The following is a 56,511-nucleotide window of genomic DNA, read 5'->3' as shown; positions in this document are numbered from 1 at the left end:
ACGAGACCTCCGGGAACGGCGTCCCCGAGGTGCTCGGAGAGGAACACGTGCACGTCGCCGCGACGGATCGTCATGAACACCGGCATGCCGTCGGCGAAGCGGTGCGAGTGCACGTGCGCGAAGCCGAGGCGCTCCCACCACGGCAGGGCAGCGGCCGCATCGGCCACGCGCAGGATGGGGACGATGCTCTCGGTGGTCGCCATGGCCGGTCAACGCGGGGGAGCCGCGACCCGTTCCGTCGTCGGCGGGAGGTCGGCGGAGCAGGTCCGTGGCGCCGCCGGGGTGGAGGTGGTGCCCGTCCCGGCGGGGGTCGGGACCGGAGGAAGGGTCGACTCGATGCGTGAGCCGTTGATGAGGGTGACGTCGTCGTACGCCGGACGGCCCTCGATGACGTTGCGGAACTGGTACCGCGTCAGGGAGTTCAGGCGACAGTCCTCCCCGAAGGCGGCGATGTCGAACGCCGACGGCTGGCCCGTCAGCTCCTCGTCCTTGGCCGCCTGGAGGAAGTGGCTGAAGGCGCCGCCGCCGGTGAAGGTGCCGACCCCGATCGTGTTGCCCTCGAGCTGGTCGACGTGCATGTGCCCGTGGACCTTGACGCCGGACTTCTGGTCGATCGCGTCGACGGCGCCAGGCTCGTGGGCGACGAGCACGTCCGGCGGGGCCAGGTCCTGCATGGCGGCCGCGAAGCGGGCCGCCGGCGCCTTCTGCTTGGCGGCGTTGTCACGGTTGTCGTCGCCGAACCAGCGCGGGTCGTTGAACCCCGCGATGCGCACCCCGCCGATGCTCTGGACCGTGTAGCTGTCGTCGTCGGGCTCCAGCAGGACGACGTTCGGGATCTTCGCCAGCGCGCGCAGCAGCTCGGTGTCGCTGGATGCCCGGGCGTCGTGGTTGCCCTTGACGAAGACGTACGGCACACCGAGCGAACGGATGCCGTCGAGGACTCCCGCTGCCTGCGCCTCGGCGAGGGTGCCGAAGTTGACGAGGTCGCCGGCGTCGATGACCGCGTCGACGTCCTCCTCCGCGACGATCGTCTTCATCAGCGGGTACTGGTTGGCGCCGTGGATGTCGGAGACGAGGAGCAGCCGGGCGGCGACCGGCTTGCCCAGCACCTGCGGCGAGTACTTGTCCTGGAGGGCGGCCGAGAGCGCCAGCAGGTTCTTCAGGTACGGCGTCGTCTGCTCCGCGCGGGTCTCGACCCCGGCGAGCAGGTCGGCGTTGCGCTGGACGGCACCGAGGATGCCCGTGGTGGTGAACCGGTCGAGCCGCTCGGGCCGGTACCCGAGGCCGATGCTCGCGAACGTCACCGCGCAGGCGACCACCCAGCACGCCGCGGCGACCCCGAGCCGACTGGCGCGCGGGCGCCGTCGGGCCCACGCGGCATACGCGGCGAGGGCGAGCAGGGTGACCGCGAGGGCTCCGCCGGCGAAGCGCAGGGCCAGCCCGATGCCGGCGTCCCGTGCGGCGCGTTCGAGCTCCAGGGGGCCGGGCTGCAGCGAGCTGATGGAGATGTTGGGACGGGCCAGGAGGTCGGTGATGTGCTCCTTCACCTGCACCTCGGCGATGACCCCGGGGGCGGGGACGGGGCCGGCGAAGTCGAGGTGGATGTCACCGAACACCGTCGGGGACTGGATCGTGCCGAGGTCCGCCGGGTTGGCCGACAGCCGCAGGTCGGCGCCGTAGTTGAGCGTGTCGACCGAGGTGGGGAACAGCGTCGTGGCCGCGACGCCTCCGAGGATCGAACCCAGGACGAGCGCCAGGATGCCGCCGGTCCGCAGCAGGGGAAGGGGCACACGCCGCCTGCGTCGTGGGCGTTCGGCGGGCGGGCTCACCTCCTCACCGTAACCGGGTCGTCGCCGCCACGACGCGCTGCCTACGCTGGTCGGTATGCCGGGAACCCTGGGAACGCTGGACGGGCGAGACTTCGCCGCCGTGCTGTTCGACATGGACGGGACCCTGATCGACTCGATCCCGGTGGTCATCCGCAGCTGGCTGCGCTGGGCCGAGGAGGAGGGCGTGGACCCGGCGCGACTGGTCGGGTTCCACGGTGTCCCGGCCCGGGGGATCGCCGAGAAGCTGCTGCCCGCCGACCGCGTGGACGCCGCCGTGGACCGGATCGAGGCGATCGAGACGGCCGACACCGACGGCATCACCGTCCTGCCCGGGACGCTCGACGCGCTCGCGACCCTCACGGGTGCGGACCTGTGCGCCATCGCCACCTCGTGCACCCGGCCGCTGGCCGACGCCCGCATCGCGGCGACCGGCCTGCCGGCCCCGAGGGTGGTCGTCACGGCCAGCGACGTGCGGCAGGGGAAGCCCCACCCCGATCCGTTCCTCCTGGCCGCCCGGCTCCTCGGTGTCGACCCGCGTGACTGCCTCGTGGTCGAGGACGCCCCCGGCGGTCTGGAAGCGGCCCGGGCGGCCGGTTGCGCCACCCTGGCCGTCACCACGACCACGGCGCCCGCCGACCTCATCGCCGATGCCGTCGTCGGGACGCTGGCCGACGCGAGGTTCGCCGTGGTCGAGGGACGCGTTCGGGTGACGGGCGTCGTTACCGACGCGTAGTTTGGCCGGCATGGACGCTGACGTCATCGTGGTCGGGGCCGGACTGGCCGGGCTCGTCGCCACCGCAGAGCTCGCCGATGCCGGTCGGCGGGTCGTGGTGGTCGACCAGGAGAGTGCGGTCAACCTCGGCGGGCAGGCGTTCTGGTCGTTCGGCGGGTTGTTCTTCGTGGACAGCCCGGAGCAGCGCCGGATGGGGATCAAGGACTCCACCGACCTCGCGCTGCAGGACTGGATGGGTTCGGCGGGGTTCGACCGGCTCGAGGACCAGGACCGCTGGCCGGTGCGGTGGGCCGAGGCCTACGTCGACTTCGCCGCGGGGGAGAAGCGCTCGTGGCTGCACCAGCAGGGGATGCGGTGGTTCCCCGTGGTCGGCTGGGCCGAGCGCGGTGATGGCACCGCCACGGGCCACGGCAACTCGGTCCCGCGGTTCCACATCACGTGGGGGACCGGCCCCGGGGTCGTCGAGCCGTTCGAGCGGAGGGTGCGCGAGCACGTCGCCAGCGGGCGCGTGCAGCTGCGTCCCCGCCACCGGGTCGACGAGCTGGTCACGCACGACGGCGCCGTGACGGGGGTCCGGGGCACCCTGCTCGCCGACGACGGCGCGGAGCGCGGACGCCCCACCTCGCGCGAGTCCGTGGGCGGGTTCGCCCTCTCGGCGCAGGCGGTCGTCGTCACCAGCGGGGGCATCGGCGCCAACCACGACCTCGTCCGCGCCAACTGGCCCGAGCGGCTCGGCGAACCCCCGGCCCACATGCTCACGGGGGTCCCGGCCTACGTCGACGGGCGGATGCTGGCCATCACGGAGGCGGCCGGCGGGCGCCTGGTCAACCGCGACCGCATGTGGCACTACGTCGAGGGCATCGAGAACTTCGACCCCATCTGGCCGGACCACGCCATCCGCATCCTCCCCGGGCCGAGCTCGCTGTGGTTCGACGGCAACGGTGACCGGCTGCCGGCACCGCTGTTCCCCGGGTTCGACACGTTGGGGACGCTCGCGCACCTGCGGCAGACCGGGCACGACCACAGCTGGTTCATCCTCACGGCGCGGATCATCGGCAAGGAGTTCGCGCTCTCGGGCTCGGAGCAGAACCCCGACCTCACGGGGAAGTCGGTGAAGGACGTCCTCGGCAGGGCGCGCGCCGACATGCCCGCACCCGTTCGGGCGTTCCTCGACCGGGGTGCCGACTTCGTCACTGCCGACACGATCGGCGAGCTCGTCGCCAGGATGAACGCCCTCACCCCCCACGCCCCCCTCGACGCCGCTCACATCGAGCGCCAGGTCGTCGCCCGCGACCGCCAGGTCGACAACGACTTCAGCAAGGACGCGCAGCTCACCGCCATCCACGGCGCGCGAAACTACCGTGGGGACAAGCTGATCCGCACCGCCGCCCCGCACAGGATCCTCGACCCGAAGGCCGGCCCGCTCATCGCGGTCCGCCTCAACATCCTCACCCGCAAGACCCTGGGCGGCCTCGAGACCGACCTCTCGGCGCGGGTCCTGTCCGCGTCGGGTGAGCCCGTGCCCGGCCTGTATGCCGCCGGCGAGGTCGCCGGGTTCGGTGGCGGGGGGATGCACGGTTACCGGGCGCTCGAGGGCACCTTCCTGGGTGGATGCATCTTCTCGGGCCGCGTCGCCGGTCGCGCCGCGGCGGCCGCCGTCAGCTGACCCCGTCGCCGTCGCCCCACCCCGCGGGTCGACGTGAACCCTCCGGGGAACCGGGCGCCCACATCGACCCGGTCGAACGGATGGGCTTGAGCCGGAACCGGGGGCGCAGGCACGGTGCCCGCGCTAGCCTCCCGGCGACACAGGGTGAGGGGGCTGGGCGTGGGAGTGCTGTTGCGGGTGCTGGGGCTGCAGGCCCTGGCCGTTCTGGTCGGGACCATGCCCGCGCGCACGGCGCGGGTCCTCACGCTGGTGATGCTCGTCGGGGCCAACCTGTTCCCGCTCGTGGCCCTGCTCACGGGCGCCTGGGGAGCCGGTGACGTGCTGGTCACCTACTGGCTGGAGAACGTGGCCGTAGGGATCTGGCAGGTCGTCAAGCTCCTGACGGCCCAGGGGACCGACGTGGTCGCCGGGTCCGGTGCCGGCCAGGCGCTGACCGACCCGCGCACGGTCACGGCCCACGTCAACGGCCGCCCGGTCCAGCTGGCCGGGAGCGTCGCCCGGGTCTTCGTGGCCGGGTTCTTCGTCGTGCACTACGGCCTGTTCACGGTCGTGCACGGCGTCTTCACGTTCGTGCTGGCCCACCGCAGCGGCATCAGCGGCAGCATCCGCAGCTTCACCCTCGTCTTCCTCGTGCTGTTCCTGAGCCACGGTCTGTCGACCGCGATCCACTGGTTCGCCCGGGGTGAGCGCAGGGCGAACGGGTTGATGGCGACCATGAAGCAGCCCTATGGCCGGATCTTCGTGCTGCACCTCGCCGTCATCGGCAGCTTCTTCCTGGTCATGGGCCCGCTCTCCACCGATGGGTCGGTGTCCCTGGTCCCGGGCAGCCCGCTCGACACCGCGGCCGCGGGACCATCCGTGCTGCCGGGCGTCCTGCTCATCGCCCTCAAGACCGCGCTCGATGCCGGGCTGCACCTGCGCGCGCACCGGCAGGACCCCGTCTCCGCGCCCGCTCCCGTGGCGGCGATGACGCCGCCGTCGGCCACCTGAGGCAGACTCCACCGCATGACCGACGACGTGGCCGGAGCCGCAGGCCCGCCACAGCGGTTGCTCGACGACCGGGACTTCCGTCGGTACTGGCTGGCGCGCATCGTCTCCCTCAGCGGGTCGCTCATCACGGTCGTCGTCATGCCGGTGCTCGTCTACCGGCTCACGGGTTCGGCTGCCCTGACCGCCCTCACGGCGACGCTGGATGCGTTGCCCTACCTGCTGATCGGCTTGTTCGCCGGCGCCCTCAGCGACCGCTGGAACCGTCAGCGCGTCATGGTCGCCGCCGACCTCGCCAACGTCGTGGTGATCGGCTCGGTCCCGGTGGCGCACTTCCTCGACGTCCTCACCGTCCCGCACGTGCTCGTGGCGGGGTTCGTGGCGCAGTGCCTCTTCACGTTCTTCGACGGTGCCAACTTCGGTGCCCTGCCGGTCCTGGTCGGTCGCGAGCGAGTGGGCGACGCGAACGCCGCGATCTGGGGGATCGGTGGCGTCCTCGACCTGGCTGTCCCGGCCGGCGTGGGGCTGGCGCTGGCGGTGGTCCACCCGTCGACGCTCCTCGTCGTCGACGCCATCACGTTCGCCGTCTCGGCCCTGCTGGTGCGATCCATCCGGCGGGCCCTGTCCTCGGCGCGCGAGCACCTCGACCCGTTGCGGCCCGCCGTGGTCCTGCGCGACGTGCGCGAGGGGGTGCGGTTCCTCTGGCACCACGAGGGCGTGCGGTCGCAGACCGTCGTCGGCATGCTCCAGTCGATCGGCGGCGCCGGGTTCGTCGCGCTGTTCGTGCCGTGGGCCGACCAGGTGCTCCACATCGGCACCTCGGGGTGGCGGTTCGGCCTCGTCTTCGCCGTGTGGGGGCTCGGCGGCATCCTCGCCTCTGCCCTCGTCCCGCCGCTCCTGCGGCGGCACCGGGTCGCGCGGGTGACGCTCGGCGCAATACCGGTGTCGGCGGTGGCGGGGATCGCGACCGCGCTCGCCCCGAACTGGGTGCTGGCCTGCGTCGGGATGGTGGTCTGGGGAGTCGCCTACCAGCTGGTGCTCATCACCTCGATGACCTACCGCATGCAGGTGACTCCCGAGCACCTCCTCGGCCGCGTCAACACCGCCGGCCGGATGCTGTCGTGGGGTGTCGGGTGGACCATCGGGTCGATCGCCGGTGGTGCGCTGGCGGCTGCGACGGCCGTGCAGCCGGCGATGGTGACGCTCGTGTCCGTGGGGGTGCTGGCGGCGGGGTTCGCGTGGCTGTCGCCGTTGCGTCAGATCGCCGCGGGCTCGCGCGTCGTCGACGGCACGCCGACCTGAGCGAGCAGCCGGGTCACCAGCGCGACGAGGGCCAGGCCCACCGCGACGATGGCGAGGGTGAGGCCTGACATCGCCAGCCAGTTGGACTGGAAGGCCTGTGGCACCAGGCGACTCGGCACGGCGACGACGCCGATGAAGGCGCCCCACAGCCCGGCGTAGGTCCCGATCATGTTGCCCGCGTGGGCACGGATGTTGCCGCGGCGTGCGTTCCACAGGCCCAGCGACAGCGTGACGATCGTGAACGCGCTCAACCCGTGGATCCACGAGAAGCTGCCGGGCCGCAGCTGCTGGATCCAGAACGAGCTGAATGCCGTGAAGTACATGCAGGACAGCCACGTCCACCCCAGGACCCGGTGCGGACGGTCGCCCTTGCGGCGCCGGACCAGCTGGGCGGCGCCGACCACCAGGGCGAACGTGGCGGCGACCGCGTGGACGGCGATCAGGGCGTTCCACGAGTGCTCCGTCGGCACGTCCAGCCTCCCCGGTTGGATAGTGACGCTATCCACGGTATGGCGTGGATGTGCCCAGCACAAGCCCCTCGGGTCGATCTGCGGTCGCGCTTTGCTGGGTGGCGGGGGAGGCGAACCGCGAACCGCGAACCCCCGGGCCGGGCGCCGGCTAGAGGTACTGGCCGGTCGGACCGTCGCCACCGGGCAGGCCGGGGAGGTCGGGGTGACCTCCGTCGGGGTGCGGTTGCTGGCCGGGCGGCAGGGCGCGACGCATCTGGGCGAGCTGCTGCTGGGCCGCCATCTGCTGGGCGAACAAGGCGGTCTGGATCCCGTGGAACAACCCCTCGAGCCACCCCACCAGCTGGGCCTGGGCGATCCGCAGCTCGGCATCGGTGGGGGCGTGGCCCTCCTCGAACGGCAGCGCGATCCGCTCCAGCTCGTCGATCAGCTCCGGGGCGAGGCCGTCCTCGAGCTCCTTGATGGAGCGGCGGTGGATCTCGGCGAGCCGGACGCGGCCCGCCTCGTCGAGCGGCGCGTTGCGCACCTCCTCGAGGAGCTGCTTGATCATCGAGCCGATCCGCATGACCTTGGCGGGCTGCTCGACGAGGTCGGCGGGATTGGTCGGGCCGTCCTCGTCACCCTCGTGCGGGTGCACGCCCATCCCGTCCTGGGTCACGACGACGACGCGTTGCTGGTCGCCACCCTGGGTGGTGGGGTCGCCGGAGCCGGTCGACGGGTCGTCAGGGGTGGTGGGGGTCAGTGGGCTCATGCCTCCCATCCTGCCCCAGGAGCGACTGTGGTCCACCGTGGGTGCGAGCCCCCCGACCCGGCACCCACGGTGGACCGGTCTCAGTCGGCGCGCCGGCTCATCGTCGGCGCCCGGCGGATCGCGGCGGCCGACAACAGGGCCGCCAGCAGGGGGACGCCGACCACCACGGCGACCAGCGGGAGCCACGGGACGACGATGATCGGGGGTCCCTTGATCTCCGTCCCGGTGAGCGGGTCCCAGCTCTGGCTCGTCAACGGGTAGGTCAACGCGATGCCCGGGACGAGCCCGACGGCGATGCCGACCACGGCGCCGATGAACGCCACCACCCCCGCCTGGGCGGCGGCCAACCGGCGACGGGTCCGCCGGGTGGCGCCGATCGCGGCGAACGTCCCGAGATCGGCCCGCTGCTCGGCCAGCGACAGGGCCGTGGAGATGAGCGTGACGATGAGCAGCAGCAGGGCGAACCCACCGAACAGCGCCGCCATCACGACACGGTCGTCGCGCTGGAAACCGCGCTCGACGTACGCCTCGCCCTCGTCCCCGACCGCCTCGGCGAGGGCCGTCTGGTCGGCCCGGCTGATCGCGCCGTCGGGATCACGCAGCATCAGCGACTGGCTGACGCTGGGCCACTTCCGCTGCGCCACGGTCTCGGAGCTCACGAGCGCGGCCACGGAGAACCCTGAGAAGGGCAGTGCCGCACGAGCTGCCGGGAGGGAGGTGGTGGTCGTCGCCGCGAGCGTCTGGACTCCGGTGTTGTTGTCGACCGTCGACGTCCCGGTGGTCACCGTGACCTTGCCGTCCCGGATGAGCGAACTGTCGGTGAGCACCATTCCGCCGCTGCGGAGCACCTCGCGCTCGGACGCGCCGAGGAAGTCGGCCGTCGCGATCGCGGACGCGGGGAGGGCGCCGATCTGGGCCATCGACATGCTGCCGACCTGGTTGCAGGTCTTCGGGTCGGGCAACGGGTTGCCCGAGCTGTCGAACTGCGCCCCGTTGAGGGCCTCGGTCGGGGTGCAGCCCGCAGGGACGACCACGACGAACGGCATGGGGTCCCCGTCCTTGGCCCCGAGGCCCGACCAGGCCACCACCTGCAGCGGCGTCGCCTCGAGGTGGGGCGTGACGCGGTGCACGATCGCCGTGGCCTCGGTCGCGATGGCGTCGCTGGAGACCGTCGTCGGGCCGGACGTCATCTCGGCGGGGTAGTAGGAGAAGATCCCCTCCCCGGCGGTGGTCCGCGGGACGTACTGCCGGCGCTGCTGCTCGGTGTCGCTGGCCAGTCCGATGCTGAACATCGTCAGGGCGATCGTGCCGGCCACGATGGCGGCGACGGTGGGGACCGAGCGGGTGCGGTGCCGGGCGGCGTCCCGCGTCGCCATACGGGGTGCGACCGGGAGCCGTGACGCCGCTCGCCCGGCAGCCACGAGCAGGAGCGGCACGAGGAGAAGGGCGCCGAGCACCAGGGCGAGCCCCGTCGAGATGATCGGGATCTCCCGCTGCTCGGTGCGGACCGCCCACAGCAGCCCGACCCCACCGGCGATGGCGACCACGAGTCCGACGACGGGCAGCACCCGGTTGAGCCGGGGTGAGACGCTCTGCCCCCGCATGACACCGACGATGTCGAGGCGCCCGAGGCGTGCCGCAGGGATCATCGCGGCGACGAGCGCGCTGAGGACCGAGCAGGCCACGATGAAGGCGACGGCGAGGACCGGGAGGTCGAAGTACCGGTGCGACGTCCACGGTCGCTGGTGCACCCAGACCAGCAGCGCGACCCGCATCACGACCGCGGCGAGGGCGGCCGCGGCCACCGCGCTCGCCGCCCCGAGGACGAGGGCCTGGGCGAGGACCTTGCGGCGCAGCTGGCGGGTCTCCGCCCCGTTGCTCGCGGCGAGCGCGAGCGTGCGCCGCTGCCGGGAGGCGCTGACCGCGAACGCCGGGGCGACCAGCAGCGTCGTCACGACGAACAGCATCAGGGCGCCCACGGCCACGAGCTGACGAAGCTGCTGGGCGGCGAAGTCGTTCTGCTGGCGCAGCTCGGCGGGCAGCTGGGCCGCGGTGGGCGGGTGGCGCATCACGTCTGCGCTGGCGACCCTCAGGCCGTAGCCGTTGAGGGTCTTCACCTCGTCGTAGGTGACGGGGGTGTCGCGCACGACGAGCCACTGCCAGCTGTACAGGGAGTCCTGGGCGATGGGTTCGTTGGTGACGACGTCCGGCATGCTGCCGTAGCCGTCGAACGCGCTCGCGGTGCCGACGACGGTGACCTGGTGCTCCTTGCCCTGGCTCGACAGCGTCACCTCGCCGGAGGACGGCATGCCCCTGCTGATGCCGTAGGGGGTGACGACCACCTCGGCCGCGCTGGTCGCCCAGCGGCCGGTGAGCAGCCGGGCCTTCTCGCCCCACGGGCGCGAGGTGTCGAGCACCATGACGTTGGCGGCGCGGGACCGGTCCCCGATCGGGTGGCGGACCGTGGTGGTGCCGATGCGCTCGATGGTGCCGCCGGTGAGTCGCTGCACCGCGGCGAGGTTCGCGGCGCCCCCCGAGCTCTGCTCGGGGTCGAAGCCGGGGATGGCCTTGGCCGACCGGGACGCCTCGCCGAAGCTCATGGCCGAGTCGGGGTCGGCGCCCTGGGCGAGGGACTGCCCCTCCGGGCCGCTGACGAGGGCCTGCGCCGTGCCCAGGGTCAGCGGGATCTTGTCGGCGCCGGAGACCGTCTCCGAGGCGGCGAGGGTCGCGAGGCCGACGAGCAGGCCGGTCGGCAGTGCCACCATGACGAAGACGAGGATGCTGCGGCCCTTGTAACGGCGTGCGTCGCGCCAGGCCATGCGCAGGGCCACGCGCCACGAGGCGCGCCAGCGGGCCAGCCGGGAGCCGGACGGGCCCGAGTCGGTGCGCCGTTCCGAGGCGGAGGCCTCGGACCGGGGTGCAGAGGGTTCGGTGAGGGTGGTCATCGTCGCGCCTCAGACGGCCGGGTCGAGCAGGGCCTCGGCCGTCTGCGCCGAGCCGGTGCTGTCGACGACGACCCCGTCGCGCAGGAACACGACGCGGTCGGCCCAGGCGGCGTGCCGCGCCTCGTGGGTGACGAGCAAGCCGGCGGCGCCGGCGTCGCAGCGCTCGCGCAGGACGCGGAGCACCCCCTCACCGGTGTGCGAGTCGAGGGCGCCGGTGGGCTCGTCGGCGAGCACCAGCCGACGGTCGCCGACCAGCGCACGCGAGATGGCCACGCGCTGCTGCTGCCCGCCGGACATCTTGTCGGGGTACCGGTCGGCGAGCTCGTCGACGCCCACCAGCTCGAGGGCCAGCCTGGCCAGGCGACGGGCCTTGCCGACCCGGAACCCGTCCAGCTCGAGGGGCAGGGCGACGTTCTCGATCGCGGTCAGGGACGGGATGAGGTTGAAGTCCTGGAAGACGAACCCCACCCGACGGCGCCGCAGCTTCGCGAGCGCGTCGCCCTTGAGGGTGCCGATGCTCTGCCCCTCGATGAGCACCTGCCCGCTCGTCGCGGCATCGAGGCCACCGGCGAGGTTGAGCAACGTGGACTTGCCGGAGCCGCTGGGCCCCATGACGGCCACGAGCTCGCCCGCGTGCACGTCGAGGCTGACCCCGGCGAGCGCGCGGACGGCGGTGGAGTCGGTGCCGTGGACGCGGGTGACGTTGTCCAGGCGGAGGATCGGGTCGTTCCCTGCGGTGCTGTTCACTGTGCCCCCCTGAGCGTGGTGGAGATGGTGTCGTGCGCGGCCGGCGGTGCACCGGCGGCGCCGGTCCCCTCCCCGTCGGTCGTCGGTATGGCGCGAGCCTTGCGGCGTGGGCGGCTCGCCTCGCGGATGAGCCGGGCCTCGACGTGGTCCAGCCAGCGGACCTCGGCCTCCCCGGCGTAGATGAGGTTCTCGAGGACCAGGAGCCAGGCGAGGTCGACGCTGCCGTTGTCCTCGTCGGACTCGAGGTGGGTGGTGGCCCGCTGCTTGAGCCGGGTGAGGTCCTGCAGGTGCCGCAGGGTCGCCGTGCGCTGCGTCTGGACGACGCGGTCGACGTCGACGCCGTCCACCGTGACGGCCAGGGCGAGCTTGATGACGAGCTCGTCCCGCGGGGTGGTCTCCCGGTCCACCGGCGACACCCACCACTGGGCGACCTCGGCCCGACCGGTCCGGGTCAGCCGGTAGCTGATCCGGCCGTCCTCGTCGGCGCCCACGGCCTCGACCAGGCCGTCGCGCTCCAGCCGGGCGAGGGTCGTGTAGACCTGTCCGACGTTGAGCGGCCAGGTCCCCCCGGTCCTGGCCTCGAACTCCGACCGGAGCTGGGCGCCGTACATCGGCTCCTGTGCGAGCAGGGCCAACAGCCCCTGGCGAACCGACACCGGCGCCCCTCCCCTCGATCCCCTCCGGGTCGCCCCGGTTCCTGTCCCCTACATACCCGGTATTGCTACTGGTGGGAGTAGGTATACCGAGTATCAGGCCACGCCGTCAAGCATCAGGCGTGGACGACGCCTGCGGTGGAGCCCGACACCTCGCTCGAGGGCTGGGCAGTGCCGAGCGGGAGGTGGTGGGGCGCTGCCGGGCGACGGAGCAGGCGCTGGCTGGCGAGGGAGAGGAGCAGCGCACCGGCCGCCGCGGACACGGTCACGGCGAACGCCGCCGTGTGTCCGTGGTCGTCGGCGAGGCGACCTGCGAGCGCCGACCCGACGGCATAGCCGAGGCCGGTCGCCGCGGCGAGCAGGGTCATCGCCGTGCCGACCTTCGCCGCGGGAGCGCTGCGCTCGCCCATGGTGAAGTTGCTGATCATGTAGGGCGCCACGACGAAGCCGAGGACCAGCACCACGAGGACCAGGGAGCGGAGCGAGTCGACCGCGAGGAGCGGCAGCGAGAGGACGAGCAGGCCCCCGGCAGCGACGAGCATGCGCAGGGGGAAGCCGAACCGTTCGGGCACCCCGGCGATCGCCAGCCCGGCGGCGACGCTGCCGACGCCCAGCACCGCGTGGACGAGGCCGGCGATCCCGGCGTGCCCGACAGAGGTGGCCAGGACGCTCGTCCCCGTCTGCACCGAGCCGAAGAACGCCCCGATCAGCCCCTGGGCGAGCATGAGGACCACCAGCGTCGCGCTCAGGACCCGGACCCGCGGCTGGCCGGTGCGACGCGGCGCCCGGGCGAGCTCGGCCGTCGGGTGCACGGCGAACGCGCACCCGAAGACCACGAGCAGGACGGTCGCGACGACCAGGCCGGCGCCGGGGTCGGCGACGAGCACGAGCAGGCCCAGCAGGGCCGGCCCGAGGACGAAGGTGGCCTCGTCGGCGGCGCCCTCGTAGGAGAAGGCCGCCTCGACCAGGCGCGGCTGCCGGGCCCCGCTGTTCCGGGTGATGGGGCGCCACCGCACCCGGGCGAGCGGGCCGATCTGGGGCAGGAACGCACCGCTGAGGCCGGCCGTCGCCGCGAGGACGCCGCCCGATGCGTCGCGGTGGGCCAGCACGACGAGGGCGAGCAGCCCGAGTCCGCCGAGCACGGACTGCACCAGCACGACCGGCCGCTGGCCGATGCGGTCGGACAGGACGGCGGCGACGGGTGAGCAGAGGGCGTTGGCCACGGCCAGCGCGCCGGCGGCGAGGCCCCCCGCGGCATACGAACCGGTCGTGCCGGACACGAGCAGGAGGGCGCCCATCTGGCTCATGGCCAGGGGAAGTCGTCCGACGAACGCGATGACGACGTAGAGGGGTCCGGCGAGGCGGAGCAGGTGGCGGTAGGAGGCGATCGGTGACACGGGGTTCTCGTCCTGGTTCTCTGGCCGCCGGTGCCGGGGCACGGCGGACGGGCGTGCGCCGAACCCACCTCCGAGGCGCACAGGAACCCTGAACATTCCGGGCGACTACCGCAGGCGGACCTCAGGTCGACCGCACCGGACAGGTCAAGTCTACCGGCGAGCGGGACCTGCCCGGGACGTCAGCCGGCGAGCAGCACCGCGGCGAGAGCGACGGCTCCCGGGAGTGCCTGCACGAGCAGGATCCGGCGGCTCGCGGTGGCTGCGCCGTAGAGCCCGGCGACGACGACGCAGACGAGGAAGAACACGCGGAAGGCGAACCGGTGGTCGGCCGGTCCGACGAGCCCCCAGAGGAGGCCGGCGGCGAGGAACCCGTTGTACAGCCCCTGGTTGGCGGCGAGCGCCCTGGTGGACTCGGCGAACTCCTGGGTCAGCCCGAAGGCGGCCCGTCCCCGCGGGGTCGTCCACAGCACCATCTCGAGGACGACGATGTAGACGTGGATGGCCGCCACGAGGGCGACGAGGACGACGGCGACGGTGCTCACCCCCGCAGCGTGGCAGGTGCGCCCGCCCGCTGTCAGGAGGACACCGTCAGGACGGCGCTGTCCGGACGGCGCTGTCCGGACGGCACCATCAGGAGGCACCGTCAGGAGGCCACCGTCAGGGGGTGAGGAGGATCTTGCCGATGTGGCCGCTCTCCTCGAGCTCGCGGTGGGCGGACGGCGCGTCGGCGAGGGCGTGCCGCGAGTGGATGACGGGACGGACCCGGCCGGACTCGATGAGCGGCCAGACGTGCTCACGGACCGCCGCGACGATGGTGGCCTTCTCGTCAGCAGGACGGGCCCGCAACGAGGTCGCGATGACGGCGGCGCGCTTGCGCAGCATCAGGCCGAGGTCGAGCTCCGCCTTCGTGCCACCCTGGAGCCCGATCACGACGAGGCGACCGTTGGTGGCGAGGGCCTCGACGTTGCGGGCGAGGTACTTGGCCCCCATGTTGTCGAGGATGACGTCGGCGCCGGCGCCACCGGTGGCCGCGCGCACCTCCTCGACGAAGTCCTGCTCGCGGTAGTTGACGAGGACCTCGGCGCCGAGCTCGCGGCAGGCTTCCAGCTTCGCGGCCGAACCGGCCGTGACGATGACCCTGGCACCGACCTCCCGGGCCAGCTGGATGGCCATGGTGCCGATGCCGGAGGACCCCCCGTGGACGAGCAGGGTCTGCCCGGGCAGCAGGTTGGCGGTCATGAAGACGTTGCTCCACACCGTGTTGACGACCTCGGGCAGTGCCGCGGCGTCCTCGAGGGAGACGCCTGCCGGCACCGGGAGCAGCTGGCCGGACGGGACGCACACCAGCTCGGCGTACCCACCCCCGGACAGCAGGGCGCACACCTCGTCACCGACGGCCCAGCCCGTGACGTCCTCACCGACGGCGTCGACCGTGCCGCTGACCTCCAGGCCGGGGTAGGCGGAGGCGCCGGGCGGCGGGTCGTAGTGGCCCATCCGCTGCATCACGTCGGCGCGGTTCACGCCGGCGGCCGCGACCCGGACGCGCACCTCGCCGGCAGCGGGCTGGGGGTCGGGGACCTCGGCGAGGACGAGGGCGTCCGCGTCGCCGGGAGTGGGGAGGGTGATGGCCTTCATGGCTCGAGCCTAGGCCGGACGACGGCGGCTGCCCGGTCGAGGTCCTCGGGGGTGTCGACGTCGAGCGCGCTGGGGTCCTCCAGCGGCACCGCGACCGACCGCAGTCCGTCGAGCAGGCGCATCAGGGGGGTGCCCGCCGCGGGCGTGGGGACCGCTGCCCGCAGGGCCGAGGTCCGGTATGCCGCGAGCAACGGTTGCAGCCGCCCGTCGCCGTCACGACCGACCACCGCCTCGAGCTCCGGTTCGGCCCCGAGGGCTGCGGCGAGTCCGGGGGCCGGCGCCGCGGCATACGGCATGTCGCCACCCAGCACGACGACGAGGTCGGTGGCGACGTGGGGGAGGGCGGCGGCGAGCCCGGCGACGGGGCCGCCACCGGGCGGCGTCTCGCGGCACCAGGCGACGACCCTGTGGGTGGATCTGGCGCTGCCCACGCAGATGACCCGCCAGTCGGGAGGCAGCCCGTCCAGGACGTGGTCGAGCACGGTCGTCCCGCCGAGGACGGCCTGGGTCTTGTCGCCACCGAAGCGTGCGCCGGCGCCACCGCAGAGGACGACGGCGGTCAGCGGGGTGGGGGCGGCAGTGGGGTCGGTCACCGGCTCATTGTGGGTCCACCGGCCGGTGCGCGGCTCGTCCACCGCCCGGTGGACGCGCTCGGGGTGCCCCTGCGGCCAGACTGGTCGCATGGAGAACAGCCGGGGGAACCGCAACCAGACCTACCTCAACATCGCCTGGGCACTGACGCTCGTGCTCGTCATCTGGGCGATCGTCGTGGGAAACACCGACGTCCCGTCGTGGACGGTCGCGATCCCGGCCGTCGTCACCGGCTTCTGGTGGGCGTTCGGCCGTGGCGTCGTCGGGGGCGAGGTGCCCGAGGGCCGCAACCGGGAACGCAACCGCGGCCGCTAGCGGGTCCCGGGCGACTGCCGGGGACCACCGCCCGGCCGGCTGGGGGCGGCTGGAGCCGACTGGGGCCGTGGCCAGCGCCGGCGCGTCGGTCAGCCTGCGGCGTTGGGCTTGCGGGCCGGGCAGACGTTCGTCGCCACGTACTCGAAGTGCCACCACTCGTTGTCGTAGGCCCGGCAGACGCCGTACTCCGCGCCGTGCTCCTCGAGCCAGGCTGCGACGTTCTCGGGCCGCACGTCCACGGCATACCCCTTGACGTGGGCCGAGGCCAGAGGTGGCAGGACCCACTTGGTCGCCTCGGCGCGTGAGCCGTACTTCGTGACCGCACGGTCGAAGAGCACCTGCTGGTAGCGCTCGCTGCGCCACGCCGACTTGATCTGGGGCGACAGCCCGGCTGCCCGCGCCCCGGCGAACGCCGACGTGAAGGCCTTGGCGGCGGCGGGCTGCATGTTCGTGGTGCCGGGGACCGGTGCCGACAGGGCGATGCTCTTGGTGGGGGCGGGGATCCGGTCCGTGACCACCGGGGCGAATCCCTCTGCAGAGACGTCCTGCGCCGTGGTGGCGGGGGCCGGTGCGGTGGCCCGGGGCGGGGCCGACGTCGCGCCGGACGCGTGGACCGGAGCGGGGGTGTCGCCACGGGTGACCGCGTACGCGGCGGCGCCGGAGACGGCCACCAGCGTGAGGAGGACGACGACGGTCCGACGCAGCCGGGCGCGACGACGCTCGGACATGGGTCTGCTCCCCGCCACCGAACTCACCCCCTCGTCAGCTCCACGATCCCTCGGGCCGAGTGTGCCAGCAGGAGAGCCGAACTCAGCGGACCCCGCCGATCCGTGCCGTCAGCGTCGCGGCCACCCGGCCCACCGCGGCCACGAGGCGCGCGCGCTCCACCGCGTCGACCTCGTCCCGCGGGAAGGTCAGGGCGACCCCCGCCACGGGGTGGCCGGTGTGGTCGAGCACGGCCCTCGCGACCGAGGACAGGCCGGCGCTGACGGAGTCGTCCTCGACGGCGTACCCGCGGGTGCGGACGGTGGTGAGCTCACGCCGCAGCTCGCTCACCGTCGTGGGCCCGTGGCCGTCGCGCTGGACGAGGGCGTCACGGTGCGGGAAGAGCGCGCGGACCTGCGCGGCGGGCAGCTCGGCCAGCATGGCGAGGCCGCTCGCGGTGAGCGGTGCGGGGAGCCGCACCCCCACGTCCGTGACGAGCAGGGGGCGTCCTGGGGCACGCTCCTCGATGACGTAGAGGACGTCACGGCCGTGCAGCACGGCGAGGTGCGCGTTGTGGGTGGTGGTGTCGACGAGCCGGCCGAGCAGGGGACGGGCGATGCGCTGCAACGGCGCCTGTCGCTGGTAGGCGGACCCGAGCTCGAACGCCGCGACGCCCAGCCCGTACCGGCGCTCCTCCTCGAGGTGCGTGACGAAGCCGTGGTCCCGCAGCACCGCGAGCAGGTGGTAGGTGGTGGACCTGGGCAGTCCGAGCTCACGGGCGATCGCCCCGGCGGGGAGCGGTTCGGTATGGCGCGCCAGCAGGGTGAGGAGCTCGAGGGTGTGCCGGGCGGCGGGGGCGTTGGCCACGCGTCACGCGCCCCAGCGGTACCGGCGTTCGGGGCGACCGGCGGAGCCGTACCGCAAGGAGACCTCGGCCTGGCCGATGCTGCAGAAGTACTCGAGGTAGCGGCGCGCGCTGACCCGGCTCACGCCGACGAGCTCGGCCGCCTCGGTCGCGGACAGGTTGCCGTCGGCGTCGCGCAGGGCCTCCTCGACGAGCGTCGCCGTCTGCGGGCTCATCCCCTTGGGCAGCGCTGCGGCGGGTGCGCTCCCGCCGCGGGACAGCACCCGGTCGATGTCCTCCTGGCCGCGCACCTGGGCGGCGGCGAGCGCATCACGCTGCGCCGCATACCTTTCCAGTCGTTCCCGGAGGTCCTCGAAGCCGAAGGGCTTGAGCACGTAGTCGACCACGCCCTGGCGCAGGGCGCCCCGGACGGAGTCGGCCTCCTTCGCCGCGGTGATGACCATGACGTCGCAGTCGTGCCCGGCGCTGCGCAGCTCGGCGAGCACGTCGAGGCCGAAGGTGTCGGGCAGGTAGAGGTCGAGCAGCACGAGGTCGGGCGTGAGCCGGGCCGCCGCGGCGACGGCATCCGCGCCGGTGTGGCACGTACCCACGACCTCGAATCCCTCGACGCGGGAGACGAACCCGGTGTGGACACGGGCCACCATGAAGTCGTCGTCGACGACCAGGACCCGGATCACCGGTGCGCCTCTGCGCGGGTGTCCTCGTGGGCCTCGGCCGGGTTGCCGGTTCCCGCTGGGGCGACCGGGGTGATGCCGAGGTGGGCGACGAACATCGCACCGCCGCCCTCGCTCGTCCCGAGCTGCACCTCACCGCCGCGACGCTGGCAGACGAGCCGGGTCAGGGCGAGGCCGATGCCGCGGTCGCCCGACGTGGCTGCCTTGGTGGTGAAGCCGTTGGCGAAGACCTCCTGGGCGACCTCGGGCGGGATGCCGGGGCCGGAGTCGCTCACGACGACCTGGACGCTCGAGGCGTCCTGTCGGATCTCGACCTCCACCCACTGGCCCGGGCCTCCGCCGCTCACGGCGTCGATGGCGTTGTCGACGAGGTTGCCCACCACCGTCGCGACATCCGCGGAGTCGTCGGCCTCGAGCCGGTCCAGCGAGGTCTCCTCGGACACCCGCAGGTCGGCCCGCCGCTCGGACGCCAGGGACGCCTTGGCCATGAGGAGCGCGGAGACGGCAGGGTCGCGTACGCGGCTGTTGACGAGCAGGTCGAGGGACTGGCGGCGTTCCGTCACCGCGTCGACGTAGCGCACGACCTCGTCGTACTCGCCGAGCTGGATCAGCCCGCTGATGGTGTGCAGCTGGTTGGCGAACTCGTGGGTCTGCGCCCGCAGCAGCTGGGTGGTGCTGCGGAACGACCCCAGCTCGCGCTCGAGGTCGGCCAGGGCGGTCCGGTCCCGCAACGTCGTCACCGTCCCCAGGTGCCGGCCGTCGCGGGTGACGCGCATGCGGTTCATGACCAGCACGCGGCCGCGCCGGATCACGACCTCGTCGCGCGGGTCCTCGTCGCCGCCGTCCCCGCTGCGGTCGCCGTCGGGGCCGGTGCCCGTGAGGACGTCGAGGAGGCGCCCCTCGACGCGCAGGTCCCGCAGGCTCATCCCCGCCGCGTGCTCGGGCAGGTCGAGGAGGCGCCGGGCCACGTCGTTGACCAAGGTGATCCGGTCGTGCGGGTCGAGCGCCAGCACACCCTCGGCGATGCCGTACAGGAGCGCCTCACGGTGCTCGGCCAGGCCGGTGATCTCGTGCGGTTCGAGGCCGAGCGTCTGTCGTTTGATGCGGCGGGCGAGCAGCCACGACCCGGCCACGCCGAGGAGCAGGGCGATGCCGAGGTAGGTGAGCAGGTAGGACGAGGCGCCGCGCAGGCGTTCCCAGATCGACGGGAAGTCCTCGGCGATCATCACGGTGCCGAGGTGCTCCCCGTAGTGGCCCTCGGCCACGCTGAGGACCGGCACCTGGCTGACGAGCATGCGGTCGCCGTCGATGTCCATGGTCCCGGACCAGCTCGCCCCGACACCGACAGAACGGGCTCCGAGCGGCAGCGGCCGGGTCTCGAGCGACGGGTCGGTGGAGACCCGCACCTTCTCGTCCTCGTCGGCGATGGTCACGGCCGTGACCCGGGACTGGGTGACCGTCTGGAGGGCGAGCGTGGCCAGCCCGGTGCGCTGCTCGGGGAGGCTGAGGTTGAACAGGACGAGAGGGTTGGTGGCCAGCTGCTCGGCGAGGGCCGACACCCGGCGCCCCTCCACGCGGTTGAACGTCGCCTGGGACTGGGCCAGGGACACCGCGCCGACACTGACCAGGACGACCGCGATGATGCCCAGCTGGAGGAAGAGCAGCTGCCCGGCCAACGTCCGTCGGCGCAGTGCACGCATGACCACTATGAACTCAACCTTCTCTGGTGACACAAGGGCGACGTAGGACGTACCGGACGAGCACGATCATCCCGCTCGACCCCTTCCACGCGAAAGAGGCCTCAACGATGAGAGCTCGATACACCGGTCTGGTTGCCGCGGTAGCCATGGCCTCCACCCTGCTCGTCTCCGCCTGCGGCGCCACCGCCAAGCAGGGCGACGACACCGCAGCCGGCGCGACCGGTGCGGCCGACGGCAAGCCGGCCAGCGGCCTGCAGCTCATGGTCCCGAACTCCCCCGGCGGCGGTTACGACACCACGGCCCGCACGGCGGCCAAGGTCCTGGAGTCCGACAAGATCACCAACTCGGTGCAGGTGTTCAACCTCCCGGGTGCCGGTGGCACGGTGGGCCTGCAGCGCGTGGTCAACGAGAAGGGCAACGGCAAGCTGGCCATGCAGATGGGCCTGGGTGTCGTGGGCGCGGCCTACACGCAGAAGTCGAAGGCGACCCTGAACGACACCACGCCGATCGCCAAGCTGATCGAGGAGGCCGGCGCCATCGTCGTGCCGAAGGACTCGCCCTACAAGGACATCAACCAGCTCGTGGCCGCCTGGAAGGCCGACCCCAAGAAGCTCGCCGTGGGTGGCGGCTCCTCGCCGGGCGGTCCCGACCACCTGCTCCCGATGCAGCTGGCCAAGGCGGTCGGCATCGACCCCAAGTCCGTCAGCTACGTGTCCTACGACGGTGGCGGCGAGCTCCTCCCGGCCCTGCTGGGCAACAAGATCGCCTTCGGTGCCAGTGGTTTCGGTGAGTTCCTCGACCAGGTCGAGGCCGGAGAGGTGCGGGTGCTCGCGGTGACCAGCGAGCAGCCGATCGACGCCCTCAAGGACGTCAAGACGCTCAAGGACCAGGGCATCGACCTCGTCTTCACGAACTGGCGCGGAATCGTGGCGCCCCCCGGCATCTCCGACGCCGACAAGCAGGTCTGGATCAACGCCCTGACGAAGATGCACGGCTCGAAGGCCTGGAAGGACGAGGAGGCCAAGCGCGGCTGGACCGACGCGTTCGAGACCGGTGACGAGTTCGGCACCTTCCTCAAGGAGCAGGACACCCAGGTCGCCGACATCCTCAAGGAACTGGGCCTCGCATGAGCCAGCAGCACCCCGAGACGACGGTCGACACCAGCGCTGCCGGCGCTGTCGACGGCACGGGACACGGGACGAAGGACCGCGCGCAGTACGGACTGTGCGCCGGCCTCGGCCTGCTCGGTGCCTACGTCCTGTTCGACGCCAGCCGCATCGGCGCCGTGGCGAGCAGCAACGACCCGGTGGGCCCCAAGCCCATGCCGATCCTGCTCGGGGTGCTGCTGATCATCGTCGCCGTCCTGTATGCCGTGGACGTCGCCCGCGGGGGCGCCGGTGAGGCGGAGGAGGGTGAGGACATCGACCTGGAGACCAGCGTCGACTGGCGCACCATCGGCCTGCTCATCGGCGCCTTCGCGGTCAACGCCGTGCTCATCGAGCCGCTGGGCTGGGTGATCAGCGGGGCCCTGCTCTTCTGGGGCTCCGCGTTCGCGCTCGGCAACCGCCACCACGTCCGCGGTCTCGCGGCCGGGGTGGCGCTCTCGCTCATCACCTTCTACGCCTTCGCGATCGGCCTCGGCGTCAACCTGCCCGCGGGCATCCTGCAGGGAATCCTCTGATGGACAACATCAACAGCCTCATCGGGGGCTTCGGCGACGTCCTGTCGCCGATGAACCTCCTCATCGCCCTGCTCGGCGTCACCGTCGGCACGGCCGTCGGCGTGCTGCCCGGCATCGGACCGGCCATGACGGTCGCGCTCCTCCTGCCGATCACCTACGGCCTCGAGCCGGTCCAGGGACTGATCCTGTTCGCGGGCATCTTCTACGGCGGCATGTACGGCGGGTCGACCACCTCGATCCTGCTCAACACCCCGGGAGAGTCCTCGTCGGTCGTCACCGCCATCGAGGGCAACAAGATGGCCAAGGCGGGCCGGGCCGCCCAGGCGCTCGCCACCTCGGCCATCGGCTCCTTCGTCGCCGGCACCATCGGCACGCTCGGCATCGTCTTCCTCATGCCGCAGGTCGTGAAGTTCGCGATCAGCCTCGGCGCGCCGGAGTACCTCGCGATCATCCTGCTCACCTTCACCGGTGTGACCGCGGTGCTCGGCGCCTCACGGATCCGTGGGATGGCGGCTCTGCTCGTCGGCCTGACGATCGGCGTCGTCGGCATCGACTTCGTCACCGGACAGCAGCGCCTCACCGGTGGCCTGCCGCAGCTGGCGGACGGCATCGACGTGGTCGTGGTGGCCGTCGGCATCTTCGCGGTCGGCGAGGCCCTGTGGGTCGCCGCCCACCTGCGCCGCAAGGCCGGCTCGGTCATCCCCGTCGGGCGTCCCTGGATGGGCCGCGACGACTGGCGCCGCTCCTGGAAGCCGTGGCTGCGCGGCACCGCTCTCGGCTTCCCGTTCGGCGCACTCCCCGCGGGTGGTGCGGAGATCCCGACCCTGCTCTCCTACACCGCGGAGAAGAAGCTCACCAAGCACCCGGAGGAGTTCGGGCACGGCGCCATCGAGGGCGTCGCCGGACCCGAGGCAGCCAACAACGCCTCTGCCGCAGGCACGCTCGTGCCGATGCTCGCGCTGGGCCTGCCGACCAACGCCACCGCGGCGATCATGCTCGCGGCGCTGCAGGGCTGGGGCATCGAGCCCGGACCGCTGCTCCTCACCAAGGAGCCGGCCCTCGTCTGGGCCCTCATCGCCAGCCTCTTCGTCGGCAATCTCATGCTGCTGCTGCTCAACCTGCCGCTGGCACCGGCGTGGGCGAAGCTGCTCCAGATCCCGCGCCCCTACCTCTACGCCGGCATCCTCTTCTTCGCCTCCATGGGTGCGTATGCCGTCAACTCCCAGCCGTTCGACCTGTGGCTGCTGCTCGTGCTGGGCCTGATCGGGTTCGCGATGCGGCGCTTCGGTCTCCCGGTCCTGCCGCTCATCGTCGGCGTCATCCTGGGGCCGCTCGTCGAGCGCCAGGGGCGTCGCGCCCTGCAGCTCACGGGTGGCGACCTCTCCGGTCTCATCGGTGGTCCGGTCGCGTGGTTCTGCTACGCGCTCATCGTCATCGCGATCGCCTGGCCGTTGGTCAGCCTGGTCCGCGGTCGCCGTGGCCGTCGAGGCCCCGGGGGCGGCGACGCCGGGGGCGACGGGCCCGAACCGCTCACCAACGCCCGCGCCGGACACAGCTTCAACTCCTCGGAGGCCTGACATGACTGTTCTCGTGGGCTTCGTGCCCAACGCCCTCGGCGAGGCGGCGCTCACCGCGTCCGTCGCCGAGGCTCGCCGCCGCGGCGAGCGGCTGCTTGTCGTCAACATGTCCCGCGACGACGTCCTGGTGGACGCCCGCCGCGCCGGCCAGGACCAGCTCGACCGGGTCCGCCGTGACCTCGACGAGCTGGACCTCGAGTTCGAGGTGCGCCAGATCGCCGAGGGTGGCGACGCGGCCGAGGTGCTGCTCGACGTGTCGGAGCAGGAGGAGGTGTCGGTCATCGTCATCGGCCTGCGCCACCGCACCCCGGTCGGCAAGCTGCTCCTGGGCTCGGCGGCACAGCGGATCCTGCTCGACGCGCACTGCCCCGTCCTCGCGGTCAAGGCAGGCTGAGCCCGTGAGCGACCAGACGACCGACCAGACCGGCATTGCGACGGCCGACCTCTACGACGAGCACGGCGAGGCCCTCCAGTCCTGCTCGGTGCAGCTGCGCCACTACGGCGGCCGGACCGTGTTCCACGGCACCATCAGCACGATCCGGTGCCACCGCGACAACGCGCTGGTCAAGGCGACGCTGAACGAGCCCGGTCAGGGCAAGGTGCTGGTGGTCGACGGGGGTGCGTCGCTGGAGTCGGCCCTCATGGGTGACCTCATCGCCGCGGCCGCAGTGGCCAACGGCTGGGCCGGGGTCGTCATCCACGGCGCCGTCCGTGACGTGGTGGCCCTGCGTGGCCTGCCGATGGGGACACTGGCCCTCGGCTCGAACCCCCGCAAGAGCGCCAAGGACGGTGTCGGGGAGCGCGACGTGGTCGTGAGCTTCGGTGGTGTCGACTTCGTGCCGGGTCAGACCCTGTGGGCCGACGAGGACGGCATCCTCGCCACGAGGGCCTGACCCGACGGGTCCCGACTCCGGACCTCCGCGGCGACGGTGGTGCGAGCCGGGTGCGGGCGCCCACCCCTCATGGGCGCCCGACCCCCTCGGACGGGGCGGGGTGCGAACCCCTCCCCGCTCACGGACGGACCTGCGGCCATGAGGGCCAGTCCTCCGCGAGTCGTGAGTCGGCCACCTCGCCGACGGCGGTCACCGGGACCTGTCGCACGCTCCAGCCGGCTCCGCGGTCGGTGCTCACGTGCAGCGTGCCGTGCGTCCACGTGCTCGCGGCCAGGGCCGGGTCGGAGCCCTCCCAGCCGACCGGCACGACGTAGTAGGCGAGGGTGTCTGCCGTGCTCACGTCGCACATGACCACCCGGACCGGCTCCCTGGTGGCCAGGACGTGCCGGCCGCGGGACCCGTCCGGTTCGACCCAGCGCGCCTCGTAGCTGAAGTCCACGCCGTTGGGGTCGGTGAACGTGTCGGCATACCCCCACAGGACCGAGCCGCGGTCGGCAGACCAGTGCTGGTTGTCCACGTCCAGCGGCGCCACCGTCCGCCTCGCCAGGTCCACGACGCAGAGCAGGCCCCCGAGGCAGCGCGTCGTCGTGAGGCCGGGGCGGGGACGGACGAAGGCGTGGGAGCGCAGGTCCCTGAGGTCGACGGGATCCGGCAGGCGCGGGTCGAGGACCTGCGCCCGCCCGTCGGCGCCCTCGAGGTAGAACCGCCCGTCGGACAGGAAGTCCAGCCGCACGTAGCCGTTCGAGGGCAGGACCCACGTCCGCGTGAGGTCGTGGGCGACGACCTGCACGGCACTCCCGCACCGCCCGCTGGTGGCCGGGCTGGTGCCGTTGCACCGGGTCCACAGCTCGGCCGTCACGGACGGTTCGCCGGGTGCCTCGGTCTCGAGGACCAGCGAGCCGCGGGGGTTGCGGAAGATGTCCGCGACCTGCTGGTCGTGGACGTTAGGGGCCGCGGGCAGCGTGGTGGGACGTCCCGGTCCGAAGGTCGAGAGGGCCACGGCCACGGCGACGACCAGCGACAGCACTCCCACGAAGGAGCGCCGCGCCCGCCGGCGACGTGCGGCGACCTCGACCAGGTCGTCGAACACCGGTGGTTCGAGGCGCTGCTCGAGCTGGAGGGTCAGGCTCCGGATGTCAGGCATGCTCGTGCTCCTCCACCTCGGTGAGCAGCAGCGACAGCTGCTCCCTGGCCCGGGACAGCCGTGACTTCACGGTGCCCTCGGGGATGTCGAGCTCCCTGGCGACCTGCAGGACGGAGCGGTCCGCGACGTAGTGCAGGACGGCGACGGTGCGCAGGTCCGGGGCGAGGGTGGCGAGGGCGGCGACGAGGGCGACATGGTCGGGACCGAGCTCCAGGGCCATGGCGGGGCCGGGCACCTGTGCGCCCCGTCGTTGCACGATCGCCAGGTGGCGCCAACGGTTGCGCAGCTGGTTGAGGGCCACCGTCCGCAGCCACGCCTCCGGGTTGTCCAGCCTGGCGAAGCGCCGTCCGAGGCCGATGGCCTTGACGAACGCCTCCTGGACCGCGTCCTCCGCCTCGGCCTGGTCGCCGCTCAGGGCGAGCATCTGCACGACGAGGCGGCGGTACGACGCGGCATACACGCGTCGGACGGCGTCCTGACTGTCCATCGCCCACCTCGGCTCTGCTCCTGATGCTGACACCTGGACGACACCTGGGCGACCCCTTTGGTTCGCGTGACCCGCGGCGCCCCCCGTGCGGTCGGTCGTGGCACCATGCAGCTACGTCTCGCATCCGAGACGGTATGCCGCCCGCAGGACTCCTGTGCGGGCCCTGGCTCCGCTGTGATGGGGGGATGACCACCACTGCACCCCTCTCCGGCGCCGCGTCCTCGGTCGCCCCGGTCACCGTCGGGATCGGCGCGCTGTCCTTCGAGGACGTCGTCGCCGTCGCCCGCCACGACGCCCCGGTCGAGCTCTCGCCCCAGTCGCTGGGGGAGGTCCGTCGGACCCGTGCCGTGATCGAGGCGCTGGCCGACGACACCCAGGCGCACTACGGCGTCTCGACTGGCTTCGGCGCGTTGGCCACCCGGCACATCCCGGTGGAGCTGCGTGCCCAGCTCCAGCGCTCCCTGGTCCGCTCCCACGCCGCCGGCTCCGGTGCCGAGGTCGAGCGCGAGGTCGTGCGGGCCCTGATGCTGCTGCGCATCTCGACGCTGGCCACCGGACGCACCGGCATCCGCGAGGAGACGCTGTCGACCTACGTCGCGATGCTCAACGCCGGCATCACCCCGGTGGTCCACGAGTACGGCTCGCTCGGCTGCTCCGGTGACCTCGCGCCGCTGTCCCACTGCGCGCTCGCCCTCATGGGGGAGGGCGTGGTCCGCGACGCGGAGGGCGAGAAGATGCCCACCGCGGAGGCCTTCGCCGCGGCCGGCATCACCCCGGTCGGGCTGCGCGAGAAGGAGGGGCTGGCCCTCATCAACGGCACCGACGGCATGCTCGGGATGCTCGTCCTCGCGATCACCGACCTGCGGATGCTGCTCAAGGTCGCCGACGTCACCGCTGCGATGAGCGTCGAGGGCCAGCTCGGCACCGACGACGTCTTCGCCGCCGACCTGCACGCCCTGCGCCCCCAGCGCGGCCAGGCGCTGTCGGCCTCGAACCTGCGCAAGGTCATGCAGGACAGCGGGATCCGCGACAGCCACCGCGACCCCGAGGCCTGCACCCGGGTCCAGGACGCCTACTCCCTGCGCTGCTCGCCGCAGGTCGCCGGCGGCGTCCGCGACACCGTCGAGCACGCCGCCACGGTGGCCGGGTTCGAGCTGGCGTCGGCCGTCGACAATCCGGTCGTCACCCCTGACGGCCGGGTCGAGTCCAACGGCAACTTCCACGGGGCACCGGTCGCCTACGTGCTCGACTTCCTCGCCATCGTCGCGGCCGACCTCGCCTCCATCTCCGAGCGACGGACCGACCGCTTCCTCGACGTCTCGCGCAACCACGGGCTGCACGCGTTCCTCGCCGACGACCCCGGTGTCGACAGCGGCCACATGATCGCGCAGTACACCCAGGCCGCGATCGTCTCGGAGATGAAGAGGCTGGCCGCCCCCGCCTCGGTCGACTCGATCCCCAGCAGCGCCATGCAGGAGGACCACGTGTCGATGGGCTGGTCCGCGGCCCGCAAGCTGCGTCGCTCGGTCGACGGCCTCACCCGCGTCCTGGCCGTCGAGCTGCTCACCGCGGCGCGGGCTCTCGACCTGCGGGCCCCGCTGACGCCGGCTCCAGCCACGGCTGCCGTCGTCGCCGCCCTGCGTGCGGCCGGCGCCCCCGCCCCGGGCACCGACCGGTTCCTCGCCCCCGAGATCGAGACCGCGTTCCGGCTCGTCGCCAGCGGCGAGGCCCTGGCCGCGGCCGAGGCCGTCACCGGCCCGCTCAGCTGACCCCGCGCCATACCCCGCCTGCCCCACCAGCCCGCCCCACCAGCCCCGAACTGCACCGAAGGAGAACGACATGGAAGGCGCTCGTCCCGTCCGCTCACCGCGCGGCACCCAGCTGACCCACGCCACCCACTGGGGCGCCGAGGCGCCGTTGCGGATGCTCATGAACAACCTCGACCCCGAGAACGCCGAGCGTCCCGACGACCTGGTCGTCTACGGCGGCACCGGCCGTGCGGCCCGTGACTGGAAGTCGTTCGACGCGATGGTCCGGACCCTGTCGACGCTCAAGCAGGACGAGACCATGCTCGTGCAGAGCGGCCGTCCCGTCGGGGTCATGCAGACCCACGAGTGGGCGCCGCGCGTCCTCATCGCCAACTCCAACCTCGTCGGCGACTGGGCCACCTGGCCCGAGTTCCGCCGGCTCGAGCACCTCGGGCTGACGATGTACGGCCAGATGACGGCCGGGTCGTGGATCTACATCGGCACCCAGGGCATCGTCCAGGGGACGTACGAGACGTTCGGGGCGATCGCCGAGAAGCGTTTCGGGGGAACGCTCGCCGGCACGCTGACGCTGACCGCCGGGTGCGGCGGCATGGGCGGCGCCCAGCCGCTGGCCGTCACGATGAACGAGGGCGCCTGCCTCATCGTCGACGTCGACGAGTCGCGGCTGCGCCGCCGGGTCGAGCACCGCTACCTCGACGAGGTCGCCGACTCGCTCGACGAGGCGATCGACAAGGCCGTCGCCGCCAAGAACGAGCGTCGCGCCTGGTCCGTCGGCGTCGTGGGCAACGCCGCGGAGGTGTTCCCCGAGCTGCTGCGCCGCGGGGTGCCGATCGACATCGTCACCGACCAGACCTCGGCGCACGACCCGTTGTCCTACCTGCCCGAGGGCATCGAGCTCGGCGACTGGCACGAGTACGCGGACAAGAAGCCGGAGGAGTTCACCGACCGCGCCCGCGAGTCGATGGCCAGGCACGTGCAGGCGATGGTCGAGTTCCAGGACGCCGGCGCCGAGGTCTTCGACTACGGCAACAGCATCCGCGACGAGGCCCGGCAGGGCGGCTACGACCGCGCGTTCGAGTTCCCCGGTTTCGTCCCGGCCTACATCCGCCCGCTGTTCTGCGAGGGGAAGGGCCCGTTCCGCTGGGCCGCGCTCTCGGGCGACCCCAAGGACATCGCGGCGACCGACAAGGCCGTCCTCGACCTGTTCCCCGACAACGAGCGGCTGCACAAGTGGATCCGCGGCGCCCAGGACCGGATCGCGTTCCAGGGCCTGCCCGCCCGCATCTGCTGGCTCGGCCAGGGCGAGCGCGACAAGGCCGGGCTCGCGTTCAACGAGCTGGTCCGCACCGGTGAGGTGAGCGCCCCGCTCGTCATCGGCCGCGACCACCTCGACACGGGTTCGGTGGCCAGCCCCTACCGCGAGACCGAGTCCATGCTCGACGGCTCCGACGCGATCGCCGACTGGCCCCTGCTCAACGCCCTCGTCAACACCTCCTCGGGTGCGAGCTGGGTCTCGATCCACCACGGTGGTGGCGTCGGCATCGGCCGTTCGCTGCACGCCGGACAGGTCTCGCTCGCCGACGGCACCGAGCTGGCCGCGCAGAAGCTCGCCCGCGTGCTGACGAACGACCCCGCCATGGGTGTCATCCGGCACGTCGACGCCGGGTACGACATCGCCGAGCGCACCGCTGCCGAGCAGGGCGTCCGCATCCCCATGCGCGAGGGCTGACCAGCCCGTCCACGACCTACGTCAGGCGACGTATGCCGCGTGGTGACCACGCGGCATACGCTCGCTGGACGGGGGTGAGGGCACTGGGACGACAGGCACGGTTCGAGGCGGTCCGCCGGCCTGCCCCGGCACCGGTGGTCGCGGCCCTCGTCGGGGCCGTCCTCGCGCTCGGCGCCTGCACGGGCTCGACGTCGAAGGCCGCTGGCGCGGTGACGTCTGCGCCGAGCGTGGCGGTGGCCGGCAAGGGCAGCTCGACCTACGGCACCTCGACGGTCGAACCCCCGACCCCCTCCGCGCCGGTGCCCACGGTGGGCGACCCGGCGACGACCTTCACGTTCGCCGTCATCCCCGACACCCAGCCCGAGGTCAAGGCCGACGACCCGCGGACGGACACCCGGATCGCGTGGCTCGTGCAGCACCGCGACCAGCTCAACCTCCAGTGGGTCCTGCACAGCGGCGACGTCCAGGACTGGGACACCCCGGACCACCAGCAGTGGGTCAGCATGAGCACACGGTTCAAGGCGCTGGGGGCTGCCGGGATCCCGTTCATCGCCTCGCCCGGCAACCACGACACCGCGGCGGTCTGCGAGGGCGGTTCGGCCTGCCCCGGTGCCGACACCGCCACGACCGTCCGCGACACGACCCTGTGGAACCAGTACTACCCGCCGAGCTACTTCGGCTTCACCGGACTGGCCGAGCCGGGGAAGTCGGACAACGGCTACCGCACGTTCCGCGCGGGCGGGGTGGACTGGCTCGTGCTCAGCCTCGAGCTCTGGCCGCGACCCGAGATCGTGCAGTGGGCCACGGGGGTCGTGGCCGCGCACCCGAAGGACAACGTCATCGTGCTGACCCACATGTTCCTCGAGGGCGACGGGTCGATCTCGCAGACCAACGGCGGGTACGGCGCGACCAGTCCCCAGCAGCTCTGGGACGCGCTCAAGCCGTACCCGAACGTCGTCATGACCTTCTCGGGCCACACCGGCCAGGTCGTGAGCGAGACGACCCCGGCCGCCGACGGCCACCCGGTCGCGATGTTCCTGCAGGCCATGCACGCCCCCGACACCAACCCGGTGCGCCTCGTCACGGTCGACACCGCCACCGGGACGGTCACAACGCAGGTGCGGGCCAGCTACGACCGGTCCAGGCCACCGGGGCAGCGCGACGTCGAGGAGGTCTACCCCTACTCGCGCACCCTCAGCGGTATGCGGTTCGTCCGCCCCTGAGGGGCAGCCGGGACCGGATCGGTCAGCCGGCTGGCTCGGTGACGTCGGCCACCTGCGCGCCCAGGGCCTCGACGATGTCGTCCGCCTGCGCGGTGGCCGCCACCCCGTGGGCCCCCGCACCGATCGACACGAGCCGGCCGGCCACCGTCGCATCGGCGACGACCGGCCAGGCGGTGGTCGAGCCGAACGGCGTGATGGTGCCGCGCTCGTAGCCGGTGACGTCCTTGGCCGTGGCGGCATCGGGCATCGACATCCGGTTGACACCGAGCAGCGCCCGCAGCTTGGGCCACGAGATCTCGCGCCCGCCCGGCACGAGCACGAAGAGGTAGTCGTCCTCGGCCCGGCGCACGACCAGCGTCTTGATGATGTCGTGCGGTTCGACGCCGCGGGCGGCAGCGGCCTCCTCGAGGGACCCGACCCGCCCGTGCCTGGTCAGGGTGTGCTCGATCCCGCTGTCGGCCAGCGCCTGAGCCGCGCGCTGGGCACCGTCGTCACTCATGGAGCCAGCCTAGGTCTCCTGCCGCCGGGGCGGGGGTGCCATGCTGGGGCGGTGAACGAGCGCAACGTCCTCGGTGGCGACCTGGAGCCCTGCGGCACCGAGCCCATGACCGGCTTCTTCCGGGACGGGTGCTGTCGCACCGGCGCCGAGGACCTCGGCAGCCACACCATCTGCGCGGTGGCGACCGCGGAGTTCCTCGAGCACCAGCGCGGTATCGGCAACGACCTGTCCAACCCCATGCCCGAGTACGGCTTCCCCGGCCTGGTGCCGGGGGACCGCTGGTGCGTCACGGCCCTGAACTGGGCCCGGGCCTTCAGCGACGGTGTGGGTGCTCCCGTGGTCCTCGCCTCCACCCACGAGTCGGTGCTGACCCTGGTGCCGCTCGCGGTGCTGCAGCAGCACGCGGTCGACGTGCCCTCCGACATCAGCTCGCTCGAGTCGTAGAAGTCTCCCATCCGAGACACATTGCCGGTGCCGCCCCGGTCGGCGCCGGCCCGTGGGGTGTGGAATGGTCAGGTCGTCGGTCCGAGGCCGACCAGCCAGCCGAGCACCGGAGTCGAGAGGGCAGCGTGAGCTTCGAGTCGATGTGGGCCGACCTGCAGCCCGTGGGGCGCAGTGCGGCCTCCGGTGGCTACCGGCGCTTCGCCTGGACGCGCGAGGACCACGACCTTCGCGAGTGGTTCGCCGCGGAGGCGACCCGCCGTGGACTCGACCTCACCGAGGACCGGATGGGCAACCAGTGGGCCTGGTGGGGCGACCCCGACCAGGCGGTCCGCGACGGTGACAAGGGTGTCGTCACCGGCTCCCACCTCGACAGCGTCCCCGATGGTGGTGCCTTCGACGGTCCACTCGGTGTGGTGAGCGCCTTTGCTGCCGTGGATGCGTTGCAGGGCAACGGGTTCGCTCCGCGCCGCCCCATCGGCATCGTCAACTTCGTCGACGAGGAGGGTGCGCGCTTCGGTGTCGCGTGCGCCGGCTCCCGCGTCATCACCGGGGCCATGACGGCCCGCCGGGCCCGTGGCCTCACCGACGCCGACGGCACCTCGATGGCCGACGCGCTCGCCGCCGCCGGGCGCGACCCGCACCAGATCGGCCGCGACGACGAGACGGTCGGCAGGATCGGGGCGTTCGTCGAGCTGCACGTCGAGCAGGGGCGAGGGCTCATCGACCTCGGCCAGCCGGTGGCCGTCGGCACGGACATCTGGCCGCACGGCCGCTGGCGGCTCGACTTCCCCGGCGAGGCCAACCACGCCGGGACCACGCGCCTCGAGGACCGCCAGGACGCGATGCTGGGGTTCGCCGGGGCCGTCCTCGCCGCCCGCGAGGCCGCGATCAACCACGGGTGCGTGGCGACGGTGGGCAAGGTCGCCGTCGTCCCGGGCGGCGTCAACGCCGTTCCCAGTGCGGTCACCGGCTGGCTCGACGCGCGCGGCGCCAAGCCCCGCGCCGTCCGCCGTGCGGTCGCCGACGTGCAGGGCATGGTCGAGCAGGCCGGCGGCCACGTGACGGAGGAGTCCTGGACCCCGTCGACCCCGTTCGACCCGTCCCTCTCGGCGCGGATCGCGACCCGGCTCGGCGGCATACCGGCGCTCGGCACCGGTGCCGGGCACGATGCCGGCATCCTCGCGAACGCCGGGGTGCCCACGGCGATGCTCTTCGTCCGCAACCCCACGGGCATCTCCCACTCGCCCGCGGAGCACGCCGAGACCTCCGACTGCCTCGAGGGCGTCGCCGCCCTCACCGCCGTCCTCGAGGACCTCGCCGGGGAGGCCGGATGACGACCTACTGGGCCGAGCACGCCTGGCTGCCCACGGGACTGGCGACCGACGTGCGGTTCGAGGTGGTGGAGGGGCGGTTCGTCGCCGTCCACCGGAAGGCGCGCCCCGCCCCGGGGGACGAGCGGCTCCACGGCGTCGTCCTCCCCGGGCTGGCGAACGCGCACAGCCACGCGTTCCACCGCGCGCTGCGCGGCCGCACGCACGTCGACGGCGGCAACTTCTGGACGTGGCGCGACCAGATGTATGCCGTGACCCGGCACCTCACGCCGGACACGTACTTCGCCCTCGCCAGGGCGGTCTTCGCCGAGATGGCGCTGGCCGGCATCACGGCGGTCGGCGAGTTCCACTACCTGCACCACGCACCGGGCGGCAAGCGGTACGACGACCCCAACGCCATGGGTCACGCCCTGGTCTCCGCCGCCCAGGAGGTGGGGATCAGGCTCACGTTGCTCGACACCTGCTACCTCGCCGGAGGACTGACGGGTGACGGGCACCTGCCCCTCGACGACGTCCAGGTGCGCTTCTCCGACGGTGACGTCGACGCGTGGGCCGCCCGGGTCGCGGCCCTCGAGCCGGGCCTGACCACCCGCATCGGGGCGGCGGTGCACTCGGTGCGCGCCATCCCGCGCGACCAGCTCGAACCCATGGCGCAGGTGACCCGGGGACGCATCGTGCACGCGCACGTCAGCGAGCAGCCGGCCGAGAACCTCGCCACCCAGATGTTCTACGGCGCCACCCCCACCGCGCTGCTCGCCGAGGCGGGTCTGGTCAACGAACGCTTCTCCGCGGTCCACGCGACCCACCTCACCGACGAGGACGTTCGCCTCCTCGGCGACGGGCGGGCGACGGCCTGCTTCTGCCCGACGACCGAGCGCGACCTCGCCGACGGGATCGGCCCCGCGCGCACGCTCGCGGACCACGGGGTGCGGTTGTCCCTCGGGTCCGACCAGCACGCGGTGATCGACCCATTCGAGGAGCTCCGCGGCCTGGAGATGCACGAGCGGCTCACGAGCAACGAGCGTGGCCGGTTCACCGGGGACGAGCTCCTGCGAGCCGCCGGCGTCGACGGGTACCGCAGCCTCGGCTGGAACGACATCGGCGACATCGCCGAGGGTCAGGTCGCCGACTTCGTCCTCGTGCGCACCGACACCGTCAACACGGTGGGATCCAAGGCGGCCCAGATCCTCTACAGCGCAACGCGATCCGACGTCGACCTCGTCGTCGTGGGAGGCCGCGCCGTCGTGCGCGACGGCGCCCACGAGCTCGGGGACGTCGCAGGCCTTCTCTCGAAGGCGCTTGCCGACGTCAGGGAGCACCGGTGAGCAGCACCGTCGTCACCGGGATCGGTGAGCTCCTCACGTGCGACGGGATGGACGGGCCGGTCGGCGGTCGCCTGGGGCTGCGGCACGGAGCGGCCGTGGTCGTGGAGGACGGACTGGTCGCGTGGCTCGGCACTGCGACCGACGCCCCGGCCGCGGACCACCGGGTCGACGTCGGTGGGCGCGCGGTCATCCCGGGGTTCGTCGACTCGCACGCGCACCTCGTCTTCGCCGGGGACCGCGGCGACGAGTTCGCCGCGCGGATGGCGGGGACGCCCTACGACGGCGGTGGCATCGGTGTCTCCGTCCGGGCGACCCGGGCCGCCACCGATGACGAGCTGAGGGCCCTGGTGGCCGCCCGGTTCGCCGAGATGCGGGCCCAGGGAACGACCACCGTCGAGGTCAAGAGCGGCTACGGCCTCACGGTGGAGGACGAGGTCCGCGCCCTGCGCATCGCCTCGGAGTTCACGACCGAGACGACGTTCCTGGGGGCGCACGTGGTGCCCGCCGAGTACGCCGCCGACCGCGCGGCATACCTCGAGCTCGTCACCGGGCCGATGCTCACGGCGGCGGCACCGCACGCGCGGTGGGTCGACGTGTTCTGCGAGCCGCACTCGGCCCACGCCTTCACCGCGGAGGAGGCGCGCGCCGTCCTGCTCGCCGGGCGGGAGGCCGGGCTGGGGCTGCGCGTCCACGGCAACCAGCTGGGTCCGGGCCCGGGTGTCCAGCTCGCCGTCGAGCTCGGCGCCGCCAGCGTCGACCACTGCACCCACCTGTCCGACGACGACGTCACCGCCCTCGCCGACGCGGTGGGCACCACGGTGGCGACGCTCCTGCCCGGCGTGGAGTTCTCGACCCGGTCGCCCTACCCGGACGCCGCCGGCCTGCTGCGTGCCGGTGTCGACATCGCCCTCGCCACGGACTGCAACCCGGGCACCTGCTACTCGTCGTCGATGCCGTTCGTCATCGCCCTGGCCGTCCGAGAGATGGGCCTCACCCCCGGTGAGGCCGTGTATGCCGCGACCGCCGGCTCGGCGAAGTCGTTGCGCCGCAGCGACATCGGACGGATCGTCGTGGGTGGGAGAGCTGACCTCACCGTGCTCGACGCCCCCTCCCACGTCCACCTGTCCTACCGCGCCGGCGTGCCCATCGCGCGGGCCCTGGACCTCTCCGGCGCGTCCACGGGGGTGGCGGGATGAGCGGGCCCGAGCCCGCCCCCGAGCTCGTCGAGGTCGCGCACGCCTGCTTCGACTTCGCCCGGCACGGCGACACCCCGCGCCTGCTCGCCTACGTCGCGGCCGGGGTGCCGGTCGACCTCACGGACGCGAGCGGCAACACGCTCCTGATGCTCGCCGCCTACCACGGTCACGCCGATGCCGTGCTCGGCCTCGCGGCGGCCGGCGCCGACGTCGACCGGACCAACGACCGCGGTCAGACGCCGCTGGCCGGGGCGGTCTTCAAGGGTGAGGACGAGGTGGTGCAGGCCCTGCTGGAGCACGGCGCCGATCCCGACCTCGGGACGCCGAGCGCCAGGGCCACGGCGGCGATGTTCGGTCGCGAGGACCTGCTCGCGCAGTGACCGCCAGCCGACCTCGGGACGCCAACCGCTCCAGGTCGCCAGCCGGTCCCGGTCGCGAGCCGGTCTACGACGCCAGTCGGTCGCGCCGTCGGGCGGCAGGGGCGACGCCGTCGGCACCGTTGACCTCGGCCCACACGGCGTCGAGCGACAGGCCGAGGACGTCCGCGATCGCCGCGATGGTCGGGAACGCCGGTGTGGCGACGCGTCCCGACTCGATCTTGCGCAGCGTCTCCGGCGAGAGGTGGGCGTCGAGGGCCGTCTCGAGCATCGGGCGGTCTCCTCGGGCCCGACGCAGCAGGGCGCCGAGACGCTGCCCGCGTTCGACCTCGGCGGGGGTGAGTGGCAACCTGACCATGGTCGGATACTAATACCGGGATATCATTACCGGGATAGTTATTGGATGTTCCGGAAAGGCCGCGCATGATCGAGATCCTCAGCCCCACCCAGCTCGTCCGGGCCAGGGAACCCGGTGCCCTCGTCGCGGACATCCTGCAGACCCTGAGGTCGCGCAGCGCGGTCGGGACCAACCTGCTCGACATCGACCGGTGGGCCAAGGCGATGATCCTCGAGGCCGGCGCGGTGTCCTGCTACGTCGACTACGCGCCGTCCTTCGGACGCGGTCCCTTCGGCCACTACATCTGCACCTCGGTGAACGACGCGGTGCTGCACGGCCTCCCGCGCGACCTCGTGCTGGCGGACGGCGACCTCGTCTCGCTCGACCTCGCCGTGTCGCTGGGCGGGATCGTCGCGGACTCCGCGATCAGCTTCGTCGTCGGCGACTCCCAGCCGGCCGAGAGCCTGGCGCTCATCGACGCGACCGAGCGGGCCCTCGCGGCCGGGATCGCCGTCGCCAGCCCGGGCGCCCGGATCGGGGACCTCTCCCACGCGATCGGCTCGAGCCTCCGGGCGTCCGGCTACTCGGTCAACACGCAGTTCGGCGGCCACGGGGTGGGTTCGACGATGCACCAGGACCCGCACGTCGCGAACGCCGGTCGGCCCGGACGTGGCTACACCCTGCGCCCCGGGCTGCTGCTGGCACTCGAGCCGTGGGTGATGGCCGACACCGACGAGCTGGTCACGGATGCCGACGGGTGGACGCTGAAGAGCGCCACCGGCTGCCGGACCGCGCACAGCGAGCACACCATCGCGATCACCGAGCACGGCGCCGAGGTCCTCACGCTGCCGCGGGTGGCCAACTGAGGGACGCCTGACGCGGCGCTGGTCGTGGCGCCGGTCGTGGCGCCGGTCGCGGGGTCCGGACGCCTGTCAGGCCTCGCCGTCCTGCATGGCCTGGGGGAGGTGGCCGGCCGACTTCTCGTAGTACTGGGCGGCCTTGCGGGTCATCGCGACCTTGGCGGCGCCGGCCGCCAGCCCGGTGAGGGCGGCGAACGCGACCGCGTCCTTCCACGGCGTGCGCGGGTCGCGGGGGTCCAGCGTCGAGTCCTTGCCGGCCTTTTTCCAGATGGTCGTCACCAGCTTGTTCGCGACGATGCCGGCCAGCACCGCGGATCCCGTTCCCATGATTCTCCACACCATCGGGCCCATGTCGTCCTCCAGTCGTCGTGCAGGTCGCAGATCTCTGCGCCGTCGTCCTGTCCAGCCTTGCACAGGGTGGAGTAGCCTGCAGACGTCACGACAGGGGAGCGCGCAAGCGCTGAGAGTGCGGCCCACCGCAGACCCTCACACCTGATCCGGTTCGCACCGGCGTAGGGAGTCGAGTTCTCACGCACCTGTCGGCCGTCGTGCCTCTCCGGTGCGCTGGTCGGCAGGGGCCACCCCCTCGGAATCCAACGGATCCTCGGGAGGCACGACCATGAGCACCACCAACACCCCCGCCGGCTCGCCCGGCACCAGCACCACCAGCACGGCCACCACCAGCACGCCCGACGCCAGCACCGGCTCCACTGGCACCGGCACCACGACCCCCGCCCGCCGCGGCAGTATCCGTGCGAGCGGCTCCCTGTTCGGGTGGCGCACGGTCGACCTGCTGACCGTCGCCTTCCTCGGCGCCGCGTTCGGCATCGCCTACTGGGGCTGGGGCCTCGCCTACGGCGGCCCGGCCGACCTCCTCGGCAAGGCCTTCCCACCCCTGCAGGGCATCACCGCCGCTCCGTGGCTGATGGCCGGGGTCGTCGGTGGCCTCGTGATCCGGCGTCCCGGCGCAGCCCTCCTGTGCGAGGTCATCGCCGCGCTGGTCTCGATGCTCCCCGGCACCCAGTGGGGTGCGTCCACCCTGGTGTCCGGCATCCTCCAGGGAGCGGGCGCCGAGATCGCCTTCCTGCTCCTCGGGTACGGCGCCTTCGGCCTCGGTGCGGCGGCTCTCGCCGGTGCCCTCAGCGCGCCCCTCGAGGCGGTCTACGAGTGGCAGGTCTACTGGACCGACTGGGGCATGGACTACAAGCTCCTCTACGGCGCCATCCTCACCGTGTCGGGAGCCGTCATCGCCGGCGGCCTCGGCTGGCTGCTGACCCGGGCGCTGGCCAAGGCCGGTGCCCTCGGCGCCTTCCCGGTCGGTCAGGAAGTCAGGGAGACCCGCGCTGTCTGACCTCGCCGGCCGCGTGCTGACCCCCGATGACGTCCCCGTCGCCGGGGGCGCAGCCGGACGCGTCGAGGTCCGCGACCTCACGTGGCGCCCGTACGGCCGCCGCGAACCCGTGCTGCGCGGGATCGACCTCGTCGTCCCTGCGGGCCAACGCCTGCTGCTCGTCGGCCCCAGCGGGTCGGGCAAGTCCACCCTCCTGCGTGCCCTCGCGGGCGTGCTCGAGGTCGCCGACTCCGGTGAGCTCAGCGGTTCGGTCCTGCTCGACGGGACCGAACCGGGTGCCCGGGCCGGTGCCGTCGGCCTGGTGCTCCAGGAGCCCGGGGCGGGCGTGGTCTCGGCGACCATCGGGCGTGACGTCGCCTTCGGCCTGGAGAACACGGGTGTGCCGCGCGCGGACATGCCGGACCGCGTCGCCTCCGCGCTGGCGGCCGTGCACCTGACGATGCCGCAGGACACCCCCACACACGCGCTCTCGGGTGGGGAGCAGCAACGCCTCGCGCTCGCCGGCGCGCTGGCCCTGGAACCCGGGCTGCTGCTCCTCGACGAACCGACCGCGATGCTCGACCCGGTCAACGCGGCCTCCGTCCGGGAGGTCGTCGACGAGGTGACGCGGTCCAGGGGCCTGACCACGGTCGTGGTCGAGCACCGGCTCGGGCCGTGGGTCGACTTCGCCGACCGGCTCGTCGTCCTGGACTCGGCGGGCAGGGTCGTCGCCGACGGCCCACCGGGCCGGGTCCTGGCCGACGAGGGCGAGGCCCTTGCCGCCCAAGGGATCTGGGTGCCCGGCGTCGCCGATCCCGATCCCATCCCGGTCCCCCCGGGGACGTTCGGGCCGGGCCGGCTCGGAGCGCACGTGGTGGCCCTCGACGCGGTCGACCTGCGGGTGGAGCGTTCGGTGCGTCGTCTGGACGGGTCGACCCGCACCAGCGTCGCCGTCGACGCCCAGTGGCTGCAGGTGAGAGCGGGTGAGTCACACGCCCTCATCGGCCCCTCGGGCGCGGGCAAGTCCACGCTCGTGCTCGCGCTCGCCGGGCTCGTGGACCGGCAGGGTGGTCAGGTGCGGGTCCACCCCGAGCTGGCGGTCGAGGGAGGTCGTGACCCTCGCGACTGGTCCACGAAGGACGTCGCCCGGACCCTCGCGTGGGTGCCGCAGTGGGCCAGCTCGACGCTGGTCGCCTCCACGGTCCTCGACGAGGTGATGACGACCTCCCGTGCCCTCGGCCTCGTGGAGTCCGAGGCCCTGGCCCGGTGCCGTGCCCTCCTCGGAGTGCTCGGGCTCGGGCACCTGGAGCAGGCCGATCCCCGTCACCTCTCCGGCGGCGAGCAGCGACGCCTCGCGATGGTGTCGGCCGTGGCCCACCAGCCCGCGGTCCTGCTCGCGGACGAGGCCACGGTCGGCCAGGACCGCAGGACGTGGGCGGCGGTCGTCGGCATCCTCGAGGCGTTGCGGGACGCCGACTCGGCCGTGGTCGTGACGACCCACGACGACGGGGTCGTCGACCGGGCGGACCGGGTCACCACCGTCAGCCGTCCCGCGCAGCCACCGAGCCCGCCCACGCCGCGACGGCCGCTGGTGGCGCGAGCCGGCCCCCTGGCCCTGCTCGCGGGGTCGCTGCTCGCCATACCGGCCGGGGTCGTGTCGCCGCACTGGCGCACGAGCCTCGCGGTCCTGGCCACCCAGCTGGTCCTCATGGGCCTCGCCCTGGCCGCCCCGGGGCGCGGGCCCCGGCCCAGGGGCCGGGCTGCCGGTGTCGCCGTGCGGATGGTGCCCGGCCTGGTCGGGGCGGTCTCCGTCGCGTGGTCGACGTGGCTGCTCGGGACCCGCGACCTCGACGTCGTCGCGACGGCCGGCCTGCGCGTCCTCGTCATCGTGCTGCCGTCCGCGGTGCTGATCCGGTACGTCGACGCCGACGCCCTCGGTGACCACCTCGCCCAGCAGCTGCGGCTCCCCGCACGTCCGGTCGTCGCGCTGGCTGCCGCCCTCCAGCGCGTGCACACGTTCGGCGACACCTGGGCCGAGATCGCGCGCGCTCGCAGGGTGCGGGGGATCGCCGCGACGGCACGGTCCCCGCGGTCGGTCCTGGACGAGGTCTGGGCGCTGACCCTGGGCATGCTCGTGCGCTCGCTCCAGGCGGCGGCGGTGCTCGCCGTGGCGATGGACGCCCGCGGGTTCGCCACGGCGTCGCGGCGCACGTGGGCGCACGCCGCACCCTGGGGGCTCGCGGACAGCCTCGTGCTGGTGCTCTCGCTCGCCCCGGTCGCCGTCGCGCTGCTGGCGGTCTAGCGCTGCCCGGGCGCGTCCGGTGCCGTCAGCGCTTCTCGCAGGCGATGCCGTCCTTGTCGCGGTCGCTCTTGGTGTTGAGCTTGTAGGTCGCCGCGCTGACGGTGAAGCTGGTGACCGGCTTGGTCGACCCGCTGACCTTGTCCTTGGCGCCGGGCCTGCCGACACCGTGCTTGTAGACCTTGTTCAGCTCGGTGCAGTTCTTGTAGGCCTTCGGCTTGGGGGCGGCCTCGGCCGAGACCGACGTCGCGATGACGAAGCCGCTGGAGAGCAGGGTGGAGGCGACGAGGGTGGCGAGGGCGGAACGGGAGCGCATGCGCGCACTCTCGCAGCCGGCCGGGTACGAAGCAGGCCTTTTCGCCACCTTCCGACCCTCCCCGCGGACAACCTCGGCCGGACGGCTGACCATCCCGTGGGACTTGCCGTGACCTGCCCGACGGCCGTGGAGGTGGGCCTCTAGCCTTGACCGGTGGACTGGACCGACTACGACGCTGCCCTCTTCGACCTCGATGGGGTGCTGACCCCGACCGCTGAGGTGCACATGCGGGCGTGGGACGTCATGTTCAACGACTACCTCCGCAGCCGGAAGGAGGGCCGCGACGAGGACCAGCAGCCCTACACCGAGCAGGACTACTTCGACTTCGTGGACGGCAAGCCGCGCTACGACGGCGTGCGCTCCTTCCTCGCCTCGCGCGGCATCACCCTGCCGGACGGCACCCCTGACGACGCCCCCGAGCTCGAGACCGTGTGCGGCCTCGGCAACCGCAAGAACGCCGCCTTCTCCGCGGTGCTCCGTGACGAGGGCGTCACCCCCTACCCGGCCTCGGTCGCCCTCCTGGACCACCTGCGCGAGCGCGGCACCGCCGTCGCCGTCGTCTCCTCGTCCCGCAACGCCCCGGCCGTCCTCGCCGCCGCCGGCCTCGCCGACCGCTTCGAGGTCGTCGTCGACGGCCAGGTCGCCGCGGCCGCCGGCCTCCCGGGCAAGCCGGCTCCCGACACCTACCTGTATGCCGCGGAGCAGCTCGGCGTGACCAAGGAGCGTTCCGTCGTGCTCGAGGACGCCCTCTCGGGGGTCCAGTCCGGCCGGGCCGGGGACTTCGGGCTCGTCGTCGGGGTCGACCGAGGTGCCGGCGCCCAGCCGCTGCTCGACGGTGGCGCCGACGTGGTCGTGTCCGAGCTCGACGAGCTGATCGCTCGATGAGCGACTCCGGCACCGGCCACGGCGGCGCCCCGACGACCACCCCCGTCGACCCGGTCGACCGCACCCGCTTCCCGGTCGACGAGTGGGCGTGGACCGAGACGGCCTTCTCCAACGAGGACCTCGGCGTCACCGAGACGGTGTTCGCCGTCGCCAACGGCTACCTCGGCATGCGCGGCAACGTCGAGGAGGGTCGCGAGACCCACGCCCACGGCACCTTCATCAACGGGTTCCACGAGACCTGGAAGATCCGGCACGCGGAGGAGGCCTTCGGCTTCGCCCAGACCGGCCAGACCATCGTCAACGTCCCGGACGTCAAGACGATCAAGCTCTACGTCGACGACGAGCCGCTGCTCCTCTCGGTCGCGGACCTCGAGCACTACGAGCGGTCGCTCGACTTCGCCGACGGGGTGCTGCGCCGGTCGCTCGTCTGGTGCACGCCCTCGGGCAAGCGGGTCAAGGTCGAGTCGCGACGCATGGTGTCGTTCGAGCAGCGGCACCTCGCGGTGATGACGTTCGAGGTGACCCTGCTCGATGGCGACGCCCCGATCGCGATCTCGTCGCAGGTGCTCAACCGCCAGGACGGCCAGGACGAGTACTTCGTGAAGTCGGCGGCCATGGGTGCCGGGTTCGACCCGCGCAAGGCCGCCAAGTTCACCGAGCGGGTCCTGCTGCCGCAGAGCCACTGGTGCAGCGAGCGCCGGGCCATCCTGGGCTACCGCTGCGCCAGCTCGGGCATGACGGTCGCCGTCGCCGTGGACCACGAGATCCGCACCGACAACGTCTTCGAGGAGCTGGCGCACGCCGAGGAGGACCTGGCCAAGAAGGTCTACCGGGTCACCGCCAGGGAAGGCGTGCCGATCACGATCACCAAGGTCGCGGCATACCACTCCTCGCGCGGGGTGCCCGTGCGCGAGCTGGTCGACCGCGGCCGGCGCACCCTCGACCGCGCGCGGGAGGCCGGTGTCGAGGAGCTGTTCGCCGAGCAGCGGCGCTGGATGGACCGGTTCTGGGCGGACTCGGACGTCGTGGTCGACGGACACCCCGACGTGCAGCAGGCGATCCGGTGGAACCTGTTCCAGCTCGCGCAGGCCTCGGGTCGCGTGGAGCAGGCCGGCATCCCGGCCAAGGGCGTCACGGGCTCGGGGTACGAGGGCCACTACTTCTGGGACACCGAGACGTACGTGCTGCCGTTCCTCAGCTACACCTCGCCGTGGATGGCTCGCGGTGCGCTGCGGTTCCGCTACCAGATGCTCCCGGCCGCACGGCGTCGTGCGCGCGAGCTGTCGCAGTCCGGTGCGGCCTTCCCGTGGCGCACCATCAACGGCGAGGAGGCCTCGGCCTACTACGCCGCGGGCACCGCGCAGTTCCACATCAACGCCGACATCGCCTACGCCCTCTCGAAGTACGTCAGCGCCAGCGGTGACGAGGACTTCATGATGCGCGAGGGGATCGACGTCCTGGTCGAGACCGCGCGGATGTGGGCCGACCTCGGGTTCTGGTTGGGGCGCAAGGAGCCTCGCTTCCACATCCACGGGGTGACCGGTCCGGACGAGTACACGACGGTCGTCAACAACAACCTCTTCACCAACGTCATGGCGCGTGACAACCTGCGCCAGGCCGCCCGGTGGTCGGACATCCTGCGCGAACGGCGACCGAACGACTTCGCCCGCATGATGGCGCGGCTCGAGGTGGACGACGCCGAGATCGAGGAGTGGCGGCACTGTGCCGAGGGGATGCACATCCCCTACGACGAGGCGATGGGCGTGCACCCCCAGGACCAGCACTTCCTCGAGCGGGAGGTGTGGGACCTCGCGGCGACGCCACCGGACAAGCGACCCCTGCTGCTGCACTACCACCCGCTGGTGATCTACCGGTTCCAGGTCCTCAAGCAGGCCGACGTCGTCGCCGCGCTCTTCCTGCAGGGCGACCTGTTCACCGTGGAGGAGAAGCGCGCCGACTTCGAGTACTACGACCCGATCACGACGGGCGACTCGACGCTCTCGGCGGTCGTGCAGTCGATCATCGCGGCGGAGGTCGGCTACCAGGACCTCGCCCTGCGGTACTTCCACTCCGGGCTCTACGTCGACCTCGCGGACCTGCACCGCAACGCCGCCGACGGCGTCCACATCGCCTCCTGCGGCGGTGTCTGGAACGCCACCGTCTACGGGTTCGGCGGCATGCGCGACCACAACGGCACGCTGACCTTCGACCCGCGCCTGCCGGCGAGCTGGCCGCGGCTGGAGTTCCGGCTGCGCGTGCGCGGCAACCGGGTGCGGGTGGAGATCCTTCCGGACCAGATCGCGTTCACCCTCGTGGAGGGCGACGGGCTCGAGTTCGTCGTGCGCGGCGAGCGGGTCAGGGTCGACCCGGGTGAACCCACCGTCGTCGCGCTCGAGGACCAGGGCCCCGTGATCACGCGGGAGCTCGGCAGCATGCCGGTCGTGGGCCGCGGCGACGAGCACGAGATGGTCTACACCGCCGGCGTCCCCGACCCGCGCAGCCGCAAGCGCACCGACGACAACAAGCCCGGCTGACCCGGCCGCCCGACGCCGGACCCCGACCCCGACCCCGCTTCGTCGAGCCGGGGCCCGCCGGGGGTGTGCCGCCAGCCCACCACCCCGCGAACCCGTGGCCGACGCGGTGCCGGCCCCTGCGGCATACGGGCGGGAACAAAGTCTGCACGCACGAAGTTGAGCCTGATGAACTCAAGTTTGGGTGCTCGGATTTGCACCCGTCGGGACGTCGTCCTAACTTGAGTGGAGGCAACTCAACCCGGTACCCATTCCCCAGCACCACAGGAGCATCCCCATGGCACGTGCGGTCGGCATCGACCTCGGAACCACCAACTCGGCTGTCGCCGTCCTCGAGGGCGGCGAGCCGACCATCATCGCGAACGCGGAGGGCGGTCGCACGACCCCGTCCGTCGTCGCGTTCTCCAAGGGCGGTGAGGTCCTGGTCGGCGAGATCGCCAAGCGCCAGGCCGTCACCAACGTCGACCGCACCATCAGGTCGGTCAAGCGCCACATCGGCACGGACTGGAAGTCCCCCGAGATCGACGGCAAGACGTACACCGCCCAGGAGATCAGCGCCCGCATCCTGCAGAAGCTCAAGCGCGACGCCGAGTCCTACCTCGGTGAGGACGTGACCGACGCCGTCATCACCGTTCCCGCGTACTTCGACGACCACGAGCGCCAGGCCACCAAGGAGGCCGGTGAGATCGCGGGCCTCAACGTCCTGCGCATCATCAACGAGCCCACCGCCGCGGCCCTCGCGTACGGCCTCGACAAGGGCAAGGAGGACGAGCTCATCCTCGTCTTCGACCTCGGTGGCGGCACCTTCGACGTGTCCCTCCTCGAGGTCGGCAAGGACCCGGAGGACGGCTTCTCCACCATCCAGGTCCGCTCCACCAGCGGTGACAACAAGCTCGGTGGCGACGACTGGGACGAGCGCATCGTGTCCCACCTGCTCACCACCGTGAAGAACACCTCCGGTGTCGACCTGTCCAAGGACAAGATCGCCATGCAGCGTCTGCGCGACGCGGCGGAGCAGGCCAAGAAGGAGCTCTCGTCCTCGACGAGCACCAACATCTCCCTGCAGTACCTCTCGATGTCGGAGAACGGCCCGATCCACCTCGAGGAGACGATGAGCCGCGCCCAGTTCGAGCAGCTCACCAAGGACCTCCTCGACCGGACCAAGCAGCCGTTCCAGAACGTCATCAAGGACGCCGGCATCTCCCTGTCCGAGATCGACCACGTGGTCCTCGTCGGTGGCTCGACCCGCATGCCCGCCGTGAGCACCCTCGTCAAGGAGCTCACCGGTGGCAAGGAGCCCAACAAGGGCGTCAACCCGGACGAGGTCGTCGCCGTCGGTGCGTCCCTGCAGGCCGGTGTCCTCAAGGGTGAGCGCAAGGACGTCCTCCTCATCGACGTCACGCCGCTGAGCCTGGGCATCGAGACTAAGGGTGGCCTGTTCACCAAGCTCATCGAGCGCAACACCGCGATCCCGACCAAGCGCTCCGAGGTGTTCTCCACCGCCGAGGACAACCAGCCGAGCGTCCTCATCCAGGTGTTCCAGGGTGAGCGCGAGATCGCCCAGCACAACAAGCAGCTCGGCACCTTCGAGCTCAGTGGCATCGCGCCGGCCCCCCGTGGCGTGCCCCAGGTCGAGGTGACGTTCGACATCGACGCCAACGGCATCGTCAACGTCTCCGCCAAGGACCGTGGCACCGGTGCGGAGCAGAAGATCACCATCTCCGGTGGGTCTGCCCTCGCCAAGGAGGACATCGAGCGGATGATCAAGGAGGCGGAGGCCCACGCGGACGAGGACAAGAAGCGCCGTGAGGAGACCGAGGCCCGCAACACCGCCGAGCAGCTCGTCTACTCGACGGAGAAGTTCCTCACCGACAGCGCCGACAAGATCCCGGCCGACGGCCGTGGCGACGTCGACGCCGCCCTCGCGGACCTCAAGGAGGCCCTCAAGGCCGACTCGGGTGCCACCCCCGAGGACATCTCGGCGAAGTCGTCGAAGCTCTCCGAGGAGTCCCAGAAGCTGGGCACAGCGATGTATGCCGCCGCGGCCGAGTCCGACCAGGCCGGCACCGCCGGCGACGGTGCGGGCTCCGGCGACGGCGCCCCGGCCGGCGACGCCTCGTCCGACGACGACGTCGTGGACGCCGAGGTCGTCGAGGACGACGAGGAGAAGAAGTGACGGAGCGCAGCTCCTGGCCCCAGGGCACCGAGGAGGAGGTGGGCGCCGGCCAGCAGGCCGGGCCCACCGCCCCCGAGGCGTCCCCGCTCGAGGGTGACGTGGTGCAGGAGTCGGGCGCCCAGGCCTCCGACGCCTCGGACGACCAGCCCGAGGGCGCCGCAGAAGGCCACCCCGACACCGCCCTCGCGGCGGAGCGGCTGGTCGACCTGCAGCGCCTCCAGGCGGAGTACGTCAACTACAAGCGTCGCGTCGACCGCGACCGTGCGGTCGTGCAGGAGCGCGCCGCCCGGTCCGTCATCGAGGCGCTGCTGCCGGTCCTCGACGACATCCACGCGGCCCGCGAGCACGGCGACCTCGAGGGCGGCCCGTTCTCCTCGATCGCGGACAAGCTCGAGACCACCCTGGGCAAGTTCGGGCTCGAGCGGTACGGCGCCGTGGGCGAGGAGTTCGACCCCTCCCTGCACGAGGCGCTGATGCACACGGCCTGGCCGCAGGACGGTTCGGTCGCCTCGACCGGGTCGACCACCGTGGTCCAGGTGCTCCAGCCCGGCTACCGCGCCGGCGAGCAGGTCCTGCGCGCGGCGCGTGTCGCCGTGGCGGACCCCGAGTGACCGAGGCCAGACTGCACGACACGGCGCGGGAGCCCGGGACGACACCTGTCCCCGGGCTTCCGCCCACCACCGCCACCGACTGCTGAGAGGAGGACCCGGACATGGCCAGCCAGGACTGGTTCGAGAAGGACTTCTACGCCATCCTCGGCGTCCCCCAGGATGCCGACGACGCGGCGATCAAGAAGGCCTACCGCAAGCTCGCCCGCAAGCACCACCCCGACCAGAACCCCGGGGACGCGGCCGCGGAGCAGCGGTTCAAGGACATCGGCGAGGCCAACTCGGTGCTGTCCGACCCCGAGAAGCGCCGGGAGTACGACGCCGTGCGCCAGATGGCCCGCGGCGGGGCCCGCTTCACCGCGGGTGGCCCCGGTGGGGCTGCCGGTGGCGGCGGGTTCGACGACGTGTTCTCGTCGATGTTCGGCGGTGGTGGGGGCGGCCAGCGCGTCCGCTACTCCACCGGCGGTGGCGGGGGCCAGCCCAACCTCGAGGACCTCTTCGGCATGTTCGGGGGCGGTGGCGCTGCCGGCCAGACGTATGGCGGCGGTGCCGGTTTCCGGGCACCGACCGGGCCGCGCAAGGGCGGCGACCTGACGGCCCGCACCAGCCTGTCCTTCCGTGACGCCGTCGCGGGTTCCACCGTCACCCTGGGCGTCACCGGCGGGGGCCAGATCACCACGCGGATCCCGGCCGGCGTCAAGGACGGCCAGAAGATCCGGCTGCGCGGCAAGGGCCAGCCCGGCGACCGCGGGGCCGACAACGGCGACCTCATCCTGACCATCTCGGTGGAGAAGCACCCGGTCTTCAGCAGGGACGGCGACAACCTCACGCTGGACCTGCCGGTGACGTTCGCCGAGGCCGCCCTGGGTGCGACCGTCTCGGTGCCGACCCTCACCGGCGACCCGGTCAAGGTCCGCATCGCGCCGGGCACCCCGAGCGGTCGGGTGCTGCGGGTCAAGGGCCGCGGGGTCCAGGTCAAGGGCACGCCCGGTGACCTGATGGCCCGCGTCGTCGTCGTGGTGCCGCAACGGCTCTCCGACGAGGCCCGTGAGGCGGTGGAGACCCTGCGGTCGCAGGACGAGGGGCACGACCCGCGCGCCGAGCTCTTCGAGAACGCGGGACGGTGACCCGTCGTGGTTCCCGTGGTCCCGGGCTCCGGCTTCTCGCCTGACGACGACGCGCCCGTCTTCGTCATCTCGGTGGCGGCCACCCTCGCGGGGATGCACGCGCAGACCCTGCGGCAGTACGACCGGCTCGGCATCGTCAGCCCGTCGCGCACCCGCGGTGGCGGCCGCCGCTACTCCGGGCGTGACGTGGCGCTGCTGCGTGAGGTGCAGCGGCTCTCCCAGGAGGAGGGCATCAGCCTCGCGGGCATCCAGCGCATCCTCGAGCTCGAGCACCAGGTCGAGACGCTGCGTTCCCGGGTCCGGGAGCTCACCGACGAGGTGGCTGGGTTGCGGGTCGCGACCCGCGGCACGTTCGGCTCGCGGGTGTTCGCCGTCGGGCCGACCGGCGACGTGATCGCGGTCCGGGCGGGGGAGCGCCCCCGCAGCGGCCGTTCCCAGGCCCTCGTGGTCTGGCGACCCAGCCACCGCAGCTGAGCGGACGGACCGCGTTGCAAACGTGCTGGGCGCGTCGTGGCGGCGGCGCATCCCGGCGGTGGGGGCACGCGGCATACTCGAGCCTGTGAGCGAGCACCTGTTGGTCTTCCCCGACCGTGACACCGCCGACGAGGTCGCCGCCGAGCTGACCGAAGAGGGGTTCAGCGGGGTGCGGGTCGTCCGGGAGGCGCTGGCCGGCGAGGACGACTCCGAGGCCCACGAGTGGGCCGTGCACGTCGTGGAGGAGATGGTCGCCGACGAGTCGGGGCCGGTCGAGGGTGGGCTGCGCGACCGGTTCCAGGCGCTGGCCGACGACCGTGGCGGCTGGTACGACCCCGAGCCGACGCCGCGCGTGCTGTAGTCCACATGGCCGGCGCGGGAAGGCGGGACCAAGGGCCTGTGCAGCACAAGGTTGAGCGGAATAGACTCAACTTTGGAGCGGTTGTCTCCGAAGAACAGTCAGACCGAACCACCAGGAGCACCCAGGCATGGATCTGAAGCCCACCGCCAAGGTCGCCGAGGCCCTCGCGCTCGCCCAACGTGCGGCGCAGTCCGCCGGCCACCCCGAGATCACCCCCGACCACCTCACCAGCGCCCTGGTCCAGCTCGAGACCGCGCAGGCCGACGTCCTCCTCCAGGCCGCCGGCACCGGGGCCGGTCAGGTGCTGGGTCAGGCCGACGCCCGTCTGCGCACCCTGCCCACGACGACCGGTGCCACCCAGCCGCCGACCTTCGGTCGCGAGGCGGTCGCCGTCCTCCAGCAGGCCGACACCCTCATGCGCGCCAAGGGCGACACCTACCTCGCCGGCGACATCCTCCTGCTGGCGCTCGCCGAGACCGGTCACCTCGCCGCGATCGAGAAGCGAGGGGCGAAGGACATGGAGGCGAAGATCGACGCCCTGCGGGCTGGCCGCAAGGTCAGCAGCGAGACGCCCGTCGAGGGCGGGGAGGCGCTGGAGAAGTACGGCGCCGACCTCACCCAGGCGGCCCGGGACGGCAAGCTCGACCCGGTCATCGGTCGCGACTCGGAGATCCGCCGGGTCGTGCAGGTGCTGTCGCGGCGGACGAAGAACAACCCGGTCCTCATCGGCGAGCCCGGTGTCGGCAAGACCGCCGTCGTCGAGGGGCTGGCCCAGCGCATCGTCGACGGCGACGTGCCGGAGTCGTTGCGCGACAAGCGGTTGATCAGCCTCGACCTGGCGGCGATGGTGGCCGGCGCGAAGTACCGCGGTGAGTTCGAGGAGCGGCTCAAGGCCGTCCTCGAGGAGATCAAGGCGAGCGACGGACAGGTCGTGACGTTCATCGACGAGCTGCACACGGTCGTCGGTGCCGGAGCCTCGGGCGAGGGCGCCATGGACGCCGGCAACATGCTCAAGCCGCTGCTGGCCCGTGGTGAGCTCCGGCTGGTCGGGGCGACGACGCTCGACGAGTACCGCCAGCACATCGAGAAGGACCCGGCTCTCGAGCGCCGGTTCCAGCAGGTCTTCGTGGGTGAGCCGAGCGTCGAGGACACCATCGCGATCCTGCGCGGGCTCAAGGAGCGGTACGAGGCGCACCACAAGGTGGAGATCGAGGACGCCGCGCTCGTCGCGGCGGCCAGCCTGTCCGACCGCTACATCAGCGGACGCCAGCTCCCCGACAAGGCCATCGACCTCGTCGACGAGGCGGCTTCCCGGCTGCGCATGGAGATCGACTCCTCTCCGGTCGAGATCGACCAGCTGCGTCGTGCCGTCGACCGCCTGCGGATGGAGGAGCTGCACCTCACCCGCGAGACCGACGACGCCTCGGTCGAGCGCCTCGAGAGGCTGCGCAAGGACCTCGCCGACAAGAGCGAGGAGCTCGCGGCGCTCAACGCCCGCTGGGAGTCGGAGAAGTCCGGGCTCAACCGGGTCGGTGACCTCAAGTCCCAGATCGACGAGGCCCGCAGCCAGGCCGAGCGCCTGCAGCGCGAGGGTGACTACGAGGGTGCGTCCAAGCTGCTCTACGGCGACATCCCCGCCCTCGAGAAGGCCCTCGTCACCGCGCAGGAGGCCGAGGGCAGCCGCGCACTCGCCCTGCGCGAGGGTGGCGGCCAGCCCGAGGAGCTCATGGTCAAGGAGCGCGTTGGCGCCGACGACATCGCCGAGGTCATCTCGGCGTGGACCGGCATCCCGGCCGGGCGGCTCCTCCAGGGCGAGACCGAGAAGCTGCTGTCGATGGAGTCGATCATCGGTTCACGGCTGATCGGTCAGGGGGCGGCGGTCGAGGCGGTCAGCGACGCGGTCCGCCGGTCGCGGGCGGGCCTGTCGGATCCCCACCGCCCCACCGGCTCGTTCCTGTTCCTCGGACCCACCGGCGTCGGCAAGACCGAGCTCGCCAAGAGCCTGGCCGACTTCCTCTTCGACGACGAGCGGGCCATGGTCCGCATCGACATGAGCGAGTACTCCGAACGCCACTCGGTCGCCCGGCTCATCGGCGCGCCTCCCGGGTACGTCGGGTACGAGGAGGGCGGTCAGCTCACCGAGGCGGTCCGCCGTCGCCCCTACTCCGTCGTCCTCCTCGACGAGGTGGAGAAGGCGCACCCCGAGACCTTCGACATCCTGCTGCAGGTCCTCGACGACGGGCGGCTCACCGACGGCCAGGGCCGGACTGTCGACTTCCGCAACGTCATCCTCGTCATGACCAGCAACCTCGGCAGCCAGTTCCTCGTCGACCCCACGATGGAGGAGTCGGCCAAGCGTGAGGCCGTCATGGGAGTGGTGCGGGCCAGCTTCAAGCCGGAGTTCCTCAACCGGTTGGACGAGGTCGTCATCTTCGACCCCCTCAGCTCGGAGGAGCTCACCCACATCGTCGAGCTGCAGGTGCGTGAGCTGGCGAGTCGGCTCGTCGACCGCCGGATCAGCCTCGAGGTGACGCCTGCCGCTCGTGAGTGGCTGGCGATCACCGGTTACGACCCGGCCTACGGCGCCCGTCCGCTGCGCCGGCTGGTGCAGAAGGAGATCGGCGACCGGCTCGCGAAGGCAGTGTTGTCCGGGCAGGTCCGTGACGGCGAGGCCGTGGTCATCGACCGCGACCCCGAGACCGACCACCTCATCGTGCGCGGCCAGGACTGAGCCCGCAGACTGTGCCCATGAGCGAGGACGACCGGGGCAACCCGGGGGAGCGCGGTCTCGACCGACGCCCCGACGGGGTGGACGACGCGACCGTCGAGGCGGTCGGAAAGCTGAGCGAGGCGTTCGAGACCATCGAGGAGGTGCGTGGCCGGCTCTACGGCCTGCACCGCCTCACCGGGTCGGCCGACCTCGCCCTCGGCGAGGCGTGCGACCTGCTGCGCAAGGCGGGCCACGGCGACCTCGCCGACCGCCTCGAGACCGAGCTCGTCGGACGCAACTTCATCCAGGGGCGCTGGACGTTCCAGCTCGTCGAGGAGTTCGACGACGGCTACTACGCCGACTTCCAGCGGCTCGAGAAGGTCGTCCGCGACGAGCTCATGGACGGCCGCCGGCACGTCTGCGAGGCGGAGATGAAGAGCGACCGCCGCACCGACGGGCGAGCCGGCCACGCCGCAACCCCCGACTGAGCGAGCGGCACACGATCAGGGGTATGGCGCGTGGTGACCACGCGCCATACCCCTGCCCCGTGCGGTGGGATCAGCGGATCGGACGCACCACGTAGGGCATGACACCGGACTCGTTCCTGGAGAAGGAGCGGATGCGGATGTCCGGGCCGCTCACCCGGTTGGCCTCGGCGATCTTGCCGTCACCGATGTAGAGGGCGACGTGGTGGATGCCGGAGGCCGTCCTGCTCGAGTTGGACCAGAACACCATGTCGCCGGCCTTGAGCTGGGAGATGGAGACGCGCGGGCCGGCGGAGTACTGGCTGCGGGACGTGCTCGACAGGGTCAGGCCGGCGCCCTTGTGGAACACGTACTCCATGAAGCCGGAGCAGTCGAAGCCCACCGTGTTGCGGTCGTCGATCCCGCTGGGGCTGCAGCAGATCCCACGGGTCGGGCCGTTCGCGTTGCCGCCACCCCAGGAGTACGGGTACTTGCCGAGCATCCCCTTGGCTGCGGCGATGGTGGCCTTGACCTTCGCCGACTGACCGGTCGCCGGGGGCGGTGTCGTCGTGCCGGCGCAGAGCGGGGCGACGAGGCCGTCGGAGCCGGTCTTGACGAAGGCGTCACTGACGTAGCCACCGGCCTTGAGCTTGTCCCAGACCTTGCTGGTGCCGTAGGTGCCGGAGACCTTCTCGCCGTAGGTCTGGCAGGTGATGGTGATCTTCGCGCCGTCGGCCCGGGTGCCGATGACGCCGGAAGCGGTGGTGGGTGCGGAGCGGACCTTGAGTGCGGCGCCGCTGGTGTTGACCGTGCCGGTCGCGCTGCCCGCGGCCTGGGCCGCGACGGTCCCGACCAGCGGGACGCCGACCAGGATGACGGAGGCTGCGGCGGTGGCCAGTCGGCGACGCCGGGTGCTGAGAAGCTGCATGTGGTTCCCCCTCGGGTGTCGGCCGACGCGGTGCCGGCTCGACCGGAACGCTAGGAGCGGCGGGTCGCCCTGACCATGGGGAGCAGTCCCCGCCGAAGTCGCCTCACCGGGTTCCCCGGGCGCCCGCTCCCGGCGCGCGGACCCACCGAACGGGCGGGGTCTGCGCGTCCCGTCCGGCTGGCGCTGTCGTGGCGGTTACCGTTGCCCTGTGCGCCACACCCCTGCCCTCGCCGCCGCCGGACTCGTCTCGATGCTGGCGCTCACCGCGTGCTCCGGGGGTGCGGACAAGGCAGCGGCCGAGCAGCCGCCGGCCCAGCAGCTGGCGGACGCCCGCGCGGTGCTGGAGAAGAGTCCCGCCGTGACCTTCACCCTCGAGTCGGCAGGGCTCCCCGGCAAGGCGGTAGGCGTCTCCGGAGCCAAGGGCACGGGCCTGTTCACGCCGCCGTCGTTCCAGGGCACGCTCAACGCCTCGATCAAGGGCGTCACCGGGACGGTCGAGGTGGTCGCGGTCGAGAAGGACGTCTACATGAAGTTCTTCACCCCGACCTTCAACAAGATCGATCCCGCGACCTACGGCGCCCCGAACCCCGCGCAGCTGTTCAACAAGGACACCGGCATCACCGCGCTCATCACGAAGACCCAGACCCCGGCGAAGGCGTCGACGGTTCGTGACGGGGCCGACGTCCTCAACACCTTCACCGGAAAGCTCCCCGGCGATGCCGTGGCCGACCTGCTGGTCATCGGCGACCGCAAGGGCACGTTCGACGTGACCTACGGCGTGACCCAGACCGGCAAGGAGCTGCGCAGCGTGGTCATCAAGGGCCCGTTCTACGCCGGCGCCACCTCGACCTACACGCTGCACCTCACGAGCCTGGCCAAGGCCGTTGCGATCACCCGCCCCTAGGGCGCTGCTGGCCACCGCCTCGGTGGCCGTGGCGCTCGCCGCGGCCGACACCTATGTCGTCGTGCTGGCCCTGACGGACATGATGACCGGCGTCGGCCTGGGCATCGACGCGCTGCAGAAGGCGACCCCGATCATCTCGGGCTTCCTCCTCGGCTACATCGCGGTGCTGCCCCTCATCGGCCGCCTTGCCGACCTGGCTTCGAGGCAACGGATCCTGTTGGCCTGCTTAGCGATCTTCGTCGTGGGTTCGGCCGTGACGGCCCTTGCCGTCGAGCTCCCGGTGCTCGTGTCCGGCCGGGTCCTCCAGGGCATCGGCGGTGGAGGCCTCGTGCCTGCCACCCTGGCCCTCGTGGCCGACCTCTGGCCGGCCGACAAGCGGGGTATGCCGCTGGGCGTCGTCGGTGCCGTGCAGGAGCTGGGGAGCGTCCTGGGTCCGGTGCTCGGCGCGGTCGTCCTCGCCGTCTCGGACTGGCGGATGATCTTCTGGCTCAACGTGATCGCCGGGGTGCTCCTGGCGCTTGCCGTCGTCGTCGCTGGTGGCGAGAGGCCGGCCCGGCCACGCGCCATACCGCTCGTCCTGGGGTTGCTCGCGCTCGTGGTGACAGGAGTCGCGCTGGCCGCGCCCGCGCGGCTGGTGACCGACGTGTCGCTGGGGGTGCCGTTCGTGCCGTTCGGTGGCTCGACGTCCCGGCTGGCCACCCCGATCGGGGTCGTCGCGCTGGTCCTCGTCCTCGCCTGGCTGGCGGTCAGCGCGCGAGGCTGGTGGGCCGTCGTCGGCCGCGCGGACGTCCCCGGCGCGCTGCTCCTGGGCATCGCGCTGGGCAGCGTGGTGCTGACGTTCGCCGCGAGCGACCCCGAGCGTGAGGTCGTCGGCCCGCTGGGGTTCGCGCTGCTCCCCCTGGGGGCGCTGGCCTTCGGGCTCTACCTGTGGCGGCACCGCCGCGCTGCAGAACCCCTCATCGCCCGCGGGGTCGTCCGCGGTCGGGCCCGGTTCTCGCTGCTGGTCAGTGCGTTCGTGGGGGCGTCGCTGGTGTCCGTCGTCGTCGACGTCCCGGTGCTGGCGCGGCTCACGTTCACGGACTCGCAGACCGAGGCGGCGCTGGTGCTCGTGCGGTTCCTCGTCGCCGTGCCCGTCGGTGCCCTGCTCGGTGGCTGGTCGCTGCGTCGACTCGGTGACGGTGTCGTCAGCGGGCTGGGACTGGCGCTGTCGGCCGTGGGGCTGCTCGTCATGAGCCGGTGGGGCGACGGGTCGCTCGACGCGTTCTCCGCCACCGTCGTCCTGGCCCTCGTCGGCCTCGGCATCGGACTGGCCCTCGCGCCGGTGAACAACGCCGCCCTCGCTGCGGCCCCGGACGACGCCCACGGGGTCGCCTCGGCCCTGGTCGTCGTCTCGCGGATGGTCGGCATGGTCGTCGGGCTCGCGCTGCTCACGGCGATCGGGCTCCACCGGTACTACGACACCGTGGCCGCCCTGCCCGATCAGACGGACACCAAGGCCCTGGTCGCCGCCGGCGTCGTCCAGGTGCAGACCGTCTTCACCGGTGCTGCCGTCGCGGCGGTGCTGGGGGCGTTGGCCTCCCTCGGCCTGGGTCTGCGACGGAACCACCAGCCCCTGGGCGGCATCCCACCCCTGTGAAGACCTCCCGCGCCGCGCATGCCTCCCGTGTCGCCCTGACGGCCGTCCTGGTCGGCGCACTGGCGGTGGGCTGCGGCGGCCGGGCCTGCGACACCGCGGATGCCTCCAACCTGCTGAGGGTCACTGTCGCCGGATTCCCACGGGCGCTCGACTCGGCGAGTGCCGGACCGGACCTCGTCACGGTGCAGGTGTGCCTCGCGACGACCTGCACCAGTGCGCAGTTCGACGGCGGCCGCGGGAACTCGGTGGGGATGGAGCTGCCGTTCACCTCGACGGAGCCGGTCGACCTCAGCATCTTGGTCAGCGGCACGACCGGTGTGCTGCTGTCGCCGACGACCGTTCGAGTCACCCCGCGCTCGTTCTCACCCAACGGGCCCGGGTGCGACCCCACCGTCTACCGGGCCGAGCTCACCGTCACCCCTGCGGAGCCGAGCCGCCCCTGACGTCCCGCCCGCGCAAAGCGGGTGTCGTTCGGCAAACCCAGCACAAATAAGACCCGGGTCGCCGAAGGACACCCGCTTTGCGGGGGACTCGCGGCGAACTGGGTCGGGCGGGGTGGGGTCAGGCGGGGTGGGGTCAGGATGGGTGGGGCAGGACGCGCGTGAACGCGTCGACGACCTCGTCGATCGCCTCGTAGGCGAGCATGTGGCCGAGCCCGGGCAGCACGTGCAGCTCGGCGTGCGGCACCAGCTCGGCGATGCGCTCGGACTGACGCGGTGGAGTCAGCCGGTCGCGCTCGCCGACCAGCACCACGGTCGGTATGCCGTCGAAGTGCGCCAGCGCGTGCGCCTCGTCGTGCTCCTGCAGGGCCCGGTAGAACCGGCCCATCGTCGGCAGGGTGGTGGCGGCGACCTGGTCGCGGGTGAGCGCGACGTGCTCGTCCTCCGCCGCCGGCCCGAACAGCAGCCGTCGCTGGCCGTCGAGCGTC

General features: G+C 72.3%; 56 protein-coding genes and 1 riboswitch (2 of these 57 only partly in view). Of the genes, 33 read left to right on the top strand and 23 right to left on the bottom strand.

The features are described from left to right. On the bottom strand, positions 1-203 hold the 5' portion of the coding sequence (locus ASC58_RS11475; protein ID WP_056919391.1) for a glyoxalase superfamily protein. Its footprint begins 133 nt before the window's first position; only the first 203 of its 336 coding nucleotides appear in the window; it begins with the start codon at positions 201-203; the stop codon falls past the left edge of the window. Positions 204-209: 6 nt separating this feature from the next. Beyond that, the gene (locus ASC58_RS11470) at positions 210-1,829 is read right to left on the bottom strand and encodes a metallophosphoesterase (protein ID WP_235529202.1); all 1,620 of its coding nucleotides are present in this window, start codon (positions 1,827-1,829) and stop codon (positions 210-212) included. Between the two features lie 55 nt (positions 1,830-1,884). On the opposite strand from ASC58_RS11470, the gene ASC58_RS11465 reads away from it, so the two are divergent. The 4 genes from ASC58_RS11465 to ASC58_RS11450 all read left to right on the top strand — a co-directional run bounded on the left by ASC58_RS11465 (position 1,885) and on the right by ASC58_RS11450 (position 6,517). Then, complete coding sequence (locus ASC58_RS11465; RefSeq protein WP_056916215.1) at positions 1,885-2,562, top strand: HAD-IA family hydrolase; 678 nt, start codon at positions 1,885-1,887, stop codon at positions 2,560-2,562. A gap of 10 nt (positions 2,563-2,572) precedes the next feature. Further along, positions 2,573-4,228: an FAD-binding dehydrogenase gene (locus tag ASC58_RS11460; RefSeq protein WP_056919561.1), complete on the top strand. Its 1,656-nt coding sequence runs from the start codon at positions 2,573-2,575 to the stop codon at positions 4,226-4,228. A 159-nt stretch (positions 4,229-4,387) separates the two neighbouring features. Next, on the top strand, positions 4,388-5,218 hold the full coding sequence (locus tag ASC58_RS11455; RefSeq protein ID WP_157598465.1) for a DUF6498-containing protein: 831 nt from the start codon (positions 4,388-4,390) through the stop codon (positions 5,216-5,218). A 15-nt stretch (positions 5,219-5,233) separates the two neighbouring features. Beyond that, entirely contained in the window at positions 5,234-6,517 is a 1,284-nt protein-coding gene (locus ASC58_RS11450) for an MFS transporter (protein ID WP_056919388.1), read from the top strand. Here ASC58_RS11450 and ASC58_RS11445 read toward each other — a convergent pair. From ASC58_RS11445 to ASC58_RS11405, 9 genes are all read right to left on the bottom strand, one after another. Beyond that, positions 6,472-6,987, bottom strand: a complete 516-nt coding sequence (locus ASC58_RS11445; protein WP_056919387.1) for a DUF2306 domain-containing protein — start codon at positions 6,985-6,987, stop codon at positions 6,472-6,474. The genes ASC58_RS11450 and ASC58_RS11445 overlap by 46 nt on opposite strands. Before the next feature lie 148 nt (positions 6,988-7,135). Beyond that, positions 7,136-7,744, bottom strand: coding sequence for a bacterial proteasome activator family protein (locus tag ASC58_RS11440; protein ID WP_082553219.1), 609 nt, complete (start codon positions 7,742-7,744; stop codon positions 7,136-7,138). A gap of 71 nt (positions 7,745-7,815) precedes the next feature. Then, a complete protein-coding gene (locus tag ASC58_RS11435; RefSeq protein ID WP_056919386.1) occupies positions 7,816-10,680 on the bottom strand; it encodes an FtsX-like permease family protein in 2,865 nt (954 codons plus the stop codon). A gap of 9 nt (positions 10,681-10,689) precedes the next feature. Then, a complete protein-coding gene (locus ASC58_RS11430; RefSeq protein WP_056919385.1) occupies positions 10,690-11,427 on the bottom strand; it encodes an ABC transporter ATP-binding protein in 738 nt (245 codons plus the stop codon). Continuing rightward, a complete protein-coding gene (locus ASC58_RS11425) occupies positions 11,424-12,083 on the bottom strand; it encodes a PadR family transcriptional regulator (protein ID WP_056919384.1) in 660 nt (219 codons plus the stop codon). The genes ASC58_RS11430 and ASC58_RS11425 overlap by 4 nt, the downstream gene beginning before the upstream one ends. Before the next feature lie 113 nt (positions 12,084-12,196). Continuing rightward, positions 12,197-13,477, bottom strand: a complete 1,281-nt coding sequence (locus ASC58_RS11420) for an MFS transporter (protein WP_200947811.1) — start codon at positions 13,475-13,477, stop codon at positions 12,197-12,199. A 179-nt stretch (positions 13,478-13,656) separates the two neighbouring features. After that, positions 13,657-14,019 carry a DUF1304 domain-containing protein gene (locus tag ASC58_RS11415; RefSeq protein WP_056919383.1) on the bottom strand — a complete coding sequence of 121 codons (363 nt, stop codon included), beginning with the start codon at positions 14,017-14,019 and terminating at the stop codon, positions 13,657-13,659. A gap of 115 nt (positions 14,020-14,134) precedes the next feature. Continuing rightward, complete coding sequence (locus ASC58_RS11410) at positions 14,135-15,112, bottom strand: NAD(P)H-quinone oxidoreductase (protein ID WP_056916221.1); 978 nt, start codon at positions 15,110-15,112, stop codon at positions 14,135-14,137. After that, complete coding sequence (locus ASC58_RS11405; RefSeq protein ID WP_056916222.1) at positions 15,109-15,705, bottom strand: molybdenum cofactor guanylyltransferase; 597 nt, start codon at positions 15,703-15,705, stop codon at positions 15,109-15,111. The genes ASC58_RS11410 and ASC58_RS11405 overlap by 4 nt, the downstream gene beginning before the upstream one ends. 88 nt (positions 15,706-15,793) lie before the next feature. Between ASC58_RS11405 and ASC58_RS11400 the strand changes: the two genes are divergently transcribed. Further along, entirely contained in the window at positions 15,794-16,018 is a 225-nt protein-coding gene (locus ASC58_RS11400; RefSeq protein ID WP_056916223.1) for a hypothetical protein, read from the top strand. Between the two features lie 89 nt (positions 16,019-16,107). On the opposite strand, the gene ASC58_RS11395 is transcribed toward ASC58_RS11400, so the two are convergent. The 4 genes from ASC58_RS11395 to ASC58_RS11380 all read right to left on the bottom strand — a co-directional run bounded on the left by ASC58_RS11395 (position 16,108) and on the right by ASC58_RS11380 (position 19,962). Continuing rightward, the gene (locus tag ASC58_RS11395; RefSeq protein ID WP_056916224.1) at positions 16,108-16,746 is read right to left on the bottom strand and encodes a D-alanyl-D-alanine carboxypeptidase family protein; all 639 of its coding nucleotides are present in this window, start codon (positions 16,744-16,746) and stop codon (positions 16,108-16,110) included. An 82-nt stretch (positions 16,747-16,828) separates the two neighbouring features. Then, positions 16,829-17,590 (bottom strand): IclR family transcriptional regulator, encoded by a 762-nt coding sequence (locus ASC58_RS11390; RefSeq protein WP_056919382.1) that lies wholly within the window; start codon positions 17,588-17,590, stop codon positions 16,829-16,831. 3 nt (positions 17,591-17,593) lie between these two features. Further along, positions 17,594-18,265, bottom strand: coding sequence for a response regulator (locus ASC58_RS11385; RefSeq protein WP_056919381.1), 672 nt, complete (start codon positions 18,263-18,265; stop codon positions 17,594-17,596). Next, entirely contained in the window at positions 18,262-19,962 is a 1,701-nt protein-coding gene (locus tag ASC58_RS11380; RefSeq protein ID WP_056919559.1) for an ATP-binding protein, read from the bottom strand. The genes ASC58_RS11385 and ASC58_RS11380 overlap by 4 nt, the downstream gene beginning before the upstream one ends. A gap of 107 nt (positions 19,963-20,069) precedes the next feature. Between ASC58_RS11380 and ASC58_RS11375 the strand changes: the two genes are divergently transcribed. The 5 genes from ASC58_RS11375 to rraA are packed head-to-tail and all read left to right on the top strand — an operon-like array spanning position 20,070 to position 24,113. After that, complete coding sequence (locus tag ASC58_RS11375; RefSeq protein WP_056919380.1) at positions 20,070-21,092, top strand: tripartite tricarboxylate transporter substrate binding protein; 1,023 nt, start codon at positions 20,070-20,072, stop codon at positions 21,090-21,092. Then, the gene (locus ASC58_RS11370; protein ID WP_082553217.1) at positions 21,089-21,643 is read left to right on the top strand and encodes a tripartite tricarboxylate transporter TctB family protein; all 555 of its coding nucleotides are present in this window, start codon (positions 21,089-21,091) and stop codon (positions 21,641-21,643) included. Before ASC58_RS11375 ends, ASC58_RS11370 begins: the two co-directional genes overlap by 4 nt. Beyond that, on the top strand, positions 21,643-23,220 hold the full coding sequence (locus ASC58_RS11365; protein WP_056916228.1) for a tripartite tricarboxylate transporter permease: 1,578 nt from the start codon (positions 21,643-21,645) through the stop codon (positions 23,218-23,220). The genes ASC58_RS11370 and ASC58_RS11365 overlap by 1 nt, the downstream gene beginning before the upstream one ends. A gap of 1 nt (position 23,221) precedes the next feature. Next, positions 23,222-23,614 carry a universal stress protein gene (locus tag ASC58_RS11360; protein ID WP_056916229.1) on the top strand — a complete coding sequence of 131 codons (393 nt, stop codon included), beginning with the start codon at positions 23,222-23,224 and terminating at the stop codon, positions 23,612-23,614. Positions 23,615-23,618: 4 nt separating this feature from the next. Then, positions 23,619-24,113, top strand: coding sequence for a ribonuclease E activity regulator RraA (rraA, locus tag ASC58_RS11355; RefSeq protein WP_157598463.1), 495 nt, complete (start codon positions 23,619-23,621; stop codon positions 24,111-24,113). A gap of 118 nt (positions 24,114-24,231) precedes the next feature. On the opposite strand, the gene ASC58_RS11350 is transcribed toward rraA, so the two are convergent. Beyond that, positions 24,232-25,257, bottom strand: a complete 1,026-nt coding sequence (locus ASC58_RS11350) for a hypothetical protein (RefSeq protein WP_056919379.1) — start codon at positions 25,255-25,257, stop codon at positions 24,232-24,234. Then, a complete protein-coding gene (locus ASC58_RS11345) occupies positions 25,250-25,744 on the bottom strand; it encodes an RNA polymerase sigma factor (protein ID WP_056919378.1) in 495 nt (164 codons plus the stop codon). The genes ASC58_RS11350 and ASC58_RS11345 overlap by 8 nt, the downstream gene beginning before the upstream one ends. A gap of 185 nt (positions 25,745-25,929) precedes the next feature. Between ASC58_RS11345 and hutH the strand changes: the two genes are divergently transcribed. The 3 genes from hutH (at position 25,930) to ASC58_RS11330 (ending at position 30,465) form a co-directional block, all read left to right on the top strand. Continuing rightward, a complete protein-coding gene (gene hutH / locus ASC58_RS11340) occupies positions 25,930-27,513 on the top strand; it encodes a histidine ammonia-lyase (protein WP_056919377.1) in 1,584 nt (527 codons plus the stop codon). Positions 27,514-27,583: 70 nt separating this feature from the next. Then, entirely contained in the window at positions 27,584-29,242 is a 1,659-nt protein-coding gene (gene hutU, locus ASC58_RS11335; RefSeq protein ID WP_056916233.1) for a urocanate hydratase, read from the top strand. 74 nt (positions 29,243-29,316) lie between these two features. Further along, positions 29,317-30,465, top strand: a complete 1,149-nt coding sequence (locus tag ASC58_RS11330; RefSeq protein WP_162246846.1) for a metallophosphoesterase — start codon at positions 29,317-29,319, stop codon at positions 30,463-30,465. Positions 30,466-30,487: 22 nt separating this feature from the next. On the opposite strand, the gene ASC58_RS11325 is transcribed toward ASC58_RS11330, so the two are convergent. Beyond that, positions 30,488-30,964 (bottom strand): aminoacyl-tRNA deacylase, encoded by a 477-nt coding sequence (locus tag ASC58_RS11325; RefSeq protein ID WP_056919375.1) that lies wholly within the window; start codon positions 30,962-30,964, stop codon positions 30,488-30,490. Positions 30,965-31,015: 51 nt separating this feature from the next. Between ASC58_RS11325 and ASC58_RS11320 the strand changes: the two genes are divergently transcribed. The 5 genes from ASC58_RS11320 (at position 31,016) to ASC58_RS11300 (ending at position 35,640) form a co-directional block, all read left to right on the top strand. Then, positions 31,016-31,408 (top strand): DUF2237 family protein, encoded by a 393-nt coding sequence (locus ASC58_RS11320; protein WP_056916236.1) that lies wholly within the window; start codon positions 31,016-31,018, stop codon positions 31,406-31,408. Between the two features lie 140 nt (positions 31,409-31,548). Beyond that, the gene (locus ASC58_RS11315) at positions 31,549-32,742 is read left to right on the top strand and encodes an allantoate amidohydrolase (protein ID WP_056919557.1); all 1,194 of its coding nucleotides are present in this window, start codon (positions 31,549-31,551) and stop codon (positions 32,740-32,742) included. Further along, entirely contained in the window at positions 32,739-34,064 is a 1,326-nt protein-coding gene (locus ASC58_RS11310) for a formimidoylglutamate deiminase (protein WP_056916237.1), read from the top strand. The genes ASC58_RS11315 and ASC58_RS11310 overlap by 4 nt, the downstream gene beginning before the upstream one ends. Next, entirely contained in the window at positions 34,061-35,260 is a 1,200-nt protein-coding gene (gene hutI / locus ASC58_RS11305; protein ID WP_082553215.1) for an imidazolonepropionase, read from the top strand. Before ASC58_RS11310 ends, hutI begins: the two co-directional genes overlap by 4 nt. Next, positions 35,257-35,640, top strand: a complete 384-nt coding sequence (locus ASC58_RS11300) for an ankyrin repeat domain-containing protein (RefSeq protein ID WP_056916238.1) — start codon at positions 35,257-35,259, stop codon at positions 35,638-35,640. The genes hutI and ASC58_RS11300 overlap by 4 nt, the downstream gene beginning before the upstream one ends. A gap of 64 nt (positions 35,641-35,704) precedes the next feature. Here the strand turns inward: ASC58_RS11300 and ASC58_RS11295 are convergent, their stop codons facing one another. Beyond that, positions 35,705-35,995, bottom strand: a complete 291-nt coding sequence (locus ASC58_RS11295; protein WP_056916239.1) for a helix-turn-helix domain-containing protein — start codon at positions 35,993-35,995, stop codon at positions 35,705-35,707. A gap of 65 nt (positions 35,996-36,060) precedes the next feature. Here ASC58_RS11295 and map point away from each other — a divergent pair, with 65 nt between their 5' ends. Continuing rightward, positions 36,061-36,840: a type I methionyl aminopeptidase gene (gene map, locus ASC58_RS11290; RefSeq protein WP_056919374.1), complete on the top strand. Its 780-nt coding sequence runs from the start codon at positions 36,061-36,063 to the stop codon at positions 36,838-36,840. 66 nt (positions 36,841-36,906) lie between these two features. On the opposite strand, the gene ASC58_RS11285 is transcribed toward map, so the two are convergent. Continuing rightward, a complete protein-coding gene (locus ASC58_RS11285; protein ID WP_235529201.1) occupies positions 36,907-37,161 on the bottom strand; it encodes a DUF4235 domain-containing protein in 255 nt (84 codons plus the stop codon). A 106-nt stretch (positions 37,162-37,267) separates the two neighbouring features. After that, positions 37,268-37,370, top strand: a riboswitch (TPP riboswitch). Positions 37,371-37,453: 83 nt separating this feature from the next. Here ASC58_RS11285 and ASC58_RS11280 point away from each other — a divergent pair. Both ASC58_RS11280 and ASC58_RS11275 read left to right on the top strand, forming a co-directional pair. Beyond that, on the top strand, positions 37,454-38,185 hold the full coding sequence (locus ASC58_RS11280) for an ECF transporter S component (RefSeq protein WP_082553214.1): 732 nt from the start codon (positions 37,454-37,456) through the stop codon (positions 38,183-38,185). A 13-nt stretch (positions 38,186-38,198) separates the two neighbouring features. Further along, a complete protein-coding gene (locus ASC58_RS11275; protein ID WP_235529200.1) occupies positions 38,199-40,466 on the top strand; it encodes an ATP-binding cassette domain-containing protein in 2,268 nt (755 codons plus the stop codon). 25 nt (positions 40,467-40,491) lie between these two features. Here ASC58_RS11275 and ASC58_RS11270 read toward each other — a convergent pair whose 3' ends face one another. Further along, on the bottom strand, positions 40,492-40,779 hold the full coding sequence (locus tag ASC58_RS11270) for an excalibur calcium-binding domain-containing protein (protein ID WP_056916242.1): 288 nt from the start codon (positions 40,777-40,779) through the stop codon (positions 40,492-40,494). Between the two features lie 153 nt (positions 40,780-40,932). Between ASC58_RS11270 and ASC58_RS11265 the strand changes: the two genes are divergently transcribed. From ASC58_RS11265 to ASC58_RS11225, 9 genes are all read left to right on the top strand, one after another. After that, positions 40,933-41,664, top strand: coding sequence for an HAD family phosphatase (locus ASC58_RS11265; protein ID WP_056919373.1), 732 nt, complete (start codon positions 40,933-40,935; stop codon positions 41,662-41,664). Beyond that, positions 41,661-44,198 carry a glycoside hydrolase family 65 protein gene (locus tag ASC58_RS11260; protein ID WP_056919372.1) on the top strand — a complete coding sequence of 846 codons (2,538 nt, stop codon included), beginning with the start codon at positions 41,661-41,663 and terminating at the stop codon, positions 44,196-44,198. The genes ASC58_RS11265 and ASC58_RS11260 overlap by 4 nt, the downstream gene beginning before the upstream one ends. Before the next feature lie 274 nt (positions 44,199-44,472). Beyond that, the gene (dnaK, locus tag ASC58_RS11255; RefSeq protein ID WP_056919371.1) at positions 44,473-46,371 is read left to right on the top strand and encodes a molecular chaperone DnaK; all 1,899 of its coding nucleotides are present in this window, start codon (positions 44,473-44,475) and stop codon (positions 46,369-46,371) included. Next, positions 46,368-46,982 (top strand): nucleotide exchange factor GrpE, encoded by a 615-nt coding sequence (gene grpE / locus ASC58_RS11250; protein ID WP_056919370.1) that lies wholly within the window; start codon positions 46,368-46,370, stop codon positions 46,980-46,982. Before dnaK ends, grpE begins: the two co-directional genes overlap by 4 nt. A 101-nt stretch (positions 46,983-47,083) precedes the next feature. After that, positions 47,084-48,106 carry a DnaJ C-terminal domain-containing protein gene (locus tag ASC58_RS11245; RefSeq protein WP_056919369.1) on the top strand — a complete coding sequence of 341 codons (1,023 nt, stop codon included), beginning with the start codon at positions 47,084-47,086 and terminating at the stop codon, positions 48,104-48,106. Positions 48,107-48,112: 6 nt separating this feature from the next. Continuing rightward, the gene (locus ASC58_RS11240; RefSeq protein ID WP_369796222.1) at positions 48,113-48,580 is read left to right on the top strand and encodes a heat shock protein transcriptional repressor HspR; all 468 of its coding nucleotides are present in this window, start codon (positions 48,113-48,115) and stop codon (positions 48,578-48,580) included. A gap of 85 nt (positions 48,581-48,665) precedes the next feature. Continuing rightward, positions 48,666-48,941 (top strand): ribonuclease E inhibitor RraB, encoded by a 276-nt coding sequence (locus ASC58_RS11235; RefSeq protein ID WP_056916248.1) that lies wholly within the window; start codon positions 48,666-48,668, stop codon positions 48,939-48,941. A 127-nt stretch (positions 48,942-49,068) separates the two neighbouring features. Continuing rightward, complete coding sequence (gene clpB / locus ASC58_RS11230; RefSeq protein ID WP_056919368.1) at positions 49,069-51,672, top strand: ATP-dependent chaperone ClpB; 2,604 nt, start codon at positions 49,069-49,071, stop codon at positions 51,670-51,672. 17 nt (positions 51,673-51,689) lie between these two features. Next, positions 51,690-52,139 carry a hypothetical protein gene (locus ASC58_RS11225; RefSeq protein WP_056919367.1) on the top strand — a complete coding sequence of 150 codons (450 nt, stop codon included), beginning with the start codon at positions 51,690-51,692 and terminating at the stop codon, positions 52,137-52,139. A 70-nt stretch (positions 52,140-52,209) separates the two neighbouring features. On the opposite strand, the gene ASC58_RS11220 is transcribed toward ASC58_RS11225, so the two are convergent. Next, entirely contained in the window at positions 52,210-53,043 is an 834-nt protein-coding gene (locus ASC58_RS11220; protein WP_056919366.1) for an NlpC/P60 family protein, read from the bottom strand. A 208-nt stretch (positions 53,044-53,251) separates the two neighbouring features. Here ASC58_RS11220 and ASC58_RS11215 point away from each other — a divergent pair, with 208 nt between their 5' ends. The 3 genes from ASC58_RS11215 to ASC58_RS11205 are packed head-to-tail and all read left to right on the top strand — an operon-like array spanning position 53,252 to position 56,026. Then, positions 53,252-53,947: an LppX_LprAFG lipoprotein gene (locus tag ASC58_RS11215; RefSeq protein ID WP_056919365.1), complete on the top strand. Its 696-nt coding sequence runs from the start codon at positions 53,252-53,254 to the stop codon at positions 53,945-53,947. Continuing rightward, a complete protein-coding gene (locus tag ASC58_RS11210; protein WP_056919364.1) occupies positions 53,928-55,583 on the top strand; it encodes an MFS transporter in 1,656 nt (551 codons plus the stop codon). Before ASC58_RS11215 ends, ASC58_RS11210 begins: the two co-directional genes overlap by 20 nt. Continuing rightward, positions 55,580-56,026, top strand: coding sequence for a hypothetical protein (locus ASC58_RS11205; RefSeq protein ID WP_056919363.1), 447 nt, complete (start codon positions 55,580-55,582; stop codon positions 56,024-56,026). Before ASC58_RS11210 ends, ASC58_RS11205 begins: the two co-directional genes overlap by 4 nt. Positions 56,027-56,159: 133 nt before the next feature. Here ASC58_RS11205 and ASC58_RS11200 read toward each other — a convergent pair whose 3' ends face one another. Beyond that, positions 56,160-56,511, bottom strand: the final stretch of a protein-coding gene (locus tag ASC58_RS11200) for an alpha/beta fold hydrolase (RefSeq protein WP_056919362.1). The gene runs 521 nt beyond the window's last position; only the last 352 of its 873 coding nucleotides appear in the window; the start codon falls outside the window, past its right edge — the gene reads right to left on this strand; it ends in the stop codon at positions 56,160-56,162.

The organism is Phycicoccus sp. Root101, assembly GCF_001426245.1.
Classification (GTDB): Bacteria; Actinomycetota; Actinomycetes; order Actinomycetales; family Dermatophilaceae; genus Pedococcus.
The sequence above is the reverse complement of the archived record's forward strand: the minus strand, read 5'-3'. Positions and strand labels throughout refer to the sequence as shown.

Excerpts from the sequence above, each read along its gene's own strand:
- ASC58_RS11465 (WP_056916215.1), top strand. The coding sequence starts at position 1,885 with ATGCCGGGAACCCTGGGAACGCTGGACGGGCGAGACTTCGCCGCCGTG.
- ASC58_RS11460 (WP_056919561.1), top strand. The coding sequence starts at position 2,573 with ATGGACGCTGACGTCATCGTGGTCGGGGCCGGACTGGCCGGGCTCGTC.
- ASC58_RS11450 (WP_056919388.1), top strand. The coding sequence starts at position 5,234 with ATGACCGACGACGTGGCCGGAGCCGCAGGCCCGCCACAGCGGTTGCTC.
- ASC58_RS11440 (WP_082553219.1), bottom strand. The coding sequence starts at position 7,744 with ATGGGAGGCATGAGCCCACTGACCCCCACCACCCCTGACGACCCGTCG.
- ASC58_RS11435 (WP_056919386.1), bottom strand. The coding sequence starts at position 10,680 with ATGACCACCCTCACCGAACCCTCTGCACCCCGGTCCGAGGCCTCCGCC.
- ASC58_RS11410 (WP_056916221.1), bottom strand. The coding sequence starts at position 15,112 with ATGAAGGCCATCACCCTCCCCACTCCCGGCGACGCGGACGCCCTCGTC.
- ASC58_RS11400 (WP_056916223.1), top strand. The coding sequence starts at position 15,794 with ATGGAGAACAGCCGGGGGAACCGCAACCAGACCTACCTCAACATCGCC.
- ASC58_RS11395 (WP_056916224.1), bottom strand. The coding sequence starts at position 16,746 with ATGTCCGAGCGTCGTCGCGCCCGGCTGCGTCGGACCGTCGTCGTCCTC.
- ASC58_RS11380 (WP_056919559.1), bottom strand. The coding sequence starts at position 19,962 with ATGCGTGCACTGCGCCGACGGACGTTGGCCGGGCAGCTGCTCTTCCTC.
- ASC58_RS11375 (WP_056919380.1), top strand. The coding sequence starts at position 20,070 with ATGAGAGCTCGATACACCGGTCTGGTTGCCGCGGTAGCCATGGCCTCC.
- ASC58_RS11370 (WP_082553217.1), top strand. The coding sequence starts at position 21,089 with ATGAGCCAGCAGCACCCCGAGACGACGGTCGACACCAGCGCTGCCGGC.
- ASC58_RS11365 (WP_056916228.1), top strand. The coding sequence starts at position 21,643 with ATGGACAACATCAACAGCCTCATCGGGGGCTTCGGCGACGTCCTGTCG.
- ASC58_RS11360 (WP_056916229.1), top strand. The coding sequence starts at position 23,222 with ATGACTGTTCTCGTGGGCTTCGTGCCCAACGCCCTCGGCGAGGCGGCG.
- ASC58_RS11350 (WP_056919379.1), bottom strand. The coding sequence starts at position 25,257 with ATGCCTGACATCCGGAGCCTGACCCTCCAGCTCGAGCAGCGCCTCGAA.
- ASC58_RS11345 (WP_056919378.1), bottom strand. The coding sequence starts at position 25,744 with ATGGACAGTCAGGACGCCGTCCGACGCGTGTATGCCGCGTCGTACCGC.
- hutH (WP_056919377.1), top strand. The coding sequence starts at position 25,930 with ATGACCACCACTGCACCCCTCTCCGGCGCCGCGTCCTCGGTCGCCCCG.
- hutU (WP_056916233.1), top strand. The coding sequence starts at position 27,584 with ATGGAAGGCGCTCGTCCCGTCCGCTCACCGCGCGGCACCCAGCTGACC.
- ASC58_RS11325 (WP_056919375.1), bottom strand. The coding sequence starts at position 30,964 with ATGAGTGACGACGGTGCCCAGCGCGCGGCTCAGGCGCTGGCCGACAGC.
- ASC58_RS11315 (WP_056919557.1), top strand. The coding sequence starts at position 31,549 with ATGTGGGCCGACCTGCAGCCCGTGGGGCGCAGTGCGGCCTCCGGTGGC.
- ASC58_RS11310 (WP_056916237.1), top strand. The coding sequence starts at position 32,739 with ATGACGACCTACTGGGCCGAGCACGCCTGGCTGCCCACGGGACTGGCG.
- ASC58_RS11300 (WP_056916238.1), top strand. The coding sequence starts at position 35,257 with ATGAGCGGGCCCGAGCCCGCCCCCGAGCTCGTCGAGGTCGCGCACGCC.
- ASC58_RS11295 (WP_056916239.1), bottom strand. The coding sequence starts at position 35,995 with ATGGTCAGGTTGCCACTCACCCCCGCCGAGGTCGAACGCGGGCAGCGT.
- map (WP_056919374.1), top strand. The coding sequence starts at position 36,061 with ATGATCGAGATCCTCAGCCCCACCCAGCTCGTCCGGGCCAGGGAACCC.
- ASC58_RS11285 (WP_235529201.1), bottom strand. The coding sequence starts at position 37,161 with ATGGGAACGGGATCCGCGGTGCTGGCCGGCATCGTCGCGAACAAGCTG.
- ASC58_RS11280 (WP_082553214.1), top strand. The coding sequence starts at position 37,454 with ATGAGCACCACCAACACCCCCGCCGGCTCGCCCGGCACCAGCACCACC.
- ASC58_RS11270 (WP_056916242.1), bottom strand. The coding sequence starts at position 40,779 with ATGCGCTCCCGTTCCGCCCTCGCCACCCTCGTCGCCTCCACCCTGCTC.
- ASC58_RS11260 (WP_056919372.1), top strand. The coding sequence starts at position 41,661 with ATGAGCGACTCCGGCACCGGCCACGGCGGCGCCCCGACGACCACCCCC.
- dnaK (WP_056919371.1), top strand. The coding sequence starts at position 44,473 with ATGGCACGTGCGGTCGGCATCGACCTCGGAACCACCAACTCGGCTGTC.
- ASC58_RS11245 (WP_056919369.1), top strand. The coding sequence starts at position 47,084 with ATGGCCAGCCAGGACTGGTTCGAGAAGGACTTCTACGCCATCCTCGGC.
- clpB (WP_056919368.1), top strand. The coding sequence starts at position 49,069 with ATGGATCTGAAGCCCACCGCCAAGGTCGCCGAGGCCCTCGCGCTCGCC.
- ASC58_RS11225 (WP_056919367.1), top strand. The coding sequence starts at position 51,690 with ATGAGCGAGGACGACCGGGGCAACCCGGGGGAGCGCGGTCTCGACCGA.
- ASC58_RS11220 (WP_056919366.1), bottom strand. The coding sequence starts at position 53,043 with ATGCAGCTTCTCAGCACCCGGCGTCGCCGACTGGCCACCGCCGCAGCC.